Raw genomic sequence first — 57,173 nt, 5'->3', positions numbered from 1 at the left:
TGTAATGAATTTGTTTTTAACTCAATCCCCGCAAATTGGTGCGGCAAAATCCTATTTACTTCGCCAAGCATTGAGCATGGCAGCGAAAAAAGCCAATCATACTGTGGTTGAGCAAGCCAAAGATGCGGATTTAGTGATTGTTTTCGGATCTACTTTGCCAAACTCTGCTGAACTTGTGGGCAAAAAAGTCTTTTTAGCCAATGAAGATGCGGCGATCGCTTCCCCTGAAGTCACGCTGACGAATGCACTCAATCAAGCAGTGGACTATGTTCAACCCGCTCAAAGTGCGGTTGGATTTGGTGGCGTTTCTGACGTCAAAAATATTGTCGCGGTTACAGCTTGCCCGACGGGTGTTGCGCATACCTTTATGTCTGCTGAAGCCATTGAAACCTATGCAAAAAAACAAGGTTGGCAGGTAAAAGTCGAAACCCGTGGCCAAGTGGGCGCAGGTAATGAAATTACCCCAGAAGAAGTCGCTGCGGCAGATTTAGTCTTTGTTGCGGCCGATATTGATGTGCCGTTAGATAAATTCCAAGGTAAACCGATGTATCGTACGTCGACGGGTTTAGCGTTAAAGAAAACCGCACAGGAATTTGATAAGGCATTCAAAGAAGCTAAAATTTATGAAGGCGGCGCAGCAAAATCTTCTGCTAAATCAGAAGAAAGCGGCGAGAAAAAAGGCGTCTATAAACATTTGATGACAGGTGTATCGCACATGTTGCCATTGGTGGTTGCTGGTGGCTTATTAATTGCGATTTCCTTTATGTTTGGTATCGAAGCCTTCAAAGATGAAACAATTTTCCATGGTATTCCAAAAGCCTTAATGGATATCGGTGGCGGTGCAGCATTCCACTTGATGATCGCAGTATTTGCTGGCTATGTGGCCTTTTCTATCGCAGACCGTCCGGGGCTTGCGGTAGGTCTTATTGGCGGTATGTTAGCCACCACAGCCGGTGCAGGGATTTTAGGTGGGATTATCGCGGGTTTCTTAGCGGGTTATGTGGTGAAAGGATTAAATGCAACCATTAAATTGCCAGCAAGTTTAACTTCCTTAAAACCGATTCTAATTCTCCCGCTCTTTGGTACCTTGATTGTCGGCCTTGCCATGATTTATGTGATCAACCCACCGGTTTCACAAATTATGACCACCTTAAGCGATTGGTTAAAATCCATGGGTGAAGTCAATGCGATGGTGTTAGGTGCGATTATCGGTGCGATGATGTGTATTGATATGGGTGGTCCAGTAAACAAAGCGGCTTATACGTTCTCTGTGGGAATGTTAGCCTCTCAAGTTCACACTCCAATGGCTGCCGCTATGGCTGCCGGTATGGTGCCGCCAATTGGTATGGCGGTTGCAACTTGGATTGCTCGCAGTAAATTTACCAGTAATCAACGTGATGCAGGTAAAGCTTCTTTTGTCTTAGGTTTATGCTTTATCTCTGAAGGGGCATTGCCGTTTGTGGCTGCCGATCCATTGCGTGTGATTATTAGCTCGGTGATCGGTGGTGCAACTGCGGGTGCGATTTCAATGGCATTAAATATTTCTCTGCAAGCACCACATGGTGGTTTATTTGTGATTCCGTTTGTCTCTGAACCATTACTCTACTTAGGTGCAATTGCAACAGGGGCATTATTAACCGGCGTGGTTTATGCGGTGATTAAGCCGAAGGCGACAGAATAATCGATTCTTTGATTAAAAAGTGCGGTAATTTTTAACCGCACTTTTCATTTATCAGGTATAATTACAATGATTTAGGGAGAAATTATGGATAAATACAATAAACTCCGCATTGAATGGGATTGTCGTCGAGGTATGCTTGAGTTGGATAAAATCATCATGCCTTTTTATAAAGCGCATTTTGACCAACTGACTGACGACAAAAAAGATATTTTTATTCGTTTACTTGCCGCCACGGATTTACAACTTTTTTCGTGGTTTTTTAATGGCAGTCAATCAGACGATGCCGAAGTGCAAGCGATGGTTGAATATATCCAAGATGTGCAGAAAACGAATGTCCGTTAATTTTTTTGAAATTTTTTATACATAAGGAACTTTTCAATTTTAACTCTGTCTGATAAAGCAACAATAGCTTGCTGTCTTGAATATATGAAGGCGTGTTAGACGTAGCATAGGAGATATATGGCTGAACAGCTAACAGATCAGGCTTTGGTAGAAAGAGTGCAGCAAGGCGATAAAAAAGCCTTTAATTTATTGGTTTCTCGTTATCAAAATAAAGTAGCCGGACTTTTAACCCGCTACATTTCTCATAACGACATTCCAGATGTTGTACAAGAATCCTTTATTAAGGCCTATCGTTCCATTGAATCCTTTCGGGGCGATAGTGCATTCTACACTTGGCTATATCGAATTGCCGTTAATACGGCAAAGAATTACTTAACGGCACAGGGGCGCCGTCCACCGAGCGAAGATATTTTGGCTGAAGATGCCGAAAGCTACGATGTGGGAACTCATCTACGTGATGTAGATACCCCTGAAAATGAAATGTTATCTAGCGAATTAGAAAAAGTGGTATTTGATACCATTCACAGTTTGCCAGAAGATTTAAGAACCGCGATTACCCTGCGTGAGCTTGAAGGGTTAAGTTACGAAGAAATCGCAGAAATAATGGATTGCCCAGTAGGCACTGTACGTTCTCGCATTTTCCGTGCTCGGGAAGTGATTGAGAACAAAATACAACCGCTTATGCAACGTTAAAATAAAGTCGGAGTTTATAAAATGCAAAAAGAGTTACTTTCAGCCTATATGGATGGAGAAGAAGTCAGTGCCGAGTTGACGGAACAACTTTGTCAGGATAAAGATTCACAAGAATCTTGGGCGGCGTATCACACAGTAAGAGCAGTTATGCGTAAAGAGTCACCAGTATTATTAGGTGCTGATTTTACCGCGAAAATGGCTGATTTAATTGAATTAGAAGAAGTAAAACACGTTGAGATTACTGTTTCTCAACCAACACCAGAAGAAGCAGACAGCTTACCATTCGTGCAAAAATTAAAAGCATTCTTTGCACCAATGACACAAATTGCGGTGGCTGCAGGTGTGTGTTTAGTGGCAGTAGTAGGTGTGCAATCATTTAATGCGAAAAGCACGTCGGTTACACCAGAAAACCCTGTTTTACAAACCTTACCATTTAACAGTTCAGTTCAAGAAGTAAGTTACAACGCTCCGACCAAAGATGTAGCCACTTCGGAACAGGTTGAGCAAAAAAATCGCCGTATTGGTACGATGTTGCAAAACTATGAATTACAGCGTCGTATGCATGCAGATAGCTTAAATGTGGGTAGCAACCAAGCGAAATAATTACAGCAATTAATCGATAATTCACCACCTTAGGCGTGGTGAATTTTTTTATGGATCAATTGATTTATTTATGAAAAAAACGTTTCTCAAATTAACCGCACTTTTAGGCTTATTCCTGTTACCTTTTACGGCATTTGCAGAAGAGCCAATTCAGTCATTAAATAAAATGTCGCAAGCCATGCGAGATTTAAATTATGAGATTGCTTTTGTGCAAACTACACCAACGAATATGGACTCGTTCCGTTATCGCCATATTAAACAAGGGCAAAAAGTGTATGCACAGTTGGTGACATTAGATGGTGAACAGCAAGAAATCATCCAGCGCGGTAATTTAGTCAGCTATTTCCAGCCAGGTTCACGTGCTTTCACGATTAACAGTGGTGAGATTGTGGATGCGCTTCCGGCAGTGATTCGTACTGATTTTAGTAAGCTGAGTCAGAATTATGATTTTATTAAGCTTGGAAAAGACCGAATTGCAGGCCGATTCGTCGATACCATTCGAATTGTGCCAAAAGACGATTTTCGTTATCAATATCTCGTTTTCTTAGATGAAGAAAATGGTTTGTTATTGCGTGGCGATATGCTTGATCGCGAAGGCAAATTATTGGATCAATTCCGCGTGGTGACGTTATATATAGATGATCGTCTACGAGGTTTAACCGATTACCTTAATAAGGTGTCAGTGCCGCCACTTTTAAATGAAGGAAAACAAGAATCATCCCTTTCAATCAATTGGAAAACTGATTGGTTACCACAAGGGTTTGATTTAATTCGCCAGAATCAAGATGTGATAGACGGTGAAGTAATTGAAAATGCGTTATTTAGTGATGGTCTTTTCACTTTTACACTTTATATCAATAAAGCGGATAGCACCGCTGCAAAAGAAAACACGTGGAAACAAGGGGCTTACACGATTTACAGTGAAGTCATAGGCGATAAAGAAATTACCTTTATCGGACAGCTTCCAATTGCTGCAGCGAAACGAATTGTACAAGGTGTAACATTCCTAAAATAATTCAGTAGCAGTGAGAAAGTTGCTATTTTGTTTCCCCTTGCTATACTTTCTTCACCTAATGGATTTTGATAGCTAAACCCCGTCCTGCGGGGTTTTGTTTTATCAAGTGCGGTCATTTTTCTTAAGGTTTTTACAATGAATAATCCCCTTCCTCTTCTTGGCATTACAGGTTACAGCGGTAGTGGCAAAACCACATTGCTGGAAAAATTGCTTCCTCAATTAATTAAAAAAGGCCTACGTGTTTCAGTGATTAAACACAGCCATCACAACGCTCATGTGGATAAAGAAGGAAAAGACAGTTGGCGAATGAAAGAGGCGGGGTCTGCGCAAGTTATTATGGCTTGTGATAATCGTTGGGCATTGATGACAGAAACCCCTCAAGAGCCGGTTTCATTAGCCTATTTAAGCCAACAGTTTGATCGTCATTTAACGGATCTAGTTTTGGTGGAAGGATTTAAACAAGAACCCATTCCAAAGATTCTATTGCATCGACAAGAGATGACAAAACCGTTGCCGGAATTAGATGAAAACGTGTTAGCTTTAGCAACAAATTATTCGCTTGAAACTGACCGCACTTTATTAGATATTAATCACATTGAACAAATCGCTGAATTTATTTATCAATGGTGGAAAAAGACGCAGTAATAGAACGTCAGCATTATAAAGGACTGGCTTGGGTGGCTTCCATGGCTTTGTTTATGCAAAGCTTGGATGCGACTATTTTAAATACTGCCTTACCCACCATCGCAACAGATCTGCAAACCCCCGTCTTTGAAATGCAAATGGCGATTATTGCCTATTCTCTTGCCGTAGCCTTATTTATTCCTTTAACCGCTTGGGCGGCAGCTAAATTTGGTACGCTTACCGTTTTCCGTTCAGCTGTTTTTACCTTCGTATTTGGTTCAGTCGCCTGTGCAATGGCAACTTCTCTCGAAACCCTTGTGCTTGCACGGATTCTCCAAGGTGTTGGTGGAGCATTTATGATGCCGGTTGCTCGACTTGCGATTATTCAAACCGTACCCAAAAATCAATTAATTAATGCCTGGAATTTAATGGCAACAGCGGGATTGATTGGCCCGATTCTTGGCCCGATTTTAGGTGGTTGGCTTGTGGTGCATACGTCATGGCATTGGATTTTCTTAATCAATATTCCTATTGGCATGTTAGGCTTCTGGGCGGCGGCTAAAGTGATGGGAAATCATAAGGGTAATGCGAATAAGTTAGACTGGACAGGCTTTTTACTCTTTGCATTTGGTTTAGTCGGTTTAACGCTCGGGCTTGATTTACTGGGCGAAAGTCACCGTGACAATATGACTACATATAGTGCATTGTCGATTGGTATTGCATTATTGGTGGCCTATTATTTTTATGCAAAAGGTAATGAACGTGCCATTTTACCTTTATCTCTTTTCAATACGAGAACATTCCGATTAGGTATTGCAGCCAATATCTTTATTCGCCTTTCCGGTTCGGCTGTGCCGTTCTTATTACCATTAATGTTCCAACTTTCTTTTGGCTATTCAGCTGAAGAGTCAGGCTGGTTGCTTGCACCCATTGCGTTAATGTCTGTCGTATTTAAACGTTTTATTGGGCATATTTTAAATATGCTAGGTTATAAAACTACGTTAATTTTATCGTCACTTTTAATGGCTGGTTCAACAGTTTCCATGTCATGGCTTGATACCACATCATCAACGACGTGGATTATATGTAATCTGATGTGGTATGGTGCCTGCATGTCGATGATTTTTACCTCAATTAACACACTTACCGTTGGCGATCTATCACAGGAACAAAGTGGTGCAGGTTCAACCTTATTGAGTATTGTGCAACAAGTGGGTATTGGGTTTGGTATCGCGGTGGCATCCATTATTTTAACGTTATATCGTCAATTTATTGGTAATGAAGGGGGTGCATTACAACATGCTTTCAGTTACACGTTTCTGACCACTTCTGTTTTTGCGATCGCATTAGTTTGGATATTGAGCTATTTGCACAAAACAGACGGGGATCATTTGCGGAAAAAACGCTGATATTGAATACCTTAGTTTAATTTGTTATAAGAAAGATCATTTTCTTATTTTGTAAAAGTTTGACTTGCTTATATCTTAAGTAAAATTTTTATATACAGGGTGGATTCAAATCTACCACAATTGATGGTTGGGTAAGCGAGAAACTTACCTTGCAAAGAAAGGACAACTTATGAAACTAAAAGCGACATTAACACTTGTTGCAGCAAGTTTGTTTTTAGCTGCTTGTGATCAATCTGGTTCTGCAGCAAAAGAAACTACGAAAGCAGAAACAGCTAAACCTTCAGGCAATAACACATTTGTGTACTGTACGGCAAAAGCACCACTTGGCTTTAGCCCGGCATTGGTAATGGAAGGCACATCTTACAATGCGAGTTCACAGCAAGTGTATAACCGCTTGGTTGAATTCAAAAAAGGTTCAACTGACCTTGAGCCAGCCTTAGCTGAAAGCTGGGAGATCAGTGACGATGGTTTAACTTACACGTTCCATTTGCGTAAAGGGGTGAAATTCCATACGACAAAAGAATTTACGCCAACACGTGATTTTAATGCGGATGATGTGATCTTTTCTTTCCAACGTCAGTTAGATCCTAACCACCCTTATCACAACGTATCGAAAGGGACTTATCCGTATTTCAAAGCGATGAAATTCCCAGATTTATTAAAATCAGTTGAGAAAGTGGATGACAGCACTGTTCGTATTACTTTGAATAAAAAAGATGCGACTTTCTTAGCAAGCTTGGGGATGGACTTTATCTCTATTTACTCAGCTGAATATGCAGATGCGATGTTGAAAGCGGGTAAACCAGAAACAATCGATAACAAACCGGTAGGTACAGGTCCGTTTATTTTTGTGGATTACAAAACTGACCAAGCGGCACAATATGTAGCGAATGAAACTTATTGGAAAGGTCGTACACCACTTGATCGTTTAGTGATTAGCATCGTACCCGATGCAACGACGCGTTATGCGAAGTTACAAGCAGGTTCTTGTGATTTAATTCTCTTCCCGAACGTGGCGGATTTAGCCAAAATGAAAACTGATCCGAAAGTACAGCTTTTGGAACAAAAAGGTTTGAACGTGGCATATATCGCATTCAATACGGAAAAAGCACCGTTTGATAACGCGAAAGTACGCCAAGCATTGAACTATGCTGTAGATAAAAAAGCCATTATTGAAGCGGTTTATCAAGGTGCAGGTACTGCAGCGAAAAACCCATTGCCACCAACAATTTGGAGTTATAACAACGAAATCCAAGATTATCCGTATGATCCAGAGAAAGCGAAACAGCTTTTAGCGGAAGCAGGTTATCCAAACGGTTTTGAAACGGACTTCTGGATTCAACCAGTGGTGCGTGCGTCTAACCCAAATCCAAAACGTATGGCTGAACTTGTGATGGCTGACTGGGCAAAAGTGGGTGTAAAAGCAAATCCAGTAACGTTTGAATGGGCAGACTATCAAAAACGTGCTAAAGCAGGTGAATTAACGGCAGGTATCTTCGGTTGGTCAGGTGATAACGGTGATCCGGATAACTTCCTTTCTCCATTACTTGCAAGTGCTAACGCTGGTAACTCAAACTTTGCTCGTTTCAAAAATGCAGAATTTGATGCCTTATTAGATAAAGCGATTGGCTTAACTAATAAAGAAGAACGTGCAGCACTTTATAAACAAGCACAAGTGATTTTCCATGAACAAGCACCATGGATTCCAGTTGCTCACTCTATTGGTTTCGCACCACTTAGTCCTCGCGTAAAAGGCTACGTACAAAGTCCATTCGGCTACGATGCATTTTATGGCGTGAGTGTTGATGGTAAATAATTAACGGACTATACTAGCCCTTGCAGTTGCAAGGGCTTTTTGTTTTCAAGCAAAAGGAGAAAGAAAATGGACTTACATGATATTCGTGAAGATTATTGCAAACAGGCGCTTTCTCAGCATGATTGCGATCCCAATCCAATAAAACAATTTGAAAAATGGCTCAACGAAGCGATTACGGCTAAAGTCAATGAGCCAACAGGTGTTAATGTTGCGACAGTCAATGAAGAGGGCCGTCCAACAAGTCGAATGGTACTGTTGAAAGAAGTGAATGAACAAGGCTTTGTATTTTTTACGAATTATCACAGCCGAAAAGGTCGCGCCATAGAACATAATCCTTTCGTTGCCCTAACATTCTTTTGGCCTGAATTAGAACGTTCTATTCGTATTGAGGGCAAAGCTGAAAAAATCTCGCCTGAACAATCAGATGAATATTTTGCGACTCGCCCTTACACCAGCCGAATTGGCGCTTGGGCCAGCGAGCAAAGTGCAGTCATTTCTAGTCACAAATCTTTATTAGCGAAAGCTGCTCTGATTGCAGCAAAACACCCATTAAACGTACCTCGTCCACCACATTGGGGCGGTTATCTTGTGATTCCTGATCGCATTGAATTCTGGCAAGGTCGCCCAAGTCGTTTACATGACCGAATTTGTTATTTATTCAATGATGGAAAATGGGAGAGAGAGCGGTTATCGCCGTAAGTTTCTTCAAAAACATGTAAAAAAATAACCGCACTTTGATTCCTCAACCAAAGTGCGGTTTATTTTTACGTTATTTTTATTTACCGATGATTTCTGCTAAATCAACTTTGCGGTTTTCGTAACGAGAGCGGGTACACGCATCAGCAGTGGCGATAGCCGCACGAGCAGCTTCACCGGTGAGTAATTTTACAAATTCCTCAGTTGGTTCCATACCATGAAGAATATCGTTTAAATAACGCATTTCTTTTTTCATGATAGAACTCAACCAAAGCGGTGTGCGTTTACCCGGTTTACCGTATTGAATCGCACCATCCATTTCTGTGCTGTTGTAAATACGGGTACGGTCATCATCTTCTTCTTGGGTTTCGTGAATGAGGAAATAGGTGTCTTTTCCATCCACACGAAGGGTGCCTTTGGTATTGTACATATCAAGTTTGATCGCGCCTTTTTCCCCTTGAATTAATACATAATGTTCACCCCAACGGAAAGCGGAACCCCATTCTAGAACAGCGAAGCGATTATCATCGTATTCCATGGTGACAAAAATCATATCGTCTTCATCACCGAATTTTTCGCCTTTGTGTGCAACATTGGCGGCTGCCATGGTAACGGTTTTTGGCATACCACCCATAATGAATTGTACACAGTCTAATTCGTGAATATGGTGGTATAAGTGGCCGCCAGATTTTTCACGGATTTTTTTCCATGAAATGGTTGGTTGTTGTTCTTCCCAGCCGTTACGTGCGGTGTGGCAATAAAGCACTTTACCGATCACGCCTTGATTGATTAATTCTTTGGCATGGTGAACACCGTTAAAGAAGTTCATCACATGGCCAGCCATAAAGGTGACACCATTTTCTTCGCAAGCACGTACCATGTCGTCACAGTCTTGATAACTTAAGGCGATTGGTTTTTCACAGAAAACATGTTTTTTGTTTTTCGCTGCAAGAATGACCGGTTTTTTGTGTAAGTAGTTAGGGGTGGCGACAATCACGCAATCCACATCAGGGGAAGTGACCAATTCTTCAAGAGATTTTGCTGCTACGCATTGCAATTCTTGAGCAATGGTTTCACCATTTTCAGGGTCATATACCATGGTAATCTGTGCATCATCAAATTCATTCATGAAGCGGGCTAAATCTGCACCAAAATAGCCAACGCCAACAACACCATATCGCATCATAATAAACTCCTTATTTTTTCACTGAGATTTGTTTTTCCGTTACCATGGATTGCTTCGCTGCTTCTGCAACTTCGATGGCTTCAGTTAAACATAGACTTAATGGGCTGGTTTTTCCTTGCGTTAAGTGCTCTACCACGCTTTGTACTTCGATTTCAGCCGCTCGGCTTAACCAAAGTTGGCAAGGTGCGTGGGTGACATTATATTGCTGAGTGCCTTTTGCACTTTCGCGTAAAGATAAATCAGCCTCAAATTCATCAAATAAATCAACGTGTTCTATTTTTCCATCTAGATAATTAAATGTGACACTTGAGGTAAAGAAATTGACTTCAATCACACCATTTTCACCATGAATTTGAATGCCCCATTGGTGTAATCGATAAGCAGTGCCCATTTCGAGCGAACCTAATACGCCATTTTTAAAACGTAATAGCAACTGCAACACATCACGGCTGTCTGGCGTATCGTGATGTGCTTGATTAGCCGCTTGAGCAAAAACAGCCTCAATATCGCCTAATAACCAACAGAGTAAATCCAGTTCGTGAATGAGGTGGAAAAGCTCGCCGCCCGTAAGATTGGCATCTAATTTCCACCATTCTTTGTTTGGTAGATTTTCAATCCAACGCTGACGCATGGCTCGAGCTACGGTAATGCGGCCTAATTTTCCTTGTTCTAAAGCTGCTTTGACTTTCAACATGCCAGGTAACGTACGTTCTAAATGGCCCACAAAAATGACTTTACCTTTTTCTTCTGCAAGGCGACGTAAATGTTGGCCTTGAGAAGAACTTAAGGTAAAAGGCGTTTCAATAAAGACATGACAGCCAGCATTTAACGCTAAGATAGCTGGGGAATAATGGGCATAGTTTGGGGTGGCGATAACCACTAAATCAGGTTTGGTTTCTGCCAACATTTCTTCTACACTAAAAAAGGCTTTACTGCCGTATTGGTCGGCGAGTTTTTGTGCAAGAGAAGGGTTAATATCGGTCACTGCAATTAAGTTTGCTTGGGCTTTGTCAAATGCGGAAGCTAGTTGAACACCAAAAAAGCCGCAGCCGATTAAGGCGATGTTTAATCCATTAGTTTGCATCATGCCCTCCTTGTTGTAAGCGTTGGCGAATACTTTGGAAATATTGCAAGATCGCGCGTTGCATGCGCACCAAATCATGCGCTTCTACGGCATCAATTAATTCACGGTGTTGCATGGCTAATTTTTCAGGAGAAAGTATTGGTGGCGGTAAGCCTTTTTCTACTTGTTGATAAATTTGCCAAAATGCATCTAAATATTGAATCAGTAACGGGTTATTTAATGGTTCATAAAGTTTTAAATGAATGTGGTATTCATCTTTAGGTGAAAACTTTTGTTCTCGTGCATTTTTCTCCATATTTGCTACTGATTTTTGCAAAAGTCCGGTCTGTTCTTGGCTAATTTTTCCCAACACCATCGGAGCAAAACCGTATTCTAAAATTTCCCGAATATCCAAAATATTAATCAGCTGATTATGATCATTATGTAAATTCAGTTGGGTGTGAAAGCTTAATCCGCGAATCATTGGCACAAGAGATGATTCACTCACAAAGGTGCCGACGCCATGACGAATGTCTAAAATGTGTAGCGCCTCTAAAGATTTAATGGCTTCACGCAAACTGGAACGGCTCACACCAAGCTGTTCAATCAACTCATTTTCTGTTGGCATCAAATCGCCGGATTTAAGATTTTGTTTAATGATGAGCGATTTGATTTTATCCTGCAAAACGAGACTTGCTTCTTTTTTACTTGTTTTTTTCATTTCTGTTCTCATTTTCTAATCTATTTTCTGAATTTGTGATCCAGCTCTCATTCTCTTTGATTGACATAAGACATCATACGTCTTATCTTTATTTATGCAAGCAGAAATTAGCAGTGATTTTAAATTCTGTGATCTATACCACAAAATTCTCAAATACAAGGAAGGGAGGTTGTTATGACAACATCATTACCATGGTATAAAGAAGTCAGTCCTACGCAAAAAAAAGCGTTATTTGCGGCTTGGTTAGGTTATGTTTTTGATGGCTTCGATTATATGCTTATCACTTATGTGCTTTTGGATATTCAAAAGGAATTCACCATGAGCACAACGGAAACATCCACATTATTACTTGCGGCCTTCGTAGCGCGTCCATTAGGTGGGGCGATTTTTGGTAGTTTTGCCGATAAATATGGTCGTCGTTTGGCGATGATTGTTTCCATTATTACGTATTCCGTCGGGACATTCTTGTGCGGTTTATCCACCAGTTATATTTGGCTTTTCATCTTCCGTATGATTATCGGTATGGGGATGGCAGGTGAATATGCGTGTTCTTCCTCTTATGCCATTGAAAGCTGGCCAAAACATTTGCGTACGAAAGCCAGTGCATTTTTAGTGAGTGGCTTTTCCATTGGTAATATTCTTGCCTCTCAAGTGATTCCTTGGGTATCTCAAACTTATGGTTGGCGTATGGCTTTCTTTATTGGTTTGGCTCCTGTCGCTTTAGTGCTCTATGTTCGTCGCCATGCACCTGAAAGTGAAGAATGGGCACAAGCGAAAGCAGCGGGTAAAGTGAATAAAGTTCCACTTACTGACCTATTCACTAAAAAACAATTACCAATTACTTTAATTATTTTCTTAGTTTGCTATTCAATTTTCTCCGTAAACTGGCCGGTAGTAGGTTTACTTCCACTTTATCTTAAAGAAAATGGCTATGCTGAAAATGTGAAATCACTGATGTTCTGGGCAGGCTTTGGTATCCTCATCGGTACCTTAATTGCCGGCTTTATCGGGGATAAATTAGGTGAGAAGAAAACCTTTGTATATAGCTTATTGTTATCGCTTTTCTTCCTCTTCCCAGTATTCTATTTGCCAGAAAATAATGTATTAGCACTTGGTGCGTTGCTCTTCTTCTTACTTGCAACTAACTTAGGGATTGCCGGTTTAGTGCCCAAATATATGGCGACTTTCTTCCCGGCTGAAATGCGAAGCACAGGTATCGGTTTCATCTATAACTTCGCTGCGATCGGTGGTGGGGTGTCTCCTGTAATTGCCGCCGCACTTAGCGAAAGAGTAGGACTTGGTTCAGCCCTTGTGTATGTGACCTTATTCTGGACAATTGTCCTTGTTGCTCTCGTTGGATTAAGATTGCCAGAACGTATTCAAGCTCGTATGCAACAATAAAAAACGAAAGCAAAACAGACCGCACTTTTAGGTGCGGTCTGTTGTTTATTTAGAAGCGAATTGTTTGATGGCTTCAGTAACTTCCTCAATGACGGTTGGCCAATATAGAGGAGCGCGTTGGTGAAAAGCTCTTATGGATGGATACCACAGATTATTTTCTTTAAATCCCCAGCGCCAATCTTTGATAAATGCGAGCATTAAAAAAGTAGGGATATTCATTGCGCCAGCTAAATGTGCAATAGAAGTATCCACAGTCACCACGAGATCTAAGTTAGAAATCGCTGCAGCGGTATCACTAAAGTTTTGGCAAATAGGGCCAATAAGCGGTATTTGATAACGCTCCATGAGCTTACGTTCAGCCTCATTGAGATCTTTTTGCAGACAGTACCAATGGTGAGGTGCTTGGGTCAATAATGATTCAATTTGAGTTAATTCATGAATTGAACGATGGATATCGTTTTCGTGCTCTGGGAAGCCTCGCCATACCAAGCCTATCTTTAATCTTTCTGTTTTATCTATACGCTGAGCCATTTTGTCAATAAGTGCGGGATCTGCAAATAAATAAGGTATGCGTTTAGGCAGAGTATCAAATGGTTCCGTTACATGAGCTAAAATTGAATGAGGATAAACCCAATAATCAAACTCAATATGCTGGTCATGCCATTCGTCAGAACTTATTACGATATCAATATCAGGATGAGATTTGATGATATCTACAATGGGTGGCTGGACGATAAAAATTAATTGTTTAGGTTGTTGGCTTTTGAGATAGTGAGCCAATTGCGAGAACATAATTTCATCACCAAAACCGAATTCACTCCATACAACTAGGCCTTTACCAAGAAGTGGTTCGCCTTTCCATTGTTTATTTAATATTTCTAAGGAAGGAGGAATTCTACTACGAAAGGAATGCTTATCGTGGAGAATAAATTCTCGTTGATAAAATCCTCGATGATAATCTCCCGCACTTAATCTTTGTAGAGTGCTAAAGTAGTGTATATTAGCTTTAGGAGCACGAAAAAAATAATTATTCCAAGCGCTTAAAGCAGCGTCGGTCAACTCTTTTGTATTATAAATTTGGGTGCGAGTATAGGCAGCTAAATTATCATAAGGATAGCTTTGCTCTAATTGGTTAAGTGCATTTTGTACTCGGTAATCCGTAATTGGATGATTAATCAATTGATAGCTGAGATTTTGTTTAAGACTTTCTTGGTCAGCAAGTGCTCTTTTACGCAGAAACCAAACATGGGATTTCTCTGATATAGGTTGGTACTCAAATATCATCTCTAAATTGTCAGCCAGTATTTGTGGATGGCAATACTCAATAGCTTCTAAAATTAGATACCCCCCAGTTTTTAATGCGGCTCCCCAACAAAGCAAGCTGTCAGAATTGTAGGATAGGCTACTATCAACAAGAATGGCATCGACAGAGGCCTCTTTGACGAGGTTAAGTCGATCCCGTGAGCCCATGGATTTATCCCAAGTATTGAGATCGTATAAAGCAAGGAAATCTGGGTTAAAATTATTAAGGAAATCTTTATCACAAAGTTGAATTGCTACACCCTTATTTTCGTGCATTTATCGTCTCCATCTCATTTAATTCTTATTTTTAAAAATTATACTCGAAATCAGCTAGAAATGCTTTTGAGGCGATTTGTAGAAAAGAAATTTATTATTTAGAAAAATAGTTTGAAGCGTGTCACAAATTTGTTAAAAATATGTTTCAATTTTTTCGGTTAAATGCTAATTAATAATCTCCCCTATCGTTTTATAGGAGATTGTATATGCAAACTCAACAAACCTTTCTCTCTAAATATAAAAGTCTCATTATTCTTGCCTTAGACTTTGTCTTCATGTTGGTGTTAATCAAAATACTGCCGTTTTCTGCTCAAGAGAATCGCGGGCTAGCCTTGCTGATTTTTATTGGTATTTTATGGTTAACGGAAGCCTTTAATATTACCGTGACATCCCTTATGGTGCCTGTCGTGGCCATAGGATTAGGCTTGATTAATACACAAAAAGCGCTCGCACCATTCTCTACCCCAATTATTTATATGTTCTTTGGGGGATTTGTGGTGGCTGCGGTGTTGCAAATTCAGAATCTAGATAAGATTATTGCGAATTACATTATTCGTTTGGCCAAAGGAAACTTAAAACTTTCTATTACCTACCTTTTCACCGTAACTACGTTCCTTTCTATGTGGATTAACAACACCGCTGTAGCGGCGATGATGTTACCGCTCACGATGGGGATGTTAAAAGGTATCAATGCAGAGAAAAATCATCGGTTGTACGCCTTCGTATTGTTAGGTATGGCATTTAGCGCCAGTATCGGTGGTATTGGTACATTAGTGGGAAGTGCACCGAATGCCATTTTGGCGTCTCAAATTCAAGTGACCTTCACAGAATGGTTAGGTTATGGTTTCCCGGTGATGGTACTGCTTGTGCCTTCAATGATTTTTTCTTTATGGGTGATTTTACGTCCAGACTTTTCTGTGGATTTTAATCCATCACTTGAGAAAGTCAGCTTTAATCGAAAAAATATCATTACCTTACTGATCTTTATCGGTATGGCGATTATGTTGCTTTTCAGCTCTCTCTTAAACCCATGGATTAGTGCTTTTCTTGAATTACCGAAAAAAATTGAAAACTTTGATACGGTGATTGCACTATGCGTTGTGATCTTTATTTGTGTTTCAGGTGTCGCGAGTTGGAAAGAAATTCAAGAGCGTGTTGAATGGGGCGTGCTCGTTTTATTCGGTGGTGGTTTAACACTCAGTATCGTGATGAAAGATTCTGGTGCCAGTAAGATTATGGCGGATAGTATCGTTCAGTTTGTGCAAACCAAACCACTTTGGGTACTTTGCTTTGTGATGACAGCATTTATTATTTTCTTAACGGAATTTACATCGAATACCGCCAGTGCAGCGTTGATTATGCCAATTGTGATTTCAGTGGCACAATCTATGAATTTACCACCTATCGCTTTAGCCGCAATTATTGCTTGTGGGGCAAGTTGTGCATTTATGTTACCAATTGCTACACCGCCAAATGCTATTGTGTTTGCAACAGGAAATGTGAAACAACTCGATATGGCAAAAGTCGGTTTGATTTTAAACCTATTCTGTATCGCCATCATCGGCAGTATGACTTATTTTGTTTGGTTGTAAATGTGGTTAAAACTGACCGCACTTTATTAGCCTATAAAAGTAAACCGCACGTTAAAGTGCGGTTTATTGTTTATCTCGAAATAACCTCTTTTGTGAAGGCTTCCATTTCGGCTTTACGCCATGGTGTTGAGAAGAAAATAGTATCTTTCAAACCAGATTCACTATTGAGTGGACGAACACCGAATTCTTGGTTTAATTTCTGTTGTACTTCAGGTGAGGTAATCCAATGCACGAAAACAAGTGATGCGGCTGGGTTAGGCGCATTTTTTGCTACGGTTACAACATTACCACCGCCAGGCATCCCAAATTTTGGTACATAGAATTTTAAACGCTCAGTAATTGCACCTTGTTTTTGCAAGCTGAACAAGTGATCTTGCCATGCAGAGACAATCACTAACTCACCATCGTTTAAACGGGTTAGACTATCAGCATTCGAAGCTGTACGGATTAGCGCATCTTTTTTACTGCTGAACCAATCCCAGGTTTTCTTCCAATTAGCAATCTGTGCTTCATCAATTTTATCGGTACGGTAATCATAATCACCATTAATATACACTAAAGCTCGCTGAATGAAGGCATTACCGGAGCTGCCACCGTTTGGATCAGAATAGCCGAATTTTTTTGGATTTTTATCAATATAGTTTTCCATATCTGCCCAAGATTGTGGCAATTCCTCTTCTTTGATTCGCATAGGATCATAAGCTAGACCGGTTTGATTACCCCAGTAACCTACAGCCATATCGCCTAATTCAACACCTTGTAAGTGGTGATTTAATTTATCGAAATTTGGTAAGTTATTGAGTTTTACAAGAATGTCATTTTTCGCTACGTTGCCTAAACGGTCAGCATTTAACACAACCACGTCCATTTTGCCGGTTTCTAGATTTTTTTCAGCGATCAGTTTATTGATATTACCGTCCAAGGTGCCTTCAGGTACTTTGACTTTAATACCGTATTGATTTTCAAATTCTTTGACAAAATTACGGAATTGCGGCTGCAAATACCAAACGCTAACTGTCAATTTACCTTCTTTTTTAGCGAGTTCTTCGATTTCACTCCAAGATTTACCACTTAAGTCTGTGGAAGCCGAGGCGAAAGTGCTGACAGCCAAGGCGGCAGCGGTAAGACCAATGGATAGAAGTTTACGGATATTTTTTTGCATAAGATGCTCCTTGTGAAAATTATGCTTTTCCTGTGGATTGAGAGAGATAATTCCCTTTCAACAATTTTTCGATAATCATCATCAAAATAATGTTTGGTACCAACAAAATAATCGATACAACGGCCGCATTCGGACGAATAAAAGAATAACCGAGGAAAGAATATAAAATGGTTGGCACGGTAATAAAGTCTGGTGAGCCGATAACGAAAGCGATAGCAAACTCTTCAATGCTTTTCACTAAACAGAAGATAATTGATGCTAAAAAACTGGGTTTCAACATCGGCATATACACGTCTTTGAAAACGGTAAATTTAGATGCACCTAAGTCACGGCTAGCATCAATGAGGTCTTGCGGTACAGAAGAAAAGCCTGCGGATAAAATCCGAATAGCATAAGGCAACGTGAGTACCACATGCCCAATAACAATGCCGATGAATGGATTATTAATATTTAAATCCAATAACATACGGCTAAAGAATAGGGCAATAATCATACCTGGAATAACCAATGGAATCAGTGTTAATAATTCTGCTAATTTTTTACCTCTAAACTCCATACGTCCAAATGCATAAGCTGTTGGGAGAGAGAGTAAAATAGTGATCAGTGAAACCGTAGGCGCAATGGTATAGCTATTAAACATTGCTTCAGGTAAAGAGGTGGTTTCCCAGACGATTTTCCAACGCTCAAAAGATAATGATTGAGGGAAAATATCTGGATAACTCCACGGTTTAGCGGGATCTACCAATGACCATAAACCTGCCATTAAAAAGGGTAGGAACAACCAAATAAAATTAGCAAGAATAAAGAACGTTAAGGAAATACGTGCGATTAATCGACCATTTTTCGTTGTGATTTGTACGGAACTACTCATTTGACTTCTCCACGTTTGACGGCTAATGGTTTAATCAATAATGACACTAGGATGGTGAAGAAGGCAGAGGTCAACATAATAGTTAATGCCATGACCGCACTTTGATTCCATTCTTCAAATTCATAGGCGGACATTTGCATTAAACGTGCTAAAGAATAGGTACTACGAGGACCTGCAATACTATAAAAGGCGAAATCACCGAGTGCACCGATAAATATTAAAATAAAGGAAACTTGTACCGCACCTAAGGTTAGAGGGAATATCACATAACAAAAACGTTGCCAAGGATTCGAACCTAAATTAGCTGCCGCATCTAATAAATCAGTTTTCAGTGAATTGACCGCGCCACCAATAAGAATTAAAGCAAAGGGAATGTTTTTCCACATTTGTAAAATCACTACCCCCCAACCAAATTCATCATTTTGTAAGGTTTTCGGTTCGTCCCAAATGCCTAAATAAACAAATACCTCATTAAGAATGCCGTGGTAAGAGATCATATTGACGAACAAGAAGGCTGCAACTAATCCTGGTACCAACATAGGTGCCCGCAAGATGGTTATAATTGTTACCTTGGCTGGTAATTTTTTACGTAACCACATGGCAATGGGATAAGCCACGATGATGGATAAAATCGCCCCTAATAAAGACACTTTTACGGAATAAATATACGAATTTTGGAATACTGGGCTATTTAATACGGCTTGCCAATACTCTAAACTAAATTGACTTTCTTCCCCGCCCATACTGTATAAACCAAGGCTTTGAGAGACGACAATGTAGAACGTGGACCCCATTAAAAATAGGATCGTACCTAAACCGCTACATAGCAATAACCATGCTTTTACATCATTTTTGAGACTTTTCATTTTACGGACTCCAAGAATTTAATCGCATGGCGGGGAACCGTAAAGGTGAGTTTATCGCTCAAATCCGGACATTTTGTTAGTTGCAGGCGTAATTTTTTCTCTTCATCATTACGTTTAATGACTCCTTGCACTTCCGTGATATTGCCCATAAAAGCGGTGTTGATGATATCTACTGTAATTTGGTTTTCCGCTTCCGTTTGTGCGTTTGGTAACAATTCAATGTCTTCCGGTCGAAAGCAAATATAAATTCGTTCTGATTCCGGTTTTTTCTCTGAAAATACGGTGAAATCGCCAAAAATAGAACTAACAGCATAAAGGTTATCACCGATATTTTTTACATTGGCTTCTGTGATATTGGCAATGCCAATAAAGTCTGCCACAAAGCGGTTTTTAGGGTGATGATAAATATCTTGAGGAGAGCCAATTTGCTCAATAGCACCTTTATTTAACACAATAATTTTATCTGACATGGTTAGGGCTTCAGCCTGATCGTGAGTCACATAAATACTAGTCAAATTATATTGTTTTGAGAGTTGCTTAATTTCAAAACGTACACTTTCGCGTAATTTAGCATCTAAGTTGGAAAGCGGTTCATCAAATAAAATTACATCTGGACGAGTGACCATGGCTCTGGCTAATGCGACACGTTGCTGTTGACCTCCAGAAAGCTCATTGGGTAATTTCAATTTATGAAATTCTAAATCCATTTGTTTCAATGCGAGATTTAAACGCTGTTTTTGTTCTTCAATATCAATTTTACGTTGCTTTAAACCATAGCAAATATTGTGAGAAACATTGAGGTGAGGGAAAAGGGCATAAGATTGGAAACACATGGCTGTATTGCGTTTTTCTGGAGGAACATTGTTAACATTTTTTCCTCCGATAAGGATTTCACCTTCATCAGCCACATGAAATCCAGCGATTAATTTTAATAAGGAGGTTTTACCACAGCCGCTTGGTCCTAATAAGGTGACAAACTCGCCTTCTTCAGCGGTAAAAGTAATATTATTTGCTGCGTAAAAGTCACCAAATTTTTTTGTAATATTTTTTATTTCTAACTTTGCCATTTTTACATCCTCTATTTGGCTTACAACTATAGAGGTAACCATAAAAACACTTAGTTATTTTTTCAATAAAATAAAAATATTTTTCATGAATTTGTGATGAAGATCACGCATTTAGCTAAAAATATGGTTTTATTACATTTAATAATGCGGAGGCGGTGTTTCTTCTGCTTGGCTGGCAATATTAGAAGGTTGCATATCTTTTAATTTGCCGGCGAGATAGCGGAGTTGAAGTTGAATTTTATCCATATCAAACTGTTGTTGAACTAATGCTTGGTTGAGTTCGTCTAAAAGTTGTTCTTGAAAAGCAATTTTCATTTCAAGTTCGGCGATGCGATCTTCTAAAATTTGTTGATTTTGCATAAAATTTCTCTAATTTTTAAAAAAATGTTGTGAATTTGGTCAATCCGATTTAACCTATTCACTATTCCGTTTCTATTATAAAGGATCAAGCAAAATGTTGAAAATTCAAAAGCTTTCTCTTGCTGCACTTATGGTAAGTGCGGTTGTTTCAGGTTCTGTTTTTGCAGAAGATAAAGCAGCGCCAAGCGCAAGTGATGCGTCTTATGCTGTAGGTGCATTAATGGGTAACCAAGTAAAAGATTTAGTGGATGCTCAAAAAGAAGTGATTCAATACGATAATGCGCGTATTTTAGATGGCTTAAAAGATGCATTAGAAGGTAAAGTTGATGTTCGTAAAGACGAAAAAATTCAACAAACCTTAGATGGTATTCAAGAGCAATTAGTGTCTGCAGCGAAAGCAAAAGTAGAACAACAAGCGAAAGCCGCAAAAGAAGAAGGCGATAAATACCGCGCTGAATTTGCGAAAAAAGATGGTGTAAAAAGCACTAAAGATGGCTTACTTTACAAAATCACTGAAGCAGGTAAAGGTGATGCGATTAAAGCAACAGATACTGTGAAAGTACATTACACTGGTAAATTACCAGATGGTAAAGTATTTGATAGCTCTGTTGAACGTGGTCAACCGGTTGAGTTTAAATTAAACCAAGTGATCAAAGGTTGGACTGAAGGTCTTCAGTTAGTGAAGAAAGGCGGTAAAATCGAATTAGTGATTCCACCTGAATTAGCTTATGGCAAACAAGGTGCAGGCGATTCAATTCCACCTGATGCAACACTTTACTTCGAAGTTGAAGTATTAGACGTTAATCCTAAAAAATAATCCTTAATTTAACCGCACTTTGTCCAAAGTGCGGTCATTTTCCCTACCAGATTTGAAAAATGATACTAACCGATAGACAACCTTTCACCGATGAAGATCGTACCATTCTGATTTCCTATAAAGCGGTAGTTGATGGCGTGAGCGCGTTGATTGGCGAGCATTGTGAAATCGTATTACATTCTTTGGAAGATATTGAGCATTCTGCGATTTGTATTGCCAATGGGCATAATACCAATCGCCAAGTGGGTTCCCCGATTACGGATTTAGCCCTAAAATCCTTGCGTAATATGCAAAGTGAGAGTGTGTCTAAGCCTTATTTCACGCGTGCGAAAGGCAATGTGTTGATGAAGTCTGTGACCATCGCCATTCGAAATAGCAAACAACGCATTATTGGTTTACTTTGTATCAATATTAATTTGGATGTGCCGGTCTCTCAATTTATGCAGGCCTTTATGCCAACGCAGGAACAAAATGAAACCTCTTCCGTCAATTTTGCAAGTTCAGTGGAAGAATTGGTGGCACAAACGGTAGAAAAAACCATTGAAGAAGTGAATGCAGATCGCTCGGTTTCGAATAATAATAAGAACCGTCAGATTGTGATTTCACTTTACGAAAAAGGCATTTTTGATATTAAAGATGCGATCAATTTAGTGGCTGATCGCCTCGCGATTTCTCGCCACACCGTGTATTTGTATATTCGTCAAATCAAACAAGAGCAAGAGTAATGAACTATGTTCTCGCCGTGAAAAGTCCCGTTTATGGAAAACAAGGGGCTTTTCTTGCCTATCAATTTGCCCAAGCTTTACTCGAAAAAGGGCATGCTATTAGCCAAATTTTCTTTTTCCAAGACGGTGTAAGTAATGGCAATGGCTTGGTTTATCCTGCCAATGATGAATTTAATCTCACGCAAGCTTGGCAAGCCTTGTCAGCAAAGCATCATATTCCTTTGCATTTATGTGTAGCCGCTTCACAACGTCGTGGTGTGGTGGATGCACTTACGGCAAAAGAGACAGATAAAACGAATCTTGCAGAAGGTTTTAAGATTACAGGCTTAGGCGAGTTTATGGCGATGGTATTAAAAGCAGATCGGGTGGTGACATTATGAAGCTGGCATTCTTATTTCGTACCGCACCGTATGGAAACGCGATTTCTCGTGAAGGTTTAGATGCTTTGCTTGCTGCGACAGCATTTTGTGATGAAGAGGAAATCGGTGTCTTTTTTATCGATGATGGCGTATTAAATTTACTCGATGGGCAAAATCCTGAGTTATTGTTACAAAAAGATTTTATTCGTACCTTTAAATTATTAGATTTATACGATATTGAACAGCGCTTTGTCTGTGCCACTTCACTCGACCAATACAATTTGCAAACAGAACAACTCATTATTTCTGCTGAAAAAATTGACCGCACTTCACTGATCAATAAACTTAGCCAAGCAGAAAAAGTGTTTACGTTTTAAGGAATATTATGCTTTATACCTTTTCTCAAGCTCATTATTCTGAGACAGAACTTCAACGTTATTTGACTGAAATCACTGAAAATGATGTGGTAGTTTTATGGCAAGACGGCGTGTTGTTAGCGGTGAAGTATGGGGAAATGTTTACTCAATGCAAAGGGCAATGTTTTATGTTGGAACAGGATATTTTAGCTCGAAATTTAACCGCACTTTTGCCAGAAAACAATCAAGTGCGGTCAATTTCATTAGCAGATTTGGTGGATTTAACTGCTCAATATTCGCCTCAAATCGCCTTATAGTGGGCGTTCTTTAGGTAACAAGAGCGGTAATACCATCACAGAATAAAGTGCCAAACCTGCGGCCATTAAGCAGGTAATTTCTAATCCTCCTGCGCGTAACCATTCGCCAAATCCCATGTCATTAACGAGTGTGGCATAAAAGAATCCTGCCACGACTGTGTAACTAAATCCGATTAATCCTGCGATTAATGCAATAGCTTTCACGTTGTAGCTTGCATAACGGTGAAATGCGGCCCAAAGCGTAATGAGAAAAGTTGGCACTGTAGCGACAATAAAGACAGAAAGCAGAGAGCCCTGAATTTGATCAGTATCATTATTCGAGAATGTTAAGGCAACAGTGCCGATAATTTGAATAATCAACGGAAAAAGAATAAATGCTTTAAGATATTTTTTCATGAGATGTCCAATTAATAGAAAAACGGAAGCATTGTATCAATCAAATGAAAGACAACCAATCTTTTCTCTATTCGGTTTTTATTACATCCACTAATGTGGGCTGAACGATTGAGGCATAATCTTGTGTATTGAGAATAATAGAGCGTTCTAACGTACCTGCATTAAATGCTAATTCATCATAACGAGACAGTAAGCTAGGATCGGCAATTAATAACAAATCAGGATGAAAGCTAAAAGGCGGAATTGCACCAAATACACAGTCAGTTAGGGTATCTACTTCTGCAGGACTAGCAAGGGAGGCTTTCGTGCCACCTAAATAGGCCGCCACTTTGCTTAAATCAGATTGTTGATCAGCCGGCAATATCACTAATACCGCTTGTTTTACGCCATTTCCCTTTACTTTGCATACTAACGCTTTTGCCCCTTGCCCTAATTCTGTACCACGAATTTTAGCCACTTCTTCTGATTTTCCTGCTGTGGGGTGTTCAACGACACGATAGCGTGCTTGATGTTTATCTAAAAGTGCGGTCAATTTTTCAAATGTTTTGACAGACATGCTGGTTCCTTCAATAACGATATTTTTAATGAGTTTAACAAAGGTTGATTCATGTGAAAATCAAAGAAAAATAATTAATCTTTTGGGGCGTATTTATTATGAGATAGACAAATACCTTTACACCCCGTACTATGTTCCTTTTTATTTGGTATCGATCATGACTCGAATTAATCTTGTTCCGCCTGAGGAACTTTGTGATCAGCATCTTTTAGCGGAACATCGTGAATTAACCCGCATTCCTAACGCCGTGGCGAAAGGTAAATTTCATTTGAAAGGACAGCCTACGGAATATAAATTAGTTGAAGGGCATGTGCGCTTTTTCTTTAATAAATTGGCGTTTTTAAAGAAACGGTATGATGCATTGCATGCGGAATGTAAGGCGCGAGGCTTTAACGTGCAGTATATTTGGAATGAAACGTTACCCGATGATCCAAGTTTATGGTTGGACTATGAAGCCACAGAGGCAGCGTTACAGATTAATCGGGAACGTATTCAGGAAAGAATGCCATTAAAGGCAAGATTTACCCCACATCTTTCAAAGAGCGGTCAAAAATAAAGCGATTTTCACTTCCCCTGTAGGGAAATTACAGGGGAAGTGAATGGGGTTAAATTATTTATATTCAACCACGATGTCGCTTTCTCTGACGGTATCACCATAAACTGGCAATAAGGTTTTTTCGTAAGCTTGTTTTAAACGCCCATCTTTGCCTAGAGTTTGGATTTCGTTATTTAACCAATTTAACAATTCAGGTGCATCTTTGCGAACAGCTGGTGCAATAACATCTTGATCACCAAAGTTTTTTACGCCCACGGTATAACCTGGATTTTGTTTTGCCCAAGCGAATAAGAAGGTATTGTCATTAGATAATGCATCACCACGACCATCACGTAAGGCTTCAAAGGTTTCTGTATTTTGTTCGAATTTCAATAACTTCACATCTGGATAGTTTTTGGTGAAGAAAATATCAGCAGTAGTACCCTTATCTACGATTAAAGTTTTGCCTTTTAATTGTTCAAGATCCGTAATCACTGAGCCATCTTTTGATACGACACCTAATGCCACTTTCATGTATGGATTCGCAAAATCCACCACTTCTTTACGTGTTGGCGTCACTGTAAAGTTGGCGAGAATGATATCAACTTTCTTAGAAAGTAAGTATTCTGCACGGTTTGCGGCATCTACTAAAACAAACTCTACTTTGTTTTCGTCACCTAATAAGTCTTTACCGATCGCTTTACCAATTTCGACATCAAAGCCTTGGCTTTTACCTCGTGTATCCACATAACCAAATGGTGGTTTATCGCTAAATACACCAATGCGCACTTTGCCATCTTTTTGTATTTGCTCAAGGCTTGAGATTGTTTTTGCTCCGTCTTTAGCTGGTTCTTTGTCATTACACGCGGTTAAGCCAAATGCTAAGGTGGCAGTAGATAAAAGTGCGGTCAATGTTTTAAATGTTTTCTTCATAGTTTGTCCCTCTCGGTTCATAATTTAAGATATTTAAGAATGTTTTCGCACGATCCGTGGTTGGATTCGTGAAGAAATCTTCTGGTTTTGCCTGTTCAATGATTTGCCCTTTATCCATAAACACGATGCGATTAGCCACTTGACGGGCAAAGTTCATTTCATGGGTAACGATAAGCATCGTCATGCCATCTTTGGCAAGACCTAAAATTACATCAAGTACTTCACGTACCATTTCTGGGTCAAGGGCAGCAGTGACTTCATCAAACAGAATAATTTCAGGGTTCATGCAAAGTGAACGTACAATGGCAATTCGCTGTTTTTGTCCACCGGATAATTCACGTGGATAGGCATTTTTTCGATCATATAGGCCTACACGTTTAAGTAACTCATCGGCTTGTTTTTCAGCTTCTGCACGATCGCGTTTTTGTACTTTTAAAGGGCCGAGTAAAATATTGTCAATCACTGATAAATGAGCGAAGAGTTCATAACTTTGGAATACCATCCCAATGCGTTGACGCGCTTTAACCCAAGGAATGTCTTTACCTAACTCTCCTGCATTTTGCAGCAAAATTTGACCGCGCTTTATTTCTTCTAGCCCATTTAGGCAGCGTAAAAAAGTACTTTTACCACAACCCGATGGACCTAAAATAACGACAACTTCGCCTTTCTCTATAGAAAGATTGATGCCTTTGAGTGCTTCTACATCACCGTAATTTTTGACGAGGTTTTTAATTTCTAATAACGCCATGTGTTTTCCTAATTAAAATTAACTTTCCCAACGGGTTTCTAAATAACGGGAAAATAAGGATAGCGGGTAACAAATCACAAAATATAAACCGAAAATGACACCATAAATCCAAAGCGCCGCCGATTGATTACTAAATAATGAATGCTCGATAATTTGTTGACCGACTTTTATCACTTCTACTACCCCGATTAACATTGCCAAGGAACTGGTTTTTACCATGCGGGTAAAGAGGTTAATAGCACTTGGTGTCACACGTTTTAAACTTTGTGGAAGTAAAATATACACAAAGGTTTGAAACGGTGTTAAACCTAAAGCGTAGGCTGATTCCACTTGATGTTTTTCAATGGAAGTTAATGCGCCACGCACTAAATCCCCCATTTCAGCCGTTCCCCAGAAAATAAACACCAAAATACATACAGAAATGCCATCTAAGTGAATATCAAACCATTTTGCCAAACCGAAATACGCGAGAAAAAGTAAGGCTAATAATGGAATGATGCGTACAAATTCTAAATAAAAGCGGCAAATGGCTTTGATAATGGGATTTCTGCTTGTCATAATTACGCCAAAAATCACACCTAAAATACAGGCGAAGAAGACAGAAATGAACGCAATTTCAGCCGTCACCCATAAACCGTTGAGCAAGCGTTCAATGTTGCTGCCTTGGAATAATAACTCAAGCCCCATATTTTGCTCTCCGAGTACGGCGTTCTAAATAACTGATGAACAGAGACATCGGTAATAGAATGATCAAATAAAACACCACTAATAAAAATAAGGCTTCATTGGTTTTGTAATCGAGCCCGATGACTTCTTTCGCTACAAACATCAGTTCAGCGACAGCGACAGCGCTGATCACCGAGGTTTCTTTCATTAAGAACAAGCAATTTGCTCCGATTGCAGGTGTGGCAATCGCAAAGGCTTGTGGAAAAATCACATAGCGAAAAGCTTGAAAAGGGGTTAGACCAATACTTAAGGCTGATTCAATTTGCCCTTTTGATACCGCTTCTAGGCCTCCGCGAATGGCTTCTGCCATATAGCTTCCACCTAAAAATGCCAGGCCGATAATACCGCAAGTAAACCCATCTAATTTCAGGCCAATTTTAGACAGCCCAAAATAGAGAAAAAACACTTGAATCAATAAAGGCGTATTACGAGAAAGCTCAATATAGCCTTTTACTAGCCAAGTTAATGATTTGACTTTGTAGGTGGTAATCACAGCACAAATCACACCAATCACCAGCGATAATAAAATGCCACAAAAGGCGAGATGAAGCGTCATCACTGTGGCATGAACAAAACGTGGTGTGACACTTAAAATATAATCCCAATTCATTTTTCATGATTTAATCGTTTGCGTGGCGATATAGTAAAAAATTTTGAATCGGTGAGAAAAGAATGGAAATTCATTACTTATAATGAAATGTAATAAGAAGTTGGTTTTAAATAAAATAAGTGGTGATTAGGTATGAAAAAAACGGGGCTTTATTCAGCCCCGTCTTTGTTTATTTTAATCACGTTTCGCAATAAGTGCGGTTGGTTCTTCGTCTGTTTTTGGTTCATCTTGTATTTCAGCCGGTTTGTCTTGAATAGACATGGCTGATTTTAAACTGTCCTGACGAATTTTTTCCGCTGCCGCTTTGTCGCCAGCTTGCTCTAACACATAGGATGCCATCATGACATCATTTGGTTGAAGCTGGGTTGGGCAAGCAGTAACTTTTTTAAATGCTTCTGCTGCTTTAGCAAAATCGTTATTACGCACATAAAGGTAGCCTAATGCACGATTGAGGCAACAACGTTGGCTTTCATCGGCACGTTTTGCACGTTTTCCCACTAACTTAAGCAGTTTGCTGTTATCTTCTGCTTGTAAACGAGTAATTTGAGTACAAAGCTCATGACTAATTGGTGTGTTATCACCCAATTTCTTCATGATTTCAAGCGTAAATTCATAAGCCGATTCATGATCGTTGCAATCAATTAAACGTTGAATTAAAGCGGTTTTTAATTCTAAATCATTGCGACGACGGCGTGGCTGAGCTTCCCACCATGCGAGCAAGCCTTCAACGCCTTCTTCATTCATTTTCTCATCTAACAAGCCATTTTCTGTTTCTTGTTGAAGCGCTCTAAATTCTTCAGCTGAGAATAAGCCAGAACCTTCGATTAAATCTAAGATTTCATCTAAAGCTTGGTAAGCTTTAGAACGGCTATAAATTTCAGCAGCAAGTTTTAATACTTCTTTGTTGCGATCTGACATTTCAAGCAAACTATCGACGGAACTACGCGCTGCCGGTAATTTATTTTGTTGTAATAAAATACGGGTGCGAGCAATTTCGATGACTAAGTTATCTGAACCTGCAAGTTCAGTCGCTTCAATTAAATAACGGTTTGCGCTGAATTCATCACCGCGTTGCTGTGCAGCTTCAGCGGCTTTAATCAGATTTAATACTGGCTCTGCAGAATGTTTCGCATTTTTACCAATCAGTTTTTCTGCTTTGGCGTAATCGCCTTCATTCATTTTCATCAAGCCTTCAAGGGTTTGACGCTGTGCTTTCACACGTTTACGGCGAGAGAACCAGCTATAGGTATTGCTACTTAAACGGAAGAAGCGAGTCACCAACCACTCTAACGAATAAATCACAGCAAGCGTGACTACAAAGAGAATCACTAATGTGGTGAGTGACATTTCATATATGGTGTTTGCCGTTTCAACTCTGACATAACCTTGCTGACCGGAGAGGTAAGGCCCTGCAATCAATCCGGCAAGTAAGGCGATCATTAAAAAGAGAACTCTAAACATTATCTATCCTTATTGTTGGGGTTCAGTTGCCGGTTGTTCAGCTGGTGCTTCAGCGGGTTTTTCTTCAGCTTTTGGCTCTTCCGCTTTCGCTTCAGGTGCTGGTTTTACTTCTTCTTTTCTTGGTGAATTATCAACCGATTTTTCTGCTTCAATTTCCACTTTCTGCACATCTAAAGGTGTACGATTTAAGTACTTATCAAGCATATTTAAGCTTTGTAATTGGCTTGGCACATCCACATAGATGGATACTTCAGATAATTCATCCACTGATTTTAAGAAACTTTGAGTCACTTCAGCATTGGTATCAAAATAGCTACGAATCCAAGATGCAACGGCCTCTAAAGATTGTTTATAAAGCTCATTTTGCTGACGAGGCACTGCCATAATTGCTAATTGTAAGCGTAAACGAATGTTTTCACGCAAATAGATATCTTGGTTTGGCGCTAATAATTCTTTGCGATCCGCACCATGTTTCGGTGAAATACGGATAAAGTGATTCAAGAATGAGGTCGCACTTTTTTCTGCATTTTCTGCCCAGTCAGACAGGGAATCTGATAATTTTGTTGCATTTTGATCATCACCGAAATTCACATCTAACACAGGTAACTCATCAACCGTATTAGCTAATTGCGATAATTTTTGCATGACCGCATTTTGATCCACGCCAGCTACGGAGAGAAGTTGTTTCAGATCTTGATTGATTGCGCTACGGATAGCCGCGGATTGTGAGTTATTCACTTTAGCAAGAGTTTCATCAGCGAGTTTTAAGAGTGAAACCGCTGTATCCACATCATTATCTAACACTAATTTACGCAATGCATTGTTGAGCAAGAAATCTGCTTCTGAGAATAACCAATCAGTAGGCTGTTGAGCATTAGCTTGTGCGCTCACTTTATTGATTTGTGATTGTAAGCCAACTAACTCATGTGATTTGGCATTGATTAGCTCTTCTACTTGCGCAATTTTGTTTTGCGTTGCTTTATTCGCAGACTCTAATTGAGCAAGCTGTGTAGTATCAAATTTTACTTCTTGAGCAGGTGCTGAAACCACCGTTTTATTATTGATTTGAGCTTCAAGTGCGGTCAATTTTTGTTGGAATTCATCCACTTGTTGTTGGCCAAAATAATAACCTGCACCACCCACGCCAAGTGCAATGAGAATAGCCAATAAACTTAATCCAGTACCACTTTTCTTCACAACGGTTTGTGTACGTGGCGCAACAGGCTCGCGATCTTCAGTTTGAATTTCCACTGCATCTGTTTCTTGGATTTCATCTGTCGTTTCAGGGGTTAATTTCTCTTTCGCCATATCTTTTCCTTAGTGAGAAAGGGGAGTTACTTCATTAAGTAAGGTATTAAGTAAACTTTGATTGTCCGCACCAGCGGAAACCACCACATTATGCCAACCTTGTTGTACTGCGACATCCGCAATGCGTTGACTTACCGTGACTAAACAGCAATTTTTTAGCCAATTTTGTTCATTTTCAGGCACAAATTCGATTAACGCCTGCAAAATTTCAAGGCTTGTGACCACAAGGGTTTGCACACCAGAACGAATACAAATACTGGTTTGCTCTTCGTTATTATAACTAATCGGCGTGCGTTGGTAACATTCGACTGTCTCAACAGTTGCACCGCGTAGTGTGGCCTGTTCACGTAGTAATTCTCGTCCACCGTTGCCACGTAAAATTAACAAGTTTTTATCTGTTAATTTTGCCATTTGCGGTAAATTTAATACACCTTCAGTATTTTCCGACGTTATTGGATAGCGAACAGTACATTCAGTTTGACAGGAAAAATGCTGTGCCGTTCTATGTCCAACTGTAAAGTATTGTAAATCTTGACGCCAGCTAAAGCCAATATCTTTCAGGGTTTTATCCGCAAAATCGACCGCACTTTTTGAAACCAAAAACACATAATCACCACTTTTTAGCTGATTAAGTTTCGTCGGTAATTGAGCCAACTCAGCACCCGCTTCAATAGAAAGTAAAGGCAAATGCAAGGCAACCACACCGGCTTGATTCAGCTGGTCAACGAGGGCTTTTCCTCGTTCATCCGGGCGAGTAACTAGTACGGCCATGGTGATTTCCTATGCTGAGTAAATCTTCGCCAGAATCTTATCTGCGCCCTGTGCTAGAAGTTGTTCAGCAATGGTCACGCCTAATGCTTCGGCATTTTCAACCGCACTTTTACCTTCCGCACGAATAATCGCAGAGCCATCGGTTTCTCCAACGAGTGCACGCAAGAAAATTTCGCCATTTTTCTCAATGGCATAGCCACCGATTGGCACTTGGCAACCACCTTGTAAGCGGGTATTCATTGCTCGCTCAGCCAAAACACAAGTTGTCGTAGTGGCATCGGAAAGTGTAGCAAGTAATGCTTTCACTTCTTCATCATCAACACGGCACTCAATGCCTACCGCGCCTTGTCCGGCAGCCGGTAACGACTGTTCCACTTCAATAAACGAGGCAATACGTTCCGCTAGCCCTAAACGAATTAAGCCAGCTGAGGCTAAAATAATGGCATCGTATTCGCCATTGTCTAATTTACTTAATCGGGTTCCTACATTGCCACGCAAGGAACGGATATCAAGATCAGGGCGTAATTGTTTTAATTGGCATTGACGACGTAAGCTTGATGTTCCGACAATAGCGCCTTGCGGTAATTTATCTAATGAACGGTATGTATTAGACACGAAAGCATCGCGCGGATCTTCACGTTTACAGATCACACTTAAGCCCAGACCTTCTGGAAATTCCATAGGCACATCTTTCATTGAATGGACGGCAATATCAGCACGTTTTTCAAGTAAAGCGTTTTCTAACTCTTTAACAAATAAGCCTTTTCCACCAATTTTAGCTAAAGGAGAATCTAAGATTACATCGCCTTTCGTTACCATTGGAACTAATTCAACAGAAAGCGTTGGGTGAAATTTTTCTAATTGATCTTTCACAAAATTTGCCTGCCAAAGTGCTAAAGGGCTTTGACGGGTTGCAATTTTTAAGGTTTTAAGTACTGCCATAAATACCGCTGATTTTAAATAGAAATATGCCCTATGCTACCATTTTTAGGGCAAAAAGTCAGATCATTTAAATTTTTGATTTCTGATGAGCTAAGTGGTACAGTAATGCCAGTTATATGGTCATAGGTAGGAAGCCTTGAAATACGATCTCACTCAAGCCCGAAAATGTATCGAAACTCTAGATAAACGTCGTTTTGATCGTGCATTATTGGGCTCAGGTGATGCATTCCGACACATCGTCTCTTTAGTGCCGCTGTTGTTGCATCTTAATCATCCTGCTCTGCCGGGTTATGTGGAAGATGCCCCGGCAGGCATTGCCGATTTTACTCTTTCCAATTATCAGCAAAATTTTCTCTCAAAAGAACATCGTGAACTTGTCGAAGCCGTGCAAAGTGCGGTCAATTCTGATGCTGTTTTTGCGCAGATCTTAGGTATTTATGTGATGGGCAGTTTTGGCTCCATTAGCCAAACTTCAGCTTCTGATTTGGATATTTGGATCTGCCATCAAGATGATTTATCTGAACAAGAACAGCAGCGCTTAGCAGAAAAAACGAAGAAAATCAGCCAATGGGCATCGACATTTCATGTGGAAATGCATTTCTATTTGATGACGCAACAACGTTTCCGTAACGAACGTTATTCCGATCCACTAACTAAAGAAAACAGTGGTTCAGCTCAATATATGTTGCTGTTGGAAGAATTTTATCGTTCCGCTGTACGTCTTGCGGGTAAACCATTGTTGTGGCTGCACTTGTGGGTGGAAGATGAAAAGCAATATGAGGCCGAAGTTGCGCGTTTAGTCGCGGCTGGTGAGCTTAATTTAAATGATTGGGTGGATTTCGGTGGATTAGGGCAATTCTCAGCCAGTGAATATTTTGGTGCAAGCTTATGGCAGCTTTATAAAGGTATTGATTCACCTTATAAATCGGTGATGAAAATCTTGTTGTTGGAAACCTATGCTCAAGAATACCCAAATGCTCAGTTAATTGCTCGCCAATTTAAAGAGGATTTGCTTTCTGGTCACAGCACGGCTATACATCATTTCGATCCTTATATTGCGATTCTAGAGAGAATTAGCCAATATTTGACTGCACATTCAGAATTTAAGCGTCTTGATTTCGTACGTTCTTGTTTTTACGTGAAAGCGACGGAAGACTTTGCGTTATATCACGCCTCAAACTGGCGTATTTCTTATATGAAAATGATGGCCCAAGAATGGGGTTGGTCAAAAGAACGTATTGAAGAATTAGATCATCGTCCAAATTGGAAAATCAAACGGGTGAAAGAAAGTCACAATAATTTAGTGAATTTCTTGATGATGAGTTATCGAAATCTGGTGGATTTTGCACGCAAACATAAAATTAATTCTAGCGTGATTCCGCAAGATATTACGGTGCTTTCTCGCAAACTTTATACTGCCTTTGAAGAATTGCCAGGTAAAATTACGTTACTAAACTCACAAATTTCCTATAACTTAACAGAAGAACACCTCACGTTCATCGAAGTTCACGGCAATAAGCGCTTTAAAGATGGTTGGTATATGGTAAATCAGCCGCCACACCACATTATGTTCTCGAAAGAACGTGTGATTGAATACGGCGAAAGTTTAAATAAAGTGGTTGCGTGGGCTTATTTTAATCGCTTGTTGACGGCTGAAACCCATTTGCACTTAATTAGCCAAAATATCGACCAACTTACTTTACGTAATTTTGTAGCTGATTTGCGGTTGTTTTTTCCGCATACAAATAGCCAAGTTCCGACAAATGAGGCACTTTCTTCACAGTGCGAAATCCGCGATCTATTTATCGCGGTGAATTTGGTGAATGATCCAACCGCACAAGTCGAAGAGCTTAAATCAAATATTTCGCCAAGTGATTTATTCAGTTTTGGTCAGTTAGAACAGAGTTTGGTAGGAAGCATTGATTTCACTTACCGTAATGTGTGGAATGAAATTCGAACCTTACATTTTGAAGGACAAAATGCGATTTTGCTTGCCTTAAAAGTGCTTTCTAATAAAATTGATCAAGGGGTGAATCAGCCTCGTTCTGTGCAGGTTTTCTGTTACAGTAAACATTACAACCGTACATTGCGAAACTTAGTGAGTGTACTCGTAAACCGTTGTATCAGTATTCAATTAGGGGATAGCCGTCCAACAACACATTCTCGTTTGCGTGTAGCGGGGAAAAACTGGCAATTCTTCTTTGAAGAAAAAGGGATCAGCTTGCAACCTATTGAAGGCGGAAAAGAAAGTGCGGACAATTTTGAAGACGTTTTACCAACTCAGTTGGAAGAGAAAGAGATTATCCCAGAAGCACGTCGGTATCCACCTGAAATTGATTTGTTTGCCAGTGAAGGTTTTTTACAATTCTTCTTTGAAGATAATGCCGATAATAGCTTTAACGTCTATTTGTTAGATGAGAAGAACCGTCTCGAAATTTATCGTCAATGTGAAGGTTCGAAAGATGATAAAGTACGCGAAATAAATCGTATTTATCAATCGCTTGGCTCAAATGATTGTGAAAATCCGTATAAAATGGTGCAACGGAATTTTAATTACCCGCAATTTTATCAATTGCACTCAACTGAAAGCGGCATGCGTATTATGCCGTTCAAATTTAAAAGCAAAAGGACTTGCGAATAGCGACATCAAAACAAGCATTGTTTGAGATAAATCAAGTTTATCTGCAAATATGCATTGGAAGATAGGTAAAATCCCGATAGAATCCCTCGGTCGAAAATCTATTGAGAAATAATCTAAGGCTGTGGACGTTTTCGCCTTCAGGCGATAGAATGTTTGTCCGCTTATCTCTTGGAGAATATTATGCAAGAAAAGTTAAAAGTATTAATTATCGACGACCATCCATTAATGCGTCGTGGTATCAAACAATTAGTTGAATTAGAAGAGAATTTTGAAGTTGTCGCTGATGTAGGAAGCGGTACAGAAGGCATTTCCATTGCGATTCAAGAATCGCCCGATTTAATCATTTTAGATCTTAATATGAAAGGTCTTTCAGGTTTAGATACTCTTAAAGGCTTGCGTGCAGAAGGTGTTGATGCGCGAATTTTGATCTTAACCGTGTCTGATGCGAAAAATGATATTTTCACTCTCATCGATGCGGGTGCTGATGGCTATTTATTGAAAGATACTGAGCCAGATGTGCTACTTGAGCAAATTAAACGTATTGCACAAGGTGAAGTGATTTTAAGTGATTCGATTAAAAATCTTCTTTTAGAACGCAAACATACTGTTGATCCAATGGATTCACTCACCGATCGTGAAATGGATGTATTACGTTTAATCGCAACAGGTTTATCTAATAAACAAATTGCGGGCCAACTTTTCATTTCTGAAGAAACGGTTAAAGTGCACATTCGTAACTTACTTCGTAAACTTAACGTTCACTCACGCGTTGCCGCAACTGTCTTGTTCTTTGAACGAAATGGTCGATAGGCAAATTTCAAACGATAAAAAAGAGCGGTTTTTTTAACCGCTCTTTTTGTTACCTCGGCACGCCCCGTAATAAAGGGATTGGCTCAAACGGTGCAACTGAAGTTGGCGCAGGAATATCATTAAAAATTAAGATAAATGGTTTAGGTGGCAAGATTTTTTCATTTCGCCACAAGCTTCCCATACCCACCAATTGAATATCATCGGGTAAATTTTTTATTCCCGATTTTAATACGGCTACGGTATTTGGACGAGGGTGTCCAATAGCAATAGCCGTGCCATGTTTACGTGCATATTGGATTGCATTTTGAAATTGGCGTTGAACATCCGCCAAATTATCACTGTCATCTAAAAACACATGGCGATCTAATACACGTATGCCTTGTTCTTTTGCTATTTTTCCCGCAACTGATTTTCCGATAGTACGGCTATCTAAAAAAAATAAATGCTGCTCGCGAAGTGCGGTCATTAAATAAGTCATTAATGTGGCATCGGCCGTGGCTGCACTGCCCATATGATTATTCATTCCTATAGCGTTTGGCACAATAGATTTAGCTTTTTTTACTCGCTCATTCACTTGCGCTTCGGACAAGCCTAAAGTCAAACCACCTTCCTCAATTTTAATATTGCTGACAGGCTGCATCGGCATATGGATGAGAATATCATGATTTTGTGCTTTCGCTTCTTGATTGCGTAATTTGGCATAGGGTGCAGCTGGAATAATAGCAACGGAGATTTCTTTTGGCATGGCTAAAACCTCGGCATCTTCTTTCGGATGATAGCCAATGTCATCAATTACAATAGCCAGTTTGCCTTGTGCAGAAGTAAACGCAGAGAAAAGTGCGGTTGAAAAAATGATCGTATTTTTGACCGCACTTTGAAAGAATGCCGCCATTATTTAATCCACCCAGCTGGATTTACAGGCACCCCTTTACGGCTGATACCAAAGTAAAGTGCCGGTTTAGAGATCTCACCCGTATTCCCCACTTGTGCGATGGTTTGTCCCGCAGACACCAGCTGACCCTGTTTCACAAATACCGCTTGGTTGAAACCATATAAGCTCAAGTCGCTGTCGCCGTGTTTCACAATCACCATATAACCATAGCCATTAAGATGACCCGCTAGAATGACACGACCACTTGCAATAGCTTTTACCGCGGTACCCGTTGGTGCACCGATAACCATGCCTTTCCAACGTACTTCGCCCGCTTGGATTGAACCAAAGGAATATAACGTCGGGCCAGAAACTGGACGACTGTATTGACGTGCAGCCGTACCTAAACCACTGGTGCTGTTAATCAACTTACGTTCTTGATCAGTTGGTTGATAAGGTTTTGAGGTACGTTTTTCTTCCTCTTGTTTTTTCTGAGCAAGGGCTTCACGCTCACGTTGTTCTTGTTGGCGAGCAGCTTGTTCAGCACGTTGAATTTCTTGGCGAAGGGCATTTTCATTCGCTTTCAACGTTTCCAGCTTATTCTGATCTTTCGTTAAGTTTTTGTTGAGTTCATTTAACGTAGATTGACGTTCTTGTTGCGCTTTTTGTAATTCTTGCTGCTGTTTCTTTTGCGTAGAAAGCTGATCGCGATGATTCTTTTGTTGGCCTGAAATCGCTTCGCGTTGTTTCGCTAAATTCTCTTGTGTCGCTTTCAGATTGTTAATCATATCAATGCGAACTTGGTTTAAGTGCTGATAATACACTTTCATGCGTTCCGCTTTTTTGGCATCTTCCGAAAGCATTCTTTCCAAGGTAGAAGGATTGACACCTGAGCGATAAATGGCATCTATTTGCTGTGCGAGCTTCGCTTTTTGCACGCGCTCTTGCTTTTCTAATTGCTTGATTTGCTTTTCGGTTTCCGCCATTTGCTTGCGGATTTCTTGCAAACTTAATTCTGTTTCACGTAATTCACCAACAACGCTATTAATTTTGCTTTCTTGATCTTTAAGACTAGCTTGGAGTTTAGCTTGTGCACGTTTTTGCTCGGCGATCTTCGACTCTTGTTGTTTAATTTGTTTTTGAATTTGGTTGAGATCGTTGCCTTGCGCGAAAGATGAAAAGCCAAGCAGACCGCAAGCTAAAAGTACGGTCAGTTTTGATAAGATTTTTTTTCTACGATTGCTTTGCTGCATACATCTAAACTTGAGAGAAATTAAGGGACGAATAAAGCTTAAATACTAGCATTATTTTTGAGTGGCTAAAAGTTTACAGGCGATTTTTTGCGAAAGATCAGTAAATACCGCCTTTTTACTTTTAAACATAACGATTTTTTGCTATAACAGAACCATTCATTTTTTTATTAATACTTAGGAGATCCTTATGGAATTAGTATTCATTCGTCACGGTTTCAGTGAGTGGAACGCAAAAAATTTATTCACCGGTTGGCGTGATGTGAATTTAACCGAGCGCGGTGTTGAAGAAGCAAAAGCAGCGGGTAAAAAATTGTTGGAGAAAGGCTATGAATTTGATATCGCCTTTACCTCTGTTTTAACTCGTGCAATCAAAACCTGTAACATCGTGTTAGAAGAATCTCACCAATTATGGATTCCTCAAGTGAAAAACTGGCGTTTAAATGAGCGTCACTACGGTGCATTACAAGGCTTAGATAAAAAAGAAACAGCAGAAAAATACGGTGACGAACAAGTTCATATCTGGCGCCGTTCTTATGATATTTCCCCTCCAGATTTAGATCCGAAAGATCCAAATTCTGCACATAATGACCGTCGTTATGCAAACATTCCGTCTGATGTTATACCAAATGCAGAAAACTTAAAATTAACCTTAGAACGCGCATTACCATTCTGGGAAGACCAAATTGCTCCAGCAATGCTTTCTGGTAAACGTGTTTTAGTGGTGGCACACGGTAACTCACTTCGTGCATTAGCAAAACACATCATTGGTATTTCTGATGCGGAAATCATGGATTTTGAAATCCCAACCGGTCAACCATTAGTGTTAAAACTTGACGATAAATTAAACTACGTAGAACACTACTATCTTTAATTTATAAATGATTTCAAAGTGCGGTTAATGTTGACCGCACTTTTTGTTTAAGGAGAATAACAGATGAAAAAATTACTCGCGGTGATTTTTGCTTTGTTACCTGTTTTGGCCTTTGCTGCATCGCCAAATCATACGGCAAAATCAACTCAAACCAAGTCAGTGAAAACGGCAGTTAAAAAAGTGGAAGCCAAGAAAGCAACCACACCTAAAGCTGTAGCCAAAACAGTCAAAAAGAAAGCCGATGCCAAAAAAGCAGAAGTGAAAAAGCCAGCTAAAATTGTCGAAGCGAAAAAAGCGGTAACAAAAAAAGAAAAAATAAAAAATAAAACGACAAATAAAGCCGCTAAAGCAGAGCCGACAAAAACGAAAGGCAAACAGCCAGTAGAAAAAACTAAGCAAGCGGCAGTAAAAGATAAAAAGACTGTAGAGAAAAGCAAACAAAGTGCAGTTAAAGAATCCGCTAAACCTGAAAAGGTGATGGCTAAAAAAACTCCAGTGGTTAAAACTGAAGTGAAGAAAGCGGAACCAAAAGCCGTTGAAAAAGTAACTGAAAATAGAGTGGAAACTGTTGCTCAGAAAACAGCGAATACTGTGACAAAATCCGTCGTTGTGCCAAGATGTAATGATTCAAAAGTTTTTGCGGTATTATCTGATGCCTTCAAAAAACAAGGCGCTGCTACTCACACTCAAATGACAGTAAAACAAATCACGCAAGCCCGTGAAACGCAATCTTATCCACAACAAGGCATTCGCAGCTGTAATGCGATAGTGGAAACTAACAGCGTTAAATATGTCACCGATTACAGCATTATCTTGAATGATAAAGGTTTCTTCGTGCAAGTTGAAAACGCACAACCTGCTCAACGTTTCTAATCTTAATGTGCGTTGTTCAAATGAAGTTGTTTGAATAACGCACGCATTTCTTCTTCATTCAAACAGCGATATTCACCATTACCCAATCCATCAAGTGTTAAATGGCTCATTTGATAACGGATGAGACGCAATGTCGGAAAGCCGATATGTGCCGTCATTCTACGTACTTGTCGATTACGCCCTTCACTAATTTTAATTTCTAACCAGCTCGTTGGAATACTTTGACGTTCACGAATAGGTGGCTTGCGAGGCCAAAGAAAATCTGGTTCTGAAATCAACCGCACTTTTGCTGGCTTCGTCATCCCATCTTTCAATTCAACGCCTTGACGAAACTTGTCTAAGTCAGCCTCTTCAGGAATGCCTTCCACTTGCACAAAATACGTTTTTTCTGTTTTAAACTTAGGATCAGCCAAACGATGTTGCACTTCACCATTATTCGTTAAAATCAGTAACCCTTCGCTATCACGATCCAATCGTCCTGCCGCATACACATTAGGAATGGTAATAAAATCTTTTAATGTAGCTCGGCCATTTTCATCGGTGAATTGTGTCAGCACATCAAAAGGTTTGTTAAATAAAACAACGATTGTTTGTTCTAATGTAAGTGGCTTCGCTTTAGGCTTAAATGAACGAGTGGATTTTGCCGTTCGTTTGGTTGTAAATGAGTGAGAAGGGAAAGGTTTTGACATATTATTTATTGAGTAAAAAAGAAAAAAAGGGCGGATTTTAACCCGCCCTCTTATATTACCACTGATAGCGATAAACTGCTTGAATTGCATAAGGTTTATCGAAGTTTTTACCGTCAGCACGGCTTACTTCTAAACCAAAACGATGATTTGCAAATCCAGCATTTAAGCCGACCGCACTTTCAAAACGTCCGCGGCTGCTTGCAACATCAAGTGCGCTGTTTGTGTAATGAATTTTGCTGCTACGGTTTTTGCTAGTAATCGCATTGACTTCTGCATAAGGTTGTAAATTCCAACCATTACTTAATGCAAAGCCTTTGGCTACACGTAAACCAATTCGAGAATACACAGAAGATAAGCTATCTTCATTCTCTTGTGATGAAATATGTGTCCACGCTAATTGTGCTTGCGGGGTAATTGTCCAATCGTTCACAAGGCTAAAGCGTTTGCCTAATTCACTCGAAATAGTATAAGCGTTGTAATGGCGTTTTTCAGTGTAATTTGAGTTAGCGTGTAAACGGCTGTATTTCACGATGTTATCTACATAAATACCGTTATCTGCAAGGTAAGCTGCATATAAGCCCACGCTGTTGCCTCTTACTTTGCCATCACCGTAATAACCATTGAAATCAACGTTAGCTTGGCTACGACCAACAAATCCACCAACACGGAGGTTATCTGTTACAGCAGCATCAGCGCCCACTTGTAAGCTATGTACGTTTTGTTTAAAGCCAGAAGTTTCACTCTCACCTGTCGAAAGTGCGGCTAATTTTTGGCGAGAATTCACATTACGAACCCATACATTACCTTTTTCACCGTTTTTCACTTCACCTAGACGTTGATGAATGCCATTTAAATCATCTTCCACTAAAAGCAATTGTGCTTGGCGAAGAGAAACTTGTGCATTCGCTAAGTCTGAAAGTAATGGTGTGCTTGGTAGAACTGCAGGTGGTACTACTGGATTACTTGGGGTTACTACTGGAGTGCTAGGCGTTACCGCAGGTTTGCTTGGGGTCACTACTGGTTTGCTTGGTGTAACTGGTGCAACAGGTGGAGTTGGAGTAACTACATTTTTAGAGTTAGCTAATACCCAATTATTTCCCTCTTTGGTTAGAAAATATTGGTAAGCCCCTAAATCTACACGATTATTCGGGTTAGTTAAGCTAAACGCCGCATTACCACCATTGGTTTCTACAAGTGTCACTTTGCCGTTAGCAACGTTTGCACCTTGGTTAGTTACCCCAATTTTATGATTACCTTCGGCAGTACCTTTAACAACGATTTTATCGCTTTTGTTTTCAGCGATATTGGTGTTGAGGTTGAAGATACCTGAGCCAGTGAGATTACCCGTGATAGTTAATGTTGCATAAGGAGCGTTTGTATTAGTTAAAGAAACCGCTGAGTTATTTAAATGCAAGTCTGTTACTTCTGAATTATCCACTAAATCCCATGTAGTATTGTTAGTTAGATTTAATGTAACAGGCGTTTTATTTGTACCGTCATATTGCTTTACTGCACCATTTAACTGTGAGTTATCTGCATTTAACACAAATCTAGGTGAGCTAGTTTTCTCTCCTTCAGATAAGTCCGTATCAGCTAGATCGGGCATGTTTAATCCAACCAATACTTTTGCATCGGGGATTTTAGTATTTTTTAGATTAACTGTTGTTGAGCTGTAATTATTTGTTGTATCTCGAGAATCTTGTTTATTAGTAAAAATAACAACATCTCCAGTGTTATTTTCAATGTTGGAATTTGTAATGTTGGTCATACCACCATCAAGTACAAAACCTAAACCTTTACTTTGACCTTTCGCTTCAATTGTGAGCAAGCTGTCCTCAATATTTAATGTAGTATTCTCAGATATGTATGCAATAGTAGTTGATTTATCGCTACCTGCTGGCTGTAGCGTGATATTTAAATTTTTGATATTTAATGCTGAGTTTTCTGCATCTACAGCAGTGCTGTTACCTTCCCCTAGGAAAATAGAGGAGTTAGTAATATTTGCTGTAGATTTATCAAATAGTTGGTACCCGATGCTCTCTTCAGCTAAACTAACAATACTCACTGAATCAATATCAATGGTGCTATTACTTTGAAGTTCAAATGCTGAATTTCCTGAAACTGACTCGCCCTCTTCATTAACTGTTGAAAGCCCCTTAAATAAATTGATATTACCGGTGTGGAATTTGAGATTTGCATCTCTCAATTCAAAAACAGAACTTTCAGGAAAAGCCTTCGATAATGTGAAAGTGCTATTAGGTTTGATTTCTAATGAACTAGGCCCCTTAGAAAATTGAGGATAAAGGAAAATTAGTGATTCTGTTGGATAATCCTTATTATTTAAACCATTTTTCATTCGAAAAGATACAGTTGCAAGATTCTTTTTATTTGTTAAATCATATCCATAATCTGAATTAAAATTCATATTTTTTACTTCAGAGTCAGTTCTTTCCGGATTCTTATATACGGTACCTTCATATAGTTTATAATCAATGGCCCATGCCGAATTAACTAATCCTAACGCCATAGCCACCAAACTCACTTTAAAAGTGCGGTTAAAAATTTTATTGTTTTTCATATGAATTCCTTTGGATTATAAAAAAGCCAACTTATTGAATAAAAGCTGGCTTAAATTTTAACGATTTAATGATTAACCTGCAACAGCGATACGTTTCATATCTGTCATATAACCACGTAACTCTTGACCAATTAATTCAACTGGGTGGTTACGGATTGCATCGTTTACATCGCGTAAAGTGATGTTGTCGATAGCAACTGCTGGTGTTGGTTCACCTAAGTCACCTTTTTGTAAGGTTGGGATGATTTCTTTAGCAAGAATAGGGGTCGCTACGTTAGAGAATAAGTAGTTACCATATTCTGCCGTATCAGAAATAACTACGTTCATTTCGTATAAACGTTTACGCGCAATGGTGTTAGCGATTAACGGTAATTCGTGAAGTGATTCATAGTAAGCTGATTCTTCATAGATACCGCTTGCAACCATTGCATCAAAGGCTAATTCAACACCTGCTTTCACCATTGCTACCATTAACACGCCGTTATCAAAGTATTCTTGTTCAGAAATTTTGATGCCGTCTGCTTTTGGTGCATTTTCAAAGGCAGTTTTGCCAGTTGCTTCACGCCATGCTAATAAGTCTTTATCACCGTTCGCCCAGTCAGCCATCATGGTTGCGGAGAAGTGACCACTGATGATGTCATCCATGTGTTTGTAATATAAGAAACCAAGGCTTTCTTTGATTTGTTCCGCAAGCTCAAATGCACGTAATTTTGCGCTGTTTGATAAGCGATCCATCATTAATGTGATACCGCCTTGTTTTAAGGCTTCAGTAATAGTTTCCCAACCGTATTGGATCAATTTACCTGCGTATGCTGGATCTTTACCATCAGCAACTAGTTTGTCGTAACATACGATAGAACCTGCTTGTAACATACCGCAAAGAATGGTTTGTTCACCCATTAAGTCAGATTTTACTTCTGCGACAAATGAAGATTCTAATACACCTGCACGGTCACCACCGGTTGCAGCTGCCCATGCTTTCGCAATTGCCATACCTTCACCACGTGGGTCATTTGCAGGGTGAACCGCGATTAATGTTGGTACACCGAAACCACGTTTGTATTCTTCACGTACTTCAGTACCTGGACATTTTGGTGCAGTCATTACCACAGTGATGTCTTCACGGATTTGCTCACCTACTTCAACGATGTTGAAACCGTGTGAGTAACCGAATGCTGAATCTTTTTTCATTAATGGCATTACATCAGCCACAACTTTAGAGTGTTGTTTGTCTGGTGTTAAGTTGATCACTAAGTCTGCAGTTGGGATTAACTCTTGGTAAGTGCCCACTTTAAAGCCGTTTTCTGTTGCACGTTGGAATGAAGCACGTTTTTCTGCAATCGCTTCTGGACGTAATGCATAAGAAATGTCTAAGCCAGAGTCACGCATATTTAAACCTTGGTTTAAACCTTGTGCGCCACAACCTACGATAACGATTTTTTTGCCTTTTAAGTAGTTGCAACCGTCAGCAAATTCGCTGCGATCCATAAAACGACAACGACCTAATTGATCTAATTTTTCGCGTAAATTTAATGTGTTGAAATAGTTAGCCATTTTTCATCCTTTCTATGATGTTGATTAATGTGTATGAGGTTGTGTTTGAATATAGTTTTTTGTTGTGAAGTGGATTATAAGGTTTTTAGTTGTTGCGTAAAGTGATATTATTGACACTTAGTGTTGCAATTTTTGCAACGTTATTTGCTTTTAACGATACATATGAACTTTCAAGACCTCCAAATATTTCTTCATCTTGCTGATACACAAAATTTTGCTAAAACCGCTACGCAAAATCATATGTCGCCGTCTACGCTTTCACGCCAAATTCAACGCATGGAAGAAGAATTAGAACAACCTTTATTTATTCGTGATAATCGCCAAGTGCGCTTAACCGAACAAGGCGAGAAATTTCTGCAATTTGCGAAAACAGAATGGCAAAACTGGCAAGAGTTTAAGCGTCAACTGCGAGATAATTCAGCGGAATTAAGTGGAGAGTTACGCTTATTTTGTTCAGTAACGGCTTCATATAGTCATTTGCCACAGGTATTAGCCAAATTTCGTTCTCGTTATCCAAAGGTTGAAATTCAATTGACGACTGGTGACCCAGCCTCTGCAGTGCAATTTATTCAATCAGAACAAGTAGATCTCGCTTTGGCGGGGAAACCAAATAATCTGCCGGCTGGGTTGGAGTTTTATAAAATTGATGATATTTCCCTTTCATTAATTGCGCCTCGAGTCGCTTGTTTAGCCACACAATTATTACAAGAAGAACCCATCAACTGGCAACAGATGCCTTTTATTTTGCCGTTAGATGGAATGGCACGCCAGCGTATTGAACAATGGCTACGTAGCAAACATATTAAACATCCCAAAATTTATGCCACTGTGGCGGGGCACGAAGGTATCGTACCAATGGTGGCACTTGGTTTCGGATTAGCGATGTTGCCGGATGTGGTGATTGATAATAACCCTATGTCAAAAGACGTGTCTCGTTTAAATTTAGACAACCCCGTTGAGGCGTTTGATTTAGGGGTTTGTGTGCAAAAAAGAAATTTAGCGAACCCCCTAATTCGTGCATTTTGGGAGATGTTAGACTAAAATAATAAGCAGAATTAACCTAAGGATTTATTATGTTAAGAGGCATACTTATTTCACTTTTAGCCTCGCTTTTATTTGGCTATATGTATTATTTTTCCACGCTACTGAAACCACTCAGTGGCACGGATATTTTCGGCTATCGAATGCTGTTTACATTCCCTTTCGTTGCCCTTTCCGTCATCATGTTTAAACAAAAACAGGCTTTGGTTGAGCATTTAAAACGCATTAAAAATCGACCGCTCTTTGCCCTTTCCTATATTATTTGTGGCGCATTAATGGGGTATCAAATGTGGCTCTTTTTGTGGGCTCCCAATAATGGTAGCTCCTTAAGTGTTTCTTTTGGTTATTTATTGTTACCAATTGTGATGGTGGCTGCGGGGCGGATAATTTTTAAAGAGCGAATTTCAACATTGAAATTTATAGCCGTATTAATTGCGGCGGTCGGAGTGATTTCTAACATCATTTTAAAAGGCGGATTATCTTGGGAGGCCATTGTTATCTGTGTGGGTTACACCACCTACTTCTCGATACGAAAAGCCTTAAAAAATACCGATCTTGGTGCCTTTTGCTTAGAAATGATCGCATTATTGCCGATTAGCGTTTACTTTGCCCTTCAAACTGATTTTGCCACCGTGCAGGAATCGAATCCTAATATTTGGGGGTTATTGGTATTGCTCGGGCTCATTAGTGGCTCTGCATTGATTGCTTACGTGATTGCCAGCAATATGCTGCCGATGAATTTGCTTGGCCTTTTAGGTTATGTTGAAACCATTTTGATGGTGATTATTTCATTTTTAATTGGAGAGGAAATGGATGCGGACAGCTATCCGTTATTCATTTGTTTAGTATTGGCGATGAGCCTGATTATTTTTGATGGCGTGTATAAACAGCGCGTAAAAGGAACAAACCATGTCGTTTAAAGAAATTAGCCCAGAACAAGCTTGGGAGATGATGCAAAAAGGCGCCATTCTTGCTGATGTTCGGGACCCTCAACGTTTTACCTATTCCCATGCGAAAGGGGCGTTTCATTTAACCAACCAAAGTTTTTTACAATTTGAAGAACAAGTGGATTTTGACTCCCCGATTATCGTGAGTTGTTATCATGGCGTAAGCAGTCGAAATGTAGCGACTTTCCTCGTTGAACAAGGCTATGAAAACGTGTTTAGCATCATTGGTGGGTTTGATGGTTGGGTAAAAGCTGGTTTACCGATAGAAACGGCTTATTAATATTTTTCCTCCTTAGTAAAGAGAAAAGAAATATAATCAATCTTAAGAAATAAAAAGTGCGGTGAAATTTACCGCACTTTTTATTTTTGTCTCGCTATTGCTTATCCACAATCGCTTTCAACATCGTGTAAGATTGGGCTTGTTTTTGCTCATCAAAAATATAGCTCACTGCCATAATTTCATCAAAATGTACCCGTTCGCGTAATTGCTTGAGTTGAAAATCCACACTTTCAGGACTGCCAATAAGTGAACAAGCGGTCATTTGTTCCACTACGGCACGCTCTTGGTTGTAAATCGGGATTTCCTCGAAATCGACTGGGCCAAAGTGTGGTTTCTTTTGGGCATGCATTTGAGCTTTCCAAACATCTTCCTCTGATGCCAAAGGCGGTTGTAAATTTTGTTGCGCGTTAGTGACCACGTTTAAGAAAAATAGTGTTTGTGTCGTCGCGAGTTGTCTTGCTTCTTTATCGGTTTCAGCGACAATCGCATTCACACCTAAGATGACATAAGGCTCAGCAAGATAGGTAGAAGGTTTGAAGTTTTTGCGATAAATCTCCACCGCTATTTCCATCATGCGTGGCGCAAAGTGTGAAGCAAAGGCATAAGGCAAGCCAAGCTCTGCCGCAAGATAGGCACTTTCGGTGCTGGATCCCAAAATATAAAACGGTATATTCAAGCCTGCGGAAGGGTAAGCTGAAACTGGGTTGCTATCTTTAAAGTAACCACGAAGTTCCGCAATTTCCGCAGGGAAATCCAGACTGTTTCGCCCACGACGAAGTGCTGCAGCCGTTTGCATATCAGTTCCTGGTGCACGCCCTAAACCGAGCTCAACTCGGTTTGGATAAAGTGTCTCCAGTGTGCCATATTGCTCAGCTACTACATACGGTGAATGATTCGGTAACATCACACCACCTGACCCCACGCGCAAAGTTTTCGTATTGGCTAGCGTATGCTGAATTAAAAGTGCGGTCGCTGAACTCACCAAATTTTTCATATTATGATGCTCAGCAATCCAATATCGTTCAATGCCGATATTTTCAGCATGTTTTGCAAGATTTACCATAGACTCAACCGCTTGCAAATAAGTTTGTCCTTCTCGGACAGGGGCGAGATTAAGAATAGAGAGCTTCATTTTATTTCCTCATGATTGATTTGTTGAGTGTAATTATACGTGTTTTTCTGGCAGAAATATCGATAAAATTGGAATAGGCTGTTTCGAGAAAAGGAAAAATATTGCAAAATAGGCACAAATTCAGATGTATTCGAAAAAATGATTGTATTTAATAATATTTCCCTAAAGCGTGGGCAAACCGAATTGCTCGAGAATGCCACGGCGACCATCAATCCGAAACAAAAAGTTGGCTTGGTGGGTAAGAATGGTTGCGGTAAGTCTTCTCTTTTTGCCCTATTAAAAAAAGAATTAACACCAGAGGGTGGCGAAGTCACTTATCCATCCAACTGGCGGGTATCTTGGGTGAATCAAGAAACGCCGGCATTGGATATTCCCGCCATTGATTATGTGATTCAAGGGGATCGTGAATATTGCCGTTTACAGCAGGAACTTAACGAAGCAAATGAACGTAATGATGGTCATGCAATTGCGCGCATTCATGGGCAATTAGAAACCTTGGATGCTTGGACTATTCAATCTCGCGCGGCGTCCTTATTGCATGGTTTAGGCTTTAACCAAGAAGAAATCGCTCAACCAGTAAAATCTTTCTCTGGTGGTTGGCGTATGCGTTTAAATTTGGCGCAAGCTTTGCTTTGTCCATCGGACTTATTATTACTGGATGAGCCGACCAACCATTTGGATTTGGATGCGGTTATTTGGTTAGAACGTTGGTTAGTGCAATATCAAGGCACCTTGGTATTAATTTCCCACGACCGTGATTTTCTCGATCCGATTGTGACGAAAATTCTCCATATCGAAAATCAGAAGCTCAACGAATACACGGGCGATTATTCTTCCTTTGAAGTGCAACGGGCAACCAAATTGGCACAACAAACTGCCATGTATCGTCAGCAACAACAAAAGATCTCTCATTTACAAAAGTATATCGACCGCTTTAAAGCCAAAGCAACCAAAGCTAAACAAGCACAAAGCCGTATGAAGGCATTGGAGCGTATGGAACTGATTGCACCGGCTTATGTGGATAATCCTTTTACTTTTGAATTCCGTCCACCACTATCCTTGCCGAATCCTTTAGTGATGATTGAGCAGGCGAGCGCAGGTTATGGCAGCGATGAAAGTGCGGTAGAAATTTTAAGTAAAATTAAACTGAATTTAGTACCGGGTTCGCGCATCGGTTTGCTCGGGAAAAATGGTGCAGGTAAATCAACCTTAATTAAATTATTAGCGGGAGAGCTCACCGCTCTTTCCGGTACTGTGCAATTAGCTAAAGGCGTACAACTCGGTTATTTTGCTCAGCATCAGCTCGATACCCTACGCGCAGATGAGTCCGCTCTTTGGCATATGCAGAAACTTGCACCGGAACAAACGGAACAACAGGTACGGGATTACCTCGGGAGTTTTGCATTCCATGGTGACAAAGTTAATCAAGCGGTGAAAGCCTTTTCCGGTGGGGAAAAAGCCCGTTTGGTACTTGCGCTGATTGTTTGGCAACGTCCAAACTTATTACTGCTCGACGAACCAACTAACCATTTGGATTTGGATATGCGTCAGGCATTGACCGAAGCGCTAGTAGATTACGAAGGATCTTTGGTGGTGGTTTCTCACGATCGCCACTTGTTACGTAATACCGTGGAAGAATTCTATTTGGTACACGATAAAAAAGTGGAAGAATTCAAAGGCGATTTAGAGGATTATCAAAAGTGGCTGAATGAACAAAATAGCGCACCAGAAAATAAATCCTCGGAGAAAAATGACGACAATGAAAATTCCATGCAAAACCGCAAGGAACAAAAACGTCGTGAGGCCGAACTTCGCCAACAAACCGCGCCTCTTCGTAAACAAATCACTCAATTGGAGGAAAAAATGAATAAACATGCCTCCAAACTTGCGGAGATTGAAAATCAATTGGCTGATTCCGAACTCTACAGCGCAGAAAATAAAGAAAAATTGACCGCACTTTTGGCACAGCAAGTAGAGGTGAAGAAAGCGTTGGAAGAAGTCGAAATGGATTGGTTAGCGGCCCAGGAAGAATTGGAAACAATGCTACAAGCATAGGGACAACGTATGAGTCAAAGTCTTTTCCAACACACAAAACACGAAGAATATTGCCCACAATGCGGCGCGCCTTTGCAAATGAAACAGGGTAAAAAAGGACTGTTTTTAGGTTGTACAGCATATCCCGCCTGTGATTATTTGCGTCCCTTACATAAGGTAGAACATAAGGTGTTGAAAGAGCTTGATGAAACCTGTCCGCAATGTGGCAACCCACTCCAACTCAAACAAGGTGCCTTTGGGATGTTTATTGGCTGCAGCCATTATCCCGATTGTGATTTTGTGGTACATGAGCAACAGGATGAAGAACAATCTATTGACTGCCCAGAGTGCCATAAAGGGCATTTAGTTGCTCGACGTGGACGACAAGGGAAAATCTTTTATGGTTGCGATAACTTTCCCCATTGCAAATTTTCCTTGCCAGCAAAACCCTATGCTATTCCTTGTCCACAATGCCATTTTCCACTAGCACTATTAAAAAGTGAAAATGCCGAACACCAAGTGTGGCAATGTGCAAATAAAAGCTGTCGACATATTTTTGAGAACGAAAAATGAATGTACAACAAATTGCCGCTCGTTTAATGCAAGATGAAGTGGTTGCCTATCCTACTGAGGCGGTATTCGGTTTGGGCTGTAATCCGCTAAGTGAATGTGCGGTCAGAAAATTACTTAATTTAAAACAACGTCCGATTGAAAAAGGCCTCATTTTAGTTGCGCCTAACTTGCATTTTTTACAGCCATTTATCGATTTTTCCCATTTATCTGACGAACAACTTTCACGCTTACAGGCGCAATACGATCATCCGATCACCTGGGGGGTGCCGGCAAAGGCAGAAGTCCCACATTTTCTGACAGGGCAATTTAATAGTATTGCGGTGCGTTTATGTACTCATCCTGCCGTCAAAGCCTTGTGCGAAAAAACAGGCTTTGCCCTCACCTCGACCAGCGCGAACTTAACCGGTCAATCACCTTGCCGCAGCGCAGATGCTGTGCGTTCCCAATTTGGGGCAGATTTCCCCGTGCTTGATGAAGCTGTTGGCCAAGCACAAAATCCATCGGAAATTCGTGATTTGCTAACAAACCAACTTTTCAGACAAGGATAAGATATGCAGCACTATGCCGTTTGGGGCAATCCAATTGCTCAAAGTAAATCCCCGGTGATTCATCGCTTATTTGCTACACAAACCCAGCAAACGATGGAATATGTTACCAAATTAGGTGACCTTGAGGATTTTGAGCAGCAATTACAGGCCTTTTTTGCTGAAGGAGCACAAGGTTGCAATATCACCGCACCATTTAAAGAGCGCGCCTATGCGCTCGCTGAAGAGCATAGCGAACGGGCGAAATTGGCAGAAGCCTGTAACACACTAAAAAAATTAGCTAACGGCAAACTCTATGCAGACAATACCGATGGCATTGGTTTAGTGACGGATTTACAACGCTTAGGTTGGATTCAGCCACAACAACGCATTTTAGTTTTAGGTGCCGGCGGGGCAACCAAAGGGGTATTATTGCCTTTATTAGAAGCACAACAGCAGATTGTCTTGGCTAACCGCACGTTAGAAAAAGCGCAACAACTGGCAGATAAGTTCAAGCCCTACGGCACAATTGAAGCAGTAGCAATGGATGCAATTCCCGCGCAAACCTACGATTTAGTGATCAATGCAACTTCGGCCGGATTAAGCGGGCATACCGCTGCCGTTGATGGCTCTATCTTATCATTGACTCGCGCTTGTTATGACATGCAATATGCCAAAGGCAGCGACACGCCTTTTATTGCCCACTGTAAGTCCTTAGGTCTAAATAATGTCAGCGATGGTTTTGGTATGTTGGTGGCGCAAGCTGCCCACTCATTCCATTTGTGGCGCGGGGTGATGCCCGATTTTGTCGCAATCTATGAACAACTCAAAAAGGATATGGCATGAGTACAAGATGCCCTTGGGTGGGCGAACTTCCGATTTATATCGACTATCACGATAAGGAATGGGGTAAGCCACAATTTGACAGCCAAAAACTGTTTGAGAAAATCTGTTTAGAAGGACAACAAGCGGGGCTTTCCTGGATTACTGTATTGAAAAAACGTGAAGCCTATCGGGCTGCATTCCATCAATTTGATCCTATTAAAGTTGCGCAAATGACCGAACAAGATATTGATCGTTGTATGGAAAATACCGTACTTATCCGTCATCGAGCAAAACTGGAAGCCATTGTGAAAAATGCCAAAGCCTATTTAGCCATGGAAAAGTGCGGTGAAAATTTCAGTGATTTTGTGTGGTCGTTTGTGAATCATCAACCCATTATTAATGATGTGCCCGATATTTCTGTTGTGCCTGCCAGAACTGAAACCTCAAAAGCAATGTCAAAAGCGTTGAAAAAGCGTGGTTTTGTCTTTGTTGGGGAAACGACATGCTATGCTTTTATGCAATCGGTGGGGTTAGTCAATGACCATATAAATGGCTGTTGTTGTAAGTGATATTCCAGTATAATCCCGTCTAATTTCATCTGAATAAGAACTGAATTATGAATAAAAAATATACCTTAATTTCAATCTCAATTCTGACCGCACTTTATAGCCAACAAAGTTTGGCAGATCTGCATTCTCAGTGTTTACTTGGCGTGCCTCATTTTACTGGTGAGGTTGTGAAAGGTGATGTTAATAATTTGCCGGTTTATATTGAGGCAGATAAAGCAGAGATTAATCAGCCAACTCAGGCGATTTATCAAGGCAATGTGGATTTGAAACAAGGAAACCGCCATCTGGTCGGAAATTCAGTTGAAGTTAAACAAACAGGGGAAGGCAAACAAGCACAACGTTGGGCTTATTTACGTGGTGGATTTGATTATAAAGACAATCAAATCAATCTATTAGGTAATGATGCTAGTTTTAATTTAGATAGCAAAAATGGTAACGTAACCGATGCAGACTACCAACTTGTAGGACGTCAAGGTCGTGGTAAAGCACAAGAAATCGAGTTAGGTGATAATTACCGCTTAATGAAAAATGCGACATTTACCTCTTGTTTACCCAATGATAATGCTTGGGCGGTAGATGCCTCTGAGATTCGTCAGCACATCAAAGAAGAATATGCTGAATTTTGGCATGCGCGTTTTAAAGTATTAGGTGTGCCGGTATTCTATACCCCTTATCTGCAATTACCGATTGGTGATCGCCGCCGTTCAGGTTTATTAATGCCAACAGTTGGTCACTCTAGTCGAGATGGTTATTGGTATAAACAACCGATTTATTGGAATATTGCACCAAATTACGATGCGACAATTGCACCAAAATATATGTCACGCCGTGGCTGGCAATTAAATAGTGAGTTCCGTTATTTAACACCCGTTGGTGAAGGTAAACTTGCAGGAGAATATTTAGGACGTGATCGTTATGATGAATATACCAGTGATAATCGTAAGCGTCATTTGTTCTATTGGAAACATCATTCTTCTTTTCTTGAAAACTGGCGTTTAAATGTTGATTACACTAAGGTAAGTGATAAACGTTATTTCACCGATTTTGATTCAGATTATGGTGACAGTACTGATGGTTATGCAAATCAATACGCACGTATTGCTTACTATAAACCTAATTACAACTTCGCGATTTCCGCACGTCAGTTCCAGATTTTTGATGAAGTCGATATCGGGCCTTATCGTGCGCTGCCACAAATCGACTTCAATTATTACAAAAATGATTTGGCGAACGGTTGGGTAGATTTCAAGTTATTCTCACAAGCAGTACGTTTTGATAATGATAGTACCTTGATGCCGACAGCATGGCGCTTTCATGTTGAGCCAAGTTTGGCAACCGCGATGTCAAATAAATATGGTAGCTTGAATATTGAAACTAAACTTTACGCGACTCATTATAACCAGAAAAAAGGCTCTTCTTCTTCGGCAGAAGACGTACAAAAATCAGTAAATCGTGTATTGCCGCAATTAAAAGTAGATTTACAAACGGTTTTAGCGAGCAACAAAACCTTATTTGATGGCTATACACAAACGCTTGAACCTCATGTTCAATATTTGTATCGACCATACAAAGACCAAAGTAATATCGGTTCAAAACGTGTAAATAATTACCTTGGTTTTGGTTATGATTCTGCATTAGTTCAACAAGATTATTATTCACTATTCCGCGATCGTCGTTATAGTGGTTTAGACCGTATTTCATCAGCAAACCAGGTGACAGTTGGGGGAACAACCCGTTTTTATGATAAAAATGCCGATGAGCGTTTTAATTTTTCTGCAGGGCAAATTTATTATTTAACGGCATCAAAAATTGATGATAATCCAAATAATCGTACGCCAAAATCCTCTTCTTCTTGGGCATTAGAATCCAACTGGAAAATTAGCGACAAATGGAATTGGCGAGGTAGCTATCAATACGATACGTTGCTAGATAAAGCCTCTTTAGCAAATAGTAGTTTGGAATTTAATCCGATGAAGAATAATCTGATTCAGTTAAATTATCGCTACGCAAGTAAAGAGTATATCAATCAAAACTTAGGTGCATCTGCTAACCGTTACCAACAAGACATTAAACAGGTTGGTGTTGTGGCTGCATGGGAAGTGTCGGATAACTGGGCACTTGTTGGAAAATACTATCAAGATATTGCATTGAAAAAACCGGTTGAGCAATATGTGGGTGTGCAATATAACTCGTGCTGCTGGTCTTTAGGTGTTGGAGCAAGACGTTATGTGACGAGTCGCCAAAATCAACGTAATGATCAAGTGGTTTATGACAACAGCGTTGGTGTTACTTTTGAATTACGTGGTTTAGGTGAAAATGATCACCAAAGTGGTATCGAAGACATGCTGAAGAAAGGGAAACTGCCTTATATTCAAGCGTTTAGCTTATAGTGAAATGAATAAAGGCTACCAGAAGGTAGCCTTTTTGTTTAGAAGTGTGGTTAAAAAAGACGATGATTTTTGACCGCACTTTGTTTATTTTTTTCGTTTTGCTCGAGGATGGGCTTGATCATACACTTCTGCAAGATGTTGGAAATTTAAATGCGTATAAATTTGCGTGGTGGACAAATTGCTGTGCCCTAAAAGCTCTTGAACAGCACGCAAATCTGAACTCGCTTCCAGCATGTGGGTAGCAAAAGAGTGGCGTAGTTTGTGTGGATTGAGATGGCTGTTTAATCCTTGGCGAATGCCCCAGGTTTCCATTCGTTTTTGAATAGAACGATGAGTAAGGCGATTTCCCTGTTGGCTCACAAAAAGGGCGTCATCCTTTGGATTAAATAAAGGGCGTACTTTCAACCATTGCTGAATTGCATGAGAAGCATAGCGTCCAAAAGGCACAATACGTTCTTTGTTCCCTTTACCAATCACTCTGACTTCGCGTACTCGCGTGTTAATGCTATTGAGGTTTAAGCCTTGCAATTCAGATAAGCGAAGCCCTGAACTATACATTAACTCCATCATGGCGCGATCACGCAAATCAATGGGATCTTTGCTGTCATTTGAAAGCAATTTTTGGACCTGTTCAGCATCAATATTTTTCGGTAAATGCTTGCCTTGTTTCGGTGCTGAAATACCCGTTGCCGGATTCACTTTCATTTGCCCTTGTTGCACAAGATATCTGAAAAACTGACGAAGGGCAGACAAACGTAATGCCAAGCTCTTTTCTTTTAAACCTTGCTTTCGGCTTTCCGCCAAAATAAGACGAACTACACTTGGATTCACTTGCTGCCAGTGTTGAATGCCTTTTTCTGCTAGAATCGCTAAAATCGCATCCAGTTGATGTTGATAATTGGTGAGTGTATGTGGGCTTACTTGGCGTTCAATTCGCAAGTAATTCCAATATTGATTGAGGAGTGTATGCATTAGAGAGTTAATTCAAACAAACTTTTTTTCGTGTTTAGCTTAAATCCTTCGCGTTCTAAAATACTCTGTTGAGCTTGGCTCAATTCCGCCACCAAACGGTTAGATTGTGTATAACGGACAAACTCTTTTGCTTTAGAAATAAGCGCTGCATAAATCTCGGCTTGATGTTTATCTTCTTTGACAAAAATATCGGTTAATTGCCAATAGCGTTGTAATTGTAAAGAGGATAAGCGAGGATAAAGTTGAACAAAGCCAATCGCCTGTGCGTTTTCGTTTACAGCAACAAAAAACATGCTTTCATTAAAACGTATACGATTCGTTAGAAAGGTTAAAGTGCGGTCAGGATTTTCACTCATTCCGTTGGCAAGTCGATAGGCTTCAAAGAGTGGAGCAAGCACTTCTATATTCCATTGTTCGGCTTTGAAAATTTTCATTGTTACCAGACCTATTTTCCGTTTATTTATAAAATTGGTTATTTTTTATCGGTTCCGTACAGTAGATTGTAGCTTTTTAGCACAAAATAATCATCATTTCCCCAAAAAAATTTTCAAAATGTGATTTTGCACAAAGAAATCTGTTCAAAGTTTGGTATAGTAAACACACTTTTTATTTATTCAATATGGAGAAACAAAAATGGCACGTCGTCCTTTAGTGATGGGTAACTGGAAATTAAACGGTTCCAAAGCCTTTACCAAAGAATTAATCGAAGGATTAAAAGCTGAATTACAAGGTGTAACAGGTTGTGATGTGGCAATTGCCCCACCTGTTATGTACTTAGGTACAGCTGAAGCGGCACTTGCAGGCAGCCAAATTGCTTTAGGTGCACAAAACGTTGATGTGAATGTGAAAGGTGCTTTCACTGGTGATATTTCAACTGAAATGTTAAAAGATTTTGGTGCAAAATACATCATTATCGGTCACTCTGAGCGTCGTACTTACCATAAAGAAAGTGACGAATTCGTAGCGAAAAAATTTGGTGCATTAAAAGAAGCAGGTTTAGTGCCAGTGTTATGTATCGGTGAAACTGAAGCTGAAAACGAAGCAGGTAAAACTGAAGAAGTATGTGCGCGTCAAATTGATGCAGTCATCAATGCATTAGGTGTAGAAGCATTTAATGGTGCTGTGATTGCTTATGAACCAATTTGGGCAATCGGCACGGGCAAATCAGCAACTCCAGCACAAGCACAAGCTGTTCACGCATTTATCCGTGGACACATCGCAGTAAAATCACAAGCTGTAGCAGATCAAGTGATCATTCAATATGGCGGTTCAGTAAATGATGCTAACGCAGCAGAATTATTCACTCAACCAGATATTGATGGTGCGTTAGTGGGCGGAGCTTCACTTAAAGCGCCTGCGTTTGCAGTAATCGTGAAAGCAGCGGCAGCAGCGAAAAACTAATTTTCTTGTTCTAAAAGAGATAAAAAAAGTGCGGCTAAA

General features: G+C 40.0%; 58 protein-coding genes. 31 read left to right on the top strand and 27 right to left on the bottom strand.

The window, feature by feature from the left end:
- The first annotated feature begins 4 nt into the window (after positions 1-4).
- The 9 genes from A9500_RS07395 (at position 5) to pdxH (ending at position 8,882) form a co-directional block, all read left to right on the top strand.
- Positions 5-1,681 (top strand): fructose-specific PTS transporter subunit EIIC, encoded by a 1,677-nt coding sequence (locus A9500_RS07395; protein WP_065244445.1) that lies wholly within the window; start codon positions 5-7, stop codon positions 1,679-1,681.
- Positions 1,682-1,765: 84 nt separating this feature from the next.
- Positions 1,766-2,023 (top strand): succinate dehydrogenase assembly factor 2, encoded by a 258-nt coding sequence (locus tag A9500_RS07390; protein ID WP_014064432.1) that lies wholly within the window; start codon positions 1,766-1,768, stop codon positions 2,021-2,023.
- 117 nt (positions 2,024-2,140) lie between these two features.
- Positions 2,141-2,716: an RNA polymerase sigma factor RpoE gene (gene rpoE / locus A9500_RS07385; RefSeq protein ID WP_014064431.1), complete on the top strand. Its 576-nt coding sequence runs from the start codon at positions 2,141-2,143 to the stop codon at positions 2,714-2,716.
- Between the two features lie 21 nt (positions 2,717-2,737).
- Entirely contained in the window at positions 2,738-3,319 is a 582-nt protein-coding gene (locus A9500_RS07380) for a sigma-E factor negative regulatory protein (RefSeq protein WP_049366672.1), read from the top strand.
- 70 nt (positions 3,320-3,389) lie between these two features.
- Positions 3,390-4,334: a sigma-E factor regulatory protein RseB gene (rseB, locus tag A9500_RS07375; protein ID WP_049373739.1), complete on the top strand. Its 945-nt coding sequence runs from the start codon at positions 3,390-3,392 to the stop codon at positions 4,332-4,334.
- 135 nt (positions 4,335-4,469) lie between these two features.
- Positions 4,470-4,979, top strand: coding sequence for a molybdopterin-guanine dinucleotide biosynthesis protein MobB (gene mobB, locus A9500_RS07370; RefSeq protein WP_065244444.1), 510 nt, complete (start codon positions 4,470-4,472; stop codon positions 4,977-4,979).
- On the top strand, positions 4,958-6,367 hold the full coding sequence (locus A9500_RS07365) for an MDR family MFS transporter (RefSeq protein ID WP_065244443.1): 1,410 nt from the start codon (positions 4,958-4,960) through the stop codon (positions 6,365-6,367). Before mobB ends, A9500_RS07365 begins: the two co-directional genes overlap by 22 nt.
- 169 nt (positions 6,368-6,536) lie before the next feature.
- Positions 6,537-8,183 (top strand): ABC transporter substrate-binding protein, encoded by a 1,647-nt coding sequence (locus A9500_RS07360; RefSeq protein WP_065244442.1) that lies wholly within the window; start codon positions 6,537-6,539, stop codon positions 8,181-8,183.
- 66 nt (positions 8,184-8,249) lie between these two features.
- Positions 8,250-8,882 (top strand): pyridoxamine 5'-phosphate oxidase, encoded by a 633-nt coding sequence (gene pdxH, locus A9500_RS07355; RefSeq protein ID WP_065244441.1) that lies wholly within the window; start codon positions 8,250-8,252, stop codon positions 8,880-8,882.
- Positions 8,883-8,958: 76 nt separating this feature from the next.
- Here pdxH and A9500_RS07350 read toward each other — a convergent pair whose 3' ends face one another.
- The 3 genes from A9500_RS07350 to A9500_RS07340 are packed head-to-tail and all read right to left on the bottom strand — an operon-like array spanning position 8,959 to position 11,849.
- Positions 8,959-10,065, bottom strand: coding sequence for a Gfo/Idh/MocA family protein (locus A9500_RS07350; protein ID WP_065244440.1), 1,107 nt, complete (start codon positions 10,063-10,065; stop codon positions 8,959-8,961).
- Positions 10,066-10,075: 10 nt separating this feature from the next.
- Complete coding sequence (locus A9500_RS07345; RefSeq protein WP_065244439.1) at positions 10,076-11,149, bottom strand: Gfo/Idh/MocA family protein; 1,074 nt, start codon at positions 11,147-11,149, stop codon at positions 10,076-10,078.
- Positions 11,139-11,849 carry a FadR/GntR family transcriptional regulator gene (locus tag A9500_RS07340; protein WP_065244438.1) on the bottom strand — a complete coding sequence of 237 codons (711 nt, stop codon included), beginning with the start codon at positions 11,847-11,849 and terminating at the stop codon, positions 11,139-11,141. Before A9500_RS07340 ends, A9500_RS07345 begins: the two co-directional genes overlap by 11 nt.
- A gap of 174 nt (positions 11,850-12,023) precedes the next feature.
- On the opposite strand from A9500_RS07340, the gene A9500_RS07335 reads away from it, so the two are divergent.
- Positions 12,024-13,250, top strand: coding sequence for an MFS transporter (locus A9500_RS07335; protein WP_065244437.1), 1,227 nt, complete (start codon positions 12,024-12,026; stop codon positions 13,248-13,250).
- A 45-nt stretch (positions 13,251-13,295) separates the two neighbouring features.
- On the opposite strand, the gene A9500_RS07330 is transcribed toward A9500_RS07335, so the two are convergent.
- The gene (locus tag A9500_RS07330; protein WP_065244436.1) at positions 13,296-14,828 is read right to left on the bottom strand and encodes a hypothetical protein; all 1,533 of its coding nucleotides are present in this window, start codon (positions 14,826-14,828) and stop codon (positions 13,296-13,298) included.
- A gap of 206 nt (positions 14,829-15,034) precedes the next feature.
- On the opposite strand from A9500_RS07330, the gene A9500_RS07325 reads away from it, so the two are divergent.
- Complete coding sequence (locus tag A9500_RS07325; RefSeq protein ID WP_054420130.1) at positions 15,035-16,420, top strand: DASS family sodium-coupled anion symporter; 1,386 nt, start codon at positions 15,035-15,037, stop codon at positions 16,418-16,420.
- 70 nt (positions 16,421-16,490) lie between these two features.
- Here the strand turns inward: A9500_RS07325 and A9500_RS07320 are convergent, their stop codons facing one another.
- The 5 genes from A9500_RS07320 to A9500_RS07300 form a co-directional block, all read right to left on the bottom strand.
- On the bottom strand, positions 16,491-17,582 hold the full coding sequence (locus A9500_RS07320; RefSeq protein ID WP_065244435.1) for an extracellular solute-binding protein: 1,092 nt from the start codon (positions 17,580-17,582) through the stop codon (positions 16,491-16,493).
- Positions 17,583-17,601: 19 nt separating this feature from the next.
- Positions 17,602-18,453: an ABC transporter permease gene (locus A9500_RS07315; protein ID WP_049369977.1), complete on the bottom strand. Its 852-nt coding sequence runs from the start codon at positions 18,451-18,453 to the stop codon at positions 17,602-17,604.
- Positions 18,450-19,319, bottom strand: coding sequence for an ABC transporter permease (locus A9500_RS07310; protein ID WP_065244434.1), 870 nt, complete (start codon positions 19,317-19,319; stop codon positions 18,450-18,452). The genes A9500_RS07315 and A9500_RS07310 overlap by 4 nt, the downstream gene beginning before the upstream one ends.
- Positions 19,316-20,386 (bottom strand): ABC transporter ATP-binding protein, encoded by a 1,071-nt coding sequence (locus A9500_RS07305; protein WP_065244433.1) that lies wholly within the window; start codon positions 20,384-20,386, stop codon positions 19,316-19,318. Before A9500_RS07305 ends, A9500_RS07310 begins: the two co-directional genes overlap by 4 nt.
- A gap of 138 nt (positions 20,387-20,524) precedes the next feature.
- On the bottom strand, positions 20,525-20,746 hold the full coding sequence (locus A9500_RS07300; protein WP_005699194.1) for a SlyX family protein: 222 nt from the start codon (positions 20,744-20,746) through the stop codon (positions 20,525-20,527).
- A 94-nt stretch (positions 20,747-20,840) separates the two neighbouring features.
- Here A9500_RS07300 and fkpA point away from each other — a divergent pair, with 94 nt between their 5' ends.
- The 5 genes from fkpA to A9500_RS07275 are packed head-to-tail and all read left to right on the top strand — an operon-like array spanning position 20,841 to position 23,320.
- Positions 20,841-21,563, top strand: a complete 723-nt coding sequence (fkpA, locus tag A9500_RS07295; protein ID WP_014064414.1) for an FKBP-type peptidyl-prolyl cis-trans isomerase — start codon at positions 20,841-20,843, stop codon at positions 21,561-21,563.
- A 59-nt stretch (positions 21,564-21,622) separates the two neighbouring features.
- Positions 21,623-22,288, top strand: coding sequence for a transcriptional regulator (locus A9500_RS07290; RefSeq protein ID WP_005694875.1), 666 nt, complete (start codon positions 21,623-21,625; stop codon positions 22,286-22,288).
- Entirely contained in the window at positions 22,288-22,668 is a 381-nt protein-coding gene (gene tusD / locus A9500_RS07285; RefSeq protein WP_065244432.1) for a sulfurtransferase complex subunit TusD, read from the top strand. The genes A9500_RS07290 and tusD overlap by 1 nt, the downstream gene beginning before the upstream one ends.
- Positions 22,665-23,024 (top strand): sulfurtransferase complex subunit TusC, encoded by a 360-nt coding sequence (gene tusC / locus A9500_RS07280; protein ID WP_065244431.1) that lies wholly within the window; start codon positions 22,665-22,667, stop codon positions 23,022-23,024. Before tusD ends, tusC begins: the two co-directional genes overlap by 4 nt.
- An 8-nt stretch (positions 23,025-23,032) precedes the next feature.
- Positions 23,033-23,320 (top strand): DsrH/TusB family sulfur relay protein, encoded by a 288-nt coding sequence (locus A9500_RS07275; protein WP_065244430.1) that lies wholly within the window; start codon positions 23,033-23,035, stop codon positions 23,318-23,320.
- Here the strand turns inward: A9500_RS07275 and A9500_RS07270 are convergent.
- Together A9500_RS07270 and A9500_RS07265 are read right to left on the bottom strand one after the other, a co-directional pair.
- Positions 23,315-23,716, bottom strand: a complete 402-nt coding sequence (locus A9500_RS07270) for a hypothetical protein (RefSeq protein ID WP_065244429.1) — start codon at positions 23,714-23,716, stop codon at positions 23,315-23,317. The two genes, A9500_RS07275 and A9500_RS07270, sit on opposite strands and share 6 nt — an antisense overlap.
- A gap of 67 nt (positions 23,717-23,783) precedes the next feature.
- Positions 23,784-24,272 carry a YbaK/prolyl-tRNA synthetase associated domain-containing protein gene (locus A9500_RS07265; protein WP_049384684.1) on the bottom strand — a complete coding sequence of 163 codons (489 nt, stop codon included), beginning with the start codon at positions 24,270-24,272 and terminating at the stop codon, positions 23,784-23,786.
- Positions 24,273-24,429: 157 nt separating this feature from the next.
- On the opposite strand from A9500_RS07265, the gene A9500_RS07260 reads away from it, so the two are divergent.
- Positions 24,430-24,828 carry a pyrimidine dimer DNA glycosylase/endonuclease V gene (locus A9500_RS07260; protein ID WP_065244428.1) on the top strand — a complete coding sequence of 133 codons (399 nt, stop codon included), beginning with the start codon at positions 24,430-24,432 and terminating at the stop codon, positions 24,826-24,828.
- Between the two features lie 54 nt (positions 24,829-24,882).
- Here A9500_RS07260 and A9500_RS07255 read toward each other — a convergent pair whose 3' ends face one another.
- From A9500_RS07255 to hemC, 8 genes are all read right to left on the bottom strand, one after another.
- Positions 24,883-25,740, bottom strand: a complete 858-nt coding sequence (locus tag A9500_RS07255; protein ID WP_065244427.1) for a cysteine ABC transporter substrate-binding protein — start codon at positions 25,738-25,740, stop codon at positions 24,883-24,885.
- On the bottom strand, positions 25,724-26,488 hold the full coding sequence (locus tag A9500_RS07250) for an amino acid ABC transporter ATP-binding protein (protein ID WP_049356852.1): 765 nt from the start codon (positions 26,486-26,488) through the stop codon (positions 25,724-25,726). The genes A9500_RS07255 and A9500_RS07250 overlap by 17 nt, the downstream gene beginning before the upstream one ends.
- A gap of 18 nt (positions 26,489-26,506) precedes the next feature.
- Complete coding sequence (locus A9500_RS07245) at positions 26,507-27,175, bottom strand: amino acid ABC transporter permease (protein WP_065244426.1); 669 nt, start codon at positions 27,173-27,175, stop codon at positions 26,507-26,509.
- On the bottom strand, positions 27,165-27,824 hold the full coding sequence (locus A9500_RS07240) for an amino acid ABC transporter permease (RefSeq protein ID WP_065244425.1): 660 nt from the start codon (positions 27,822-27,824) through the stop codon (positions 27,165-27,167). The genes A9500_RS07245 and A9500_RS07240 overlap by 11 nt, the downstream gene beginning before the upstream one ends.
- A 174-nt stretch (positions 27,825-27,998) precedes the next feature.
- The gene (locus A9500_RS07235; RefSeq protein ID WP_065244424.1) at positions 27,999-29,285 is read right to left on the bottom strand and encodes a heme biosynthesis protein HemY; all 1,287 of its coding nucleotides are present in this window, start codon (positions 29,283-29,285) and stop codon (positions 27,999-28,001) included.
- Positions 29,286-29,294: 9 nt separating this feature from the next.
- The gene (locus tag A9500_RS07230; RefSeq protein ID WP_065244423.1) at positions 29,295-30,593 is read right to left on the bottom strand and encodes a uroporphyrinogen-III C-methyltransferase; all 1,299 of its coding nucleotides are present in this window, start codon (positions 30,591-30,593) and stop codon (positions 29,295-29,297) included.
- Positions 30,594-30,602: 9 nt separating this feature from the next.
- Positions 30,603-31,364 carry a uroporphyrinogen-III synthase gene (locus tag A9500_RS07225; RefSeq protein WP_054420149.1) on the bottom strand — a complete coding sequence of 254 codons (762 nt, stop codon included), beginning with the start codon at positions 31,362-31,364 and terminating at the stop codon, positions 30,603-30,605.
- A gap of 9 nt (positions 31,365-31,373) precedes the next feature.
- Positions 31,374-32,306, bottom strand: a complete 933-nt coding sequence (hemC, locus tag A9500_RS07220) for a hydroxymethylbilane synthase (RefSeq protein WP_065244422.1) — start codon at positions 32,304-32,306, stop codon at positions 31,374-31,376.
- Positions 32,307-32,442: 136 nt separating this feature from the next.
- On the opposite strand from hemC, the gene A9500_RS07215 reads away from it, so the two are divergent.
- Complete coding sequence (locus A9500_RS07215; RefSeq protein ID WP_065244421.1) at positions 32,443-34,947, top strand: class I adenylate cyclase; 2,505 nt, start codon at positions 32,443-32,445, stop codon at positions 34,945-34,947.
- Between the two features lie 180 nt (positions 34,948-35,127).
- Positions 35,128-35,757, top strand: a complete 630-nt coding sequence (locus tag A9500_RS07210) for a response regulator (protein WP_005694852.1) — start codon at positions 35,128-35,130, stop codon at positions 35,755-35,757.
- 49 nt (positions 35,758-35,806) lie between these two features.
- On the opposite strand, the gene A9500_RS07205 is transcribed toward A9500_RS07210, so the two are convergent.
- Both A9500_RS07205 and envC read right to left on the bottom strand, forming a co-directional pair.
- Positions 35,807-36,649 (bottom strand): divergent polysaccharide deacetylase family protein, encoded by an 843-nt coding sequence (locus A9500_RS07205; protein WP_065244420.1) that lies wholly within the window; start codon positions 36,647-36,649, stop codon positions 35,807-35,809.
- A complete protein-coding gene (gene envC / locus A9500_RS07200) occupies positions 36,649-37,881 on the bottom strand; it encodes a murein hydrolase activator EnvC (protein WP_065244419.1) in 1,233 nt (410 codons plus the stop codon). Before envC ends, A9500_RS07205 begins: the two co-directional genes overlap by 1 nt.
- Before the next feature lie 187 nt (positions 37,882-38,068).
- On the opposite strand from envC, the gene A9500_RS07195 reads away from it, so the two are divergent.
- Together A9500_RS07195 and A9500_RS07190 are read left to right on the top strand one after the other, a co-directional pair.
- Complete coding sequence (locus A9500_RS07195) at positions 38,069-38,752, top strand: 2,3-diphosphoglycerate-dependent phosphoglycerate mutase (RefSeq protein ID WP_049365165.1); 684 nt, start codon at positions 38,069-38,071, stop codon at positions 38,750-38,752.
- Positions 38,753-38,815: 63 nt separating this feature from the next.
- Complete coding sequence (locus A9500_RS07190) at positions 38,816-39,625, top strand: hypothetical protein (RefSeq protein ID WP_065244418.1); 810 nt, start codon at positions 38,816-38,818, stop codon at positions 39,623-39,625.
- A gap of 2 nt (positions 39,626-39,627) precedes the next feature.
- Here A9500_RS07190 and A9500_RS07185 read toward each other — a convergent pair whose 3' ends face one another.
- From A9500_RS07185 to ilvC, 3 genes are all read right to left on the bottom strand, one after another.
- Positions 39,628-40,314 carry an rRNA large subunit pseudouridine synthase E gene (locus A9500_RS07185; protein WP_049384670.1) on the bottom strand — a complete coding sequence of 229 codons (687 nt, stop codon included), beginning with the start codon at positions 40,312-40,314 and terminating at the stop codon, positions 39,628-39,630.
- A gap of 55 nt (positions 40,315-40,369) precedes the next feature.
- Positions 40,370-42,892: an autotransporter outer membrane beta-barrel domain-containing protein gene (locus A9500_RS10740; RefSeq protein WP_049366639.1), complete on the bottom strand. Its 2,523-nt coding sequence runs from the start codon at positions 42,890-42,892 to the stop codon at positions 40,370-40,372.
- Between the two features lie 72 nt (positions 42,893-42,964).
- Positions 42,965-44,446, bottom strand: coding sequence for a ketol-acid reductoisomerase (gene ilvC, locus A9500_RS07175; protein WP_049373691.1), 1,482 nt, complete (start codon positions 44,444-44,446; stop codon positions 42,965-42,967).
- Between the two features lie 162 nt (positions 44,447-44,608).
- Between ilvC and ilvY the strand changes: the two genes are divergently transcribed.
- The 3 genes from ilvY to glpE are packed head-to-tail and all read left to right on the top strand — an operon-like array spanning position 44,609 to position 46,714.
- Positions 44,609-45,487 (top strand): HTH-type transcriptional activator IlvY, encoded by an 879-nt coding sequence (ilvY, locus tag A9500_RS07170; RefSeq protein WP_065244417.1) that lies wholly within the window; start codon positions 44,609-44,611, stop codon positions 45,485-45,487.
- A 32-nt stretch (positions 45,488-45,519) separates the two neighbouring features.
- The gene (gene rarD, locus A9500_RS07165) at positions 45,520-46,407 is read left to right on the top strand and encodes an EamA family transporter RarD (RefSeq protein WP_065244416.1); all 888 of its coding nucleotides are present in this window, start codon (positions 45,520-45,522) and stop codon (positions 46,405-46,407) included.
- A complete protein-coding gene (gene glpE, locus A9500_RS07160; RefSeq protein WP_065244415.1) occupies positions 46,397-46,714 on the top strand; it encodes a thiosulfate sulfurtransferase GlpE in 318 nt (105 codons plus the stop codon). Before rarD ends, glpE begins: the two co-directional genes overlap by 11 nt.
- Positions 46,715-46,808: 94 nt before the next feature.
- Here glpE and A9500_RS07155 read toward each other — a convergent pair whose 3' ends face one another.
- Positions 46,809-47,846, bottom strand: coding sequence for an LLM class flavin-dependent oxidoreductase (locus tag A9500_RS07155; RefSeq protein WP_065244414.1), 1,038 nt, complete (start codon positions 47,844-47,846; stop codon positions 46,809-46,811).
- Positions 47,847-47,984: 138 nt separating this feature from the next.
- On the opposite strand from A9500_RS07155, the gene A9500_RS07150 reads away from it, so the two are divergent.
- Genes A9500_RS07150 through lptD form a run of 6 tightly spaced genes read left to right on the top strand, consistent with a single transcriptional unit; the run spans position 47,985 to position 54,761 of the window.
- Positions 47,985-49,901, top strand: coding sequence for an ABC transporter ATP-binding protein (locus A9500_RS07150; protein ID WP_065244413.1), 1,917 nt, complete (start codon positions 47,985-47,987; stop codon positions 49,899-49,901).
- Between the two features lie 9 nt (positions 49,902-49,910).
- Positions 49,911-50,453, top strand: coding sequence for a type I DNA topoisomerase (locus A9500_RS07145; RefSeq protein WP_065244412.1), 543 nt, complete (start codon positions 49,911-49,913; stop codon positions 50,451-50,453).
- Positions 50,450-51,001, top strand: coding sequence for a Sua5/YciO/YrdC/YwlC family protein (locus A9500_RS07140; RefSeq protein ID WP_065244411.1), 552 nt, complete (start codon positions 50,450-50,452; stop codon positions 50,999-51,001). The genes A9500_RS07145 and A9500_RS07140 overlap by 4 nt, the downstream gene beginning before the upstream one ends.
- Before the next feature lie 3 nt (positions 51,002-51,004).
- Positions 51,005-51,823 carry a shikimate dehydrogenase gene (gene aroE, locus A9500_RS07135; RefSeq protein ID WP_065244410.1) on the top strand — a complete coding sequence of 273 codons (819 nt, stop codon included), beginning with the start codon at positions 51,005-51,007 and terminating at the stop codon, positions 51,821-51,823.
- Positions 51,820-52,371 (top strand): DNA-3-methyladenine glycosylase I, encoded by a 552-nt coding sequence (locus tag A9500_RS07130; protein ID WP_065244409.1) that lies wholly within the window; start codon positions 51,820-51,822, stop codon positions 52,369-52,371. Before aroE ends, A9500_RS07130 begins: the two co-directional genes overlap by 4 nt.
- A 47-nt stretch (positions 52,372-52,418) precedes the next feature.
- Positions 52,419-54,761 (top strand): LPS assembly protein LptD, encoded by a 2,343-nt coding sequence (gene lptD, locus A9500_RS07125; RefSeq protein ID WP_065244408.1) that lies wholly within the window; start codon positions 52,419-52,421, stop codon positions 54,759-54,761.
- A gap of 84 nt (positions 54,762-54,845) precedes the next feature.
- On the opposite strand, the gene xerC is transcribed toward lptD, so the two are convergent.
- Both xerC and A9500_RS07115 read right to left on the bottom strand, forming a co-directional pair.
- Positions 54,846-55,733 carry a tyrosine recombinase XerC gene (gene xerC, locus A9500_RS07120; protein ID WP_065244407.1) on the bottom strand — a complete coding sequence of 296 codons (888 nt, stop codon included), beginning with the start codon at positions 55,731-55,733 and terminating at the stop codon, positions 54,846-54,848.
- Positions 55,733-56,167: a GNAT family N-acetyltransferase gene (locus A9500_RS07115; protein ID WP_065244406.1), complete on the bottom strand. Its 435-nt coding sequence runs from the start codon at positions 56,165-56,167 to the stop codon at positions 55,733-55,735. Before A9500_RS07115 ends, xerC begins: the two co-directional genes overlap by 1 nt.
- Positions 56,168-56,366: 199 nt before the next feature.
- Here A9500_RS07115 and tpiA point away from each other — a divergent pair, with 199 nt between their 5' ends.
- Positions 56,367-57,134, top strand: a complete 768-nt coding sequence (tpiA, locus tag A9500_RS07110) for a triose-phosphate isomerase (protein ID WP_065244405.1) — start codon at positions 56,367-56,369, stop codon at positions 57,132-57,134.
- The last annotated feature ends 39 nt before the right edge of the window (positions 57,135-57,173 follow it).

This window comes from Haemophilus sp. CCUG 60358, from assembly GCF_001679485.1.
In the GTDB taxonomy this organism is placed as follows: Bacteria; Pseudomonadota; Gammaproteobacteria; order Enterobacterales; family Pasteurellaceae; genus Haemophilus_D.
This window is presented reverse-complemented; position numbering and strand designations above follow the sequence as displayed.

Excerpts from the sequence above, each read along its gene's own strand:
- A9500_RS07190 (WP_065244418.1), top strand. The coding sequence starts at position 38,816 with ATGAAAAAATTACTCGCGGTGATTTTTGCTTTGTTACCTGTTTTGGCC.
- A9500_RS07325 (WP_054420130.1), top strand. The coding sequence starts at position 15,035 with ATGCAAACTCAACAAACCTTTCTCTCTAAATATAAAAGTCTCATTATT.
- A9500_RS07240 (WP_065244425.1), bottom strand. The coding sequence starts at position 27,824 with ATGAATTGGGATTATATTTTAAGTGTCACACCACGTTTTGTTCATGCC.
- A9500_RS07290 (WP_005694875.1), top strand. The coding sequence starts at position 21,623 with ATGATACTAACCGATAGACAACCTTTCACCGATGAAGATCGTACCATT.
- A9500_RS07335 (WP_065244437.1), top strand. The coding sequence starts at position 12,024 with ATGACAACATCATTACCATGGTATAAAGAAGTCAGTCCTACGCAAAAA.
- tusC (WP_065244431.1), top strand. The coding sequence starts at position 22,665 with ATGAAGCTGGCATTCTTATTTCGTACCGCACCGTATGGAAACGCGATT.
- A9500_RS07185 (WP_049384670.1), bottom strand. The coding sequence starts at position 40,314 with ATGTCAAAACCTTTCCCTTCTCACTCATTTACAACCAAACGAACGGCA.
- A9500_RS07380 (WP_049366672.1), top strand. The coding sequence starts at position 2,738 with ATGCAAAAAGAGTTACTTTCAGCCTATATGGATGGAGAAGAAGTCAGT.
- rarD (WP_065244416.1), top strand. The coding sequence starts at position 45,520 with ATGTTAAGAGGCATACTTATTTCACTTTTAGCCTCGCTTTTATTTGGC.
- A9500_RS07210 (WP_005694852.1), top strand. The coding sequence starts at position 35,128 with ATGCAAGAAAAGTTAAAAGTATTAATTATCGACGACCATCCATTAATG.
- A9500_RS07255 (WP_065244427.1), bottom strand. The coding sequence starts at position 25,740 with ATGAAGAAAACATTTAAAACATTGACCGCACTTTTATCTACTGCCACC.
- A9500_RS07245 (WP_065244426.1), bottom strand. The coding sequence starts at position 27,175 with ATGGGGCTTGAGTTATTATTCCAAGGCAGCAACATTGAACGCTTGCTC.
- A9500_RS07390 (WP_014064432.1), top strand. The coding sequence starts at position 1,766 with ATGGATAAATACAATAAACTCCGCATTGAATGGGATTGTCGTCGAGGT.
- A9500_RS07275 (WP_065244430.1), top strand. The coding sequence starts at position 23,033 with ATGCTTTATACCTTTTCTCAAGCTCATTATTCTGAGACAGAACTTCAA.
- A9500_RS07340 (WP_065244438.1), bottom strand. The coding sequence starts at position 11,849 with ATGAAAAAAACAAGTAAAAAAGAAGCAAGTCTCGTTTTGCAGGATAAA.
- A9500_RS07155 (WP_065244414.1), bottom strand. The coding sequence starts at position 47,846 with ATGAAGCTCTCTATTCTTAATCTCGCCCCTGTCCGAGAAGGACAAACT.
- pdxH (WP_065244441.1), top strand. The coding sequence starts at position 8,250 with ATGGACTTACATGATATTCGTGAAGATTATTGCAAACAGGCGCTTTCT.
- A9500_RS07195 (WP_049365165.1), top strand. The coding sequence starts at position 38,069 with ATGGAATTAGTATTCATTCGTCACGGTTTCAGTGAGTGGAACGCAAAA.
- xerC (WP_065244407.1), bottom strand. The coding sequence starts at position 55,733 with ATGCATACACTCCTCAATCAATATTGGAATTACTTGCGAATTGAACGC.
- A9500_RS07230 (WP_065244423.1), bottom strand. The coding sequence starts at position 30,593 with ATGGCGAAAGAGAAATTAACCCCTGAAACGACAGATGAAATCCAAGAA.
- ilvC (WP_049373691.1), bottom strand. The coding sequence starts at position 44,446 with ATGGCTAACTATTTCAACACATTAAATTTACGCGAAAAATTAGATCAA.
- rpoE (WP_014064431.1), top strand. The coding sequence starts at position 2,141 with ATGGCTGAACAGCTAACAGATCAGGCTTTGGTAGAAAGAGTGCAGCAA.
- A9500_RS07320 (WP_065244435.1), bottom strand. The coding sequence starts at position 17,582 with ATGCAAAAAAATATCCGTAAACTTCTATCCATTGGTCTTACCGCTGCC.
- A9500_RS10740 (WP_049366639.1), bottom strand. The coding sequence starts at position 42,892 with ATGAAAAACAATAAAATTTTTAACCGCACTTTTAAAGTGAGTTTGGTG.
- glpE (WP_065244415.1), top strand. The coding sequence starts at position 46,397 with ATGTCGTTTAAAGAAATTAGCCCAGAACAAGCTTGGGAGATGATGCAA.
- A9500_RS07395 (WP_065244445.1), top strand. The coding sequence starts at position 5 with ATGAATTTGTTTTTAACTCAATCCCCGCAAATTGGTGCGGCAAAATCC.
- hemC (WP_065244422.1), bottom strand. The coding sequence starts at position 32,306 with ATGGCAGTACTTAAAACCTTAAAAATTGCAACCCGTCAAAGCCCTTTA.
- A9500_RS07235 (WP_065244424.1), bottom strand. The coding sequence starts at position 29,285 with ATGTTTAGAGTTCTCTTTTTAATGATCGCCTTACTTGCCGGATTGATT.
- A9500_RS07130 (WP_065244409.1), top strand. The coding sequence starts at position 51,820 with ATGAGTACAAGATGCCCTTGGGTGGGCGAACTTCCGATTTATATCGAC.
- A9500_RS07350 (WP_065244440.1), bottom strand. The coding sequence starts at position 10,065 with ATGATGCGATATGGTGTTGTTGGCGTTGGCTATTTTGGTGCAGATTTA.
- A9500_RS07300 (WP_005699194.1), bottom strand. The coding sequence starts at position 20,746 with ATGCAAAATCAACAAATTTTAGAAGATCGCATCGCCGAACTTGAAATG.
- A9500_RS07205 (WP_065244420.1), bottom strand. The coding sequence starts at position 36,649 with ATGGCGGCATTCTTTCAAAGTGCGGTCAAAAATACGATCATTTTTTCA.
- A9500_RS07305 (WP_065244433.1), bottom strand. The coding sequence starts at position 20,386 with ATGGCAAAGTTAGAAATAAAAAATATTACAAAAAAATTTGGTGACTTT.
- fkpA (WP_014064414.1), top strand. The coding sequence starts at position 20,841 with ATGTTGAAAATTCAAAAGCTTTCTCTTGCTGCACTTATGGTAAGTGCG.
- A9500_RS07145 (WP_065244412.1), top strand. The coding sequence starts at position 49,911 with ATGAGTCAAAGTCTTTTCCAACACACAAAACACGAAGAATATTGCCCA.
- A9500_RS07365 (WP_065244443.1), top strand. The coding sequence starts at position 4,958 with ATGGTGGAAAAAGACGCAGTAATAGAACGTCAGCATTATAAAGGACTG.
- A9500_RS07225 (WP_054420149.1), bottom strand. The coding sequence starts at position 31,364 with ATGGCCGTACTAGTTACTCGCCCGGATGAACGAGGAAAAGCCCTCGTT.
- A9500_RS07345 (WP_065244439.1), bottom strand. The coding sequence starts at position 11,149 with ATGCAAACTAATGGATTAAACATCGCCTTAATCGGCTGCGGCTTTTTT.
- ilvY (WP_065244417.1), top strand. The coding sequence starts at position 44,609 with ATGAACTTTCAAGACCTCCAAATATTTCTTCATCTTGCTGATACACAA.
- lptD (WP_065244408.1), top strand. The coding sequence starts at position 52,419 with ATGAATAAAAAATATACCTTAATTTCAATCTCAATTCTGACCGCACTT.
- A9500_RS07270 (WP_065244429.1), bottom strand. The coding sequence starts at position 23,716 with ATGAAAAAATATCTTAAAGCATTTATTCTTTTTCCGTTGATTATTCAA.
- A9500_RS07360 (WP_065244442.1), top strand. The coding sequence starts at position 6,537 with ATGAAACTAAAAGCGACATTAACACTTGTTGCAGCAAGTTTGTTTTTA.
- A9500_RS07140 (WP_065244411.1), top strand. The coding sequence starts at position 50,450 with ATGAATGTACAACAAATTGCCGCTCGTTTAATGCAAGATGAAGTGGTT.
- A9500_RS07150 (WP_065244413.1), top strand. The coding sequence starts at position 47,985 with ATGATTGTATTTAATAATATTTCCCTAAAGCGTGGGCAAACCGAATTG.
- A9500_RS07250 (WP_049356852.1), bottom strand. The coding sequence starts at position 26,488 with ATGGCGTTATTAGAAATTAAAAACCTCGTCAAAAATTACGGTGATGTA.
- A9500_RS07260 (WP_065244428.1), top strand. The coding sequence starts at position 24,430 with ATGACTCGAATTAATCTTGTTCCGCCTGAGGAACTTTGTGATCAGCAT.
- aroE (WP_065244410.1), top strand. The coding sequence starts at position 51,005 with ATGCAGCACTATGCCGTTTGGGGCAATCCAATTGCTCAAAGTAAATCC.
- A9500_RS07330 (WP_065244436.1), bottom strand. The coding sequence starts at position 14,828 with ATGCACGAAAATAAGGGTGTAGCAATTCAACTTTGTGATAAAGATTTC.
- tusD (WP_065244432.1), top strand. The coding sequence starts at position 22,288 with ATGAACTATGTTCTCGCCGTGAAAAGTCCCGTTTATGGAAAACAAGGG.
- A9500_RS07265 (WP_049384684.1), bottom strand. The coding sequence starts at position 24,272 with ATGTCTGTCAAAACATTTGAAAAATTGACCGCACTTTTAGATAAACAT.
- A9500_RS07310 (WP_065244434.1), bottom strand. The coding sequence starts at position 19,319 with ATGAAAAGTCTCAAAAATGATGTAAAAGCATGGTTATTGCTATGTAGC.
- A9500_RS07315 (WP_049369977.1), bottom strand. The coding sequence starts at position 18,453 with ATGAGTAGTTCCGTACAAATCACAACGAAAAATGGTCGATTAATCGCA.
- A9500_RS07115 (WP_065244406.1), bottom strand. The coding sequence starts at position 56,167 with ATGAAAATTTTCAAAGCCGAACAATGGAATATAGAAGTGCTTGCTCCA.
- envC (WP_065244419.1), bottom strand. The coding sequence starts at position 37,881 with ATGCAGCAAAGCAATCGTAGAAAAAAAATCTTATCAAAACTGACCGTA.
- mobB (WP_065244444.1), top strand. The coding sequence starts at position 4,470 with ATGAATAATCCCCTTCCTCTTCTTGGCATTACAGGTTACAGCGGTAGT.
- tpiA (WP_065244405.1), top strand. The coding sequence starts at position 56,367 with ATGGCACGTCGTCCTTTAGTGATGGGTAACTGGAAATTAAACGGTTCC.
- rseB (WP_049373739.1), top strand. The coding sequence starts at position 3,390 with ATGAAAAAAACGTTTCTCAAATTAACCGCACTTTTAGGCTTATTCCTG.